This window comes from Rhizobium terrae, from assembly GCF_003425685.1.
Taxonomy (GTDB): Bacteria; Pseudomonadota; Alphaproteobacteria; order Rhizobiales; family Rhizobiaceae; genus Neorhizobium; species Neorhizobium terrae.
In genome coordinates this window covers 224,745-279,644 of record NZ_QJKM01000010.1, presented here as the reverse complement: position 1 = coordinate 279,644, position 54,900 = coordinate 224,745, and the positions used below count along the sequence as shown (strand labels likewise).

Genomic DNA, 54,900 nt, shown 5'->3' with positions numbered 1-54,900 from the left:
ACCCAGGAGGTAATGTTCAGTGCCGAAAACTGGCCGGTCTTTGATCGGAACGGTGGCCGGCTTCAAATCGGAATGGTGGCCGGTCTTTGATCGGAATGGCGGCCGGCTTCACGTCGGAATCCGCACGCGAGGGAGGCGACGCCGCCGTGGGCGCGTCCTGGCGGCTCTTGGGCGTTTCGACCCACGCCTCCGCGAGGGAGGCGACTCGGCGTACTCTCTCGGATGCACTACAAGTTCAAGTTTCGACCCACGCCTCCGCGAGGGAGGCGACCCTTCCGTTCGTCGTCGACAACGCGCGTTTCGGTGTTTCGACCCACGCCTCCGCGAGGGAGGCGACCTCAGTGGATCGATGTCAAGGCCGTTACCGCTAAGTTTCGACCCACGCCTCCGCGAGGGAGGCGACACGACCTCGGCAACCGTATCCGCACCTCGAAGAAGTTTCGACCCACGCCTCCGCGAGGGAGGCGACTCACGCCCTCAGCGCATTCAGCATGGGATGGATCGAAAACGTTTCGACCCACGCCTCCGCGAGGGAGGCGACGCTTCGAGTGCTGAAATCTGAGCGCGAGCCATATTGTTTCGACCCACGCCTCCGCGAGGGAGGCGACGCAATCCACCTGCTCCCAGCCTGCCAAGATCGTGGGTTTCGACCCACGCCTCCGCGAGGGAGGCGACCTCTGTCAGCCGGTGTCTACGGTCATGACCGTTGGTTTCGACCCACGCCTCCGCGAGGGAGGCGACCGTATCATCCGGTCGGCCCCGTTCTTCAAAAACGTTTCGACCCACGCCTCCGCGAGGGAGGCGACCAATGCGTGGCCGCTCTGCACTACCGACCATGAGGTTTCGACCCACGCCTCCGCGAGGGAGGCGACCAGATCTTCGCGAGCCCATCTCAACCATCACCGCGTTTCGACCCACGCCTCCGCGAGGGAGGCGACCTATCTGCTGCGGACGGATGGCGGCGGGTGCAGCGTTTCGACCCACGCCTCCGCGAGGGAGGCGACTGGCGCGGCGCATCCCGCTCGATCAGCTTTGGTTGTTTCGACCCACGCCTCCGCGAGGGAGGCGACGGCCGGCTTTGGATATGGGACATGCTCGTTTATGACGTTTCGACCCACGCCTCCGCGAGGGAGGCGACATCGGAGGGACCGGCAGAATGAGGATCATCGAAAAGTTTCGACCCACGCCTCCGCGAGGGAGGCGACACCAGTGATGAGACCTTCCTGCAGCGGGACGAAAGTTTCGACCCACGCCTCCGCGAGGGAGGCGACCATCCGGTTTTGAAATCAACCGGCAGCTAGGAAAGGTTTCGACCCACGCCTCCGCGAGGGAGGCGACACCAGCTTTTTCAGCGAGTCGGTGATGGAATCGACGTTTCGACCCACGCCTCCGCGAGGGAGGCGACGTCCTGTTCGTGGACAACTCGGTGCGCGGCGAGATGTTTCGACCCACGCCTCCGCGAGGGAGGCGACCTAGCACTGTGTGCTGGCCGGTAGGCGGCTTGTTGTTTCGACCCACGCCTCCGCGAGGGAGGCGACCCCGGCGAAATTCTGGCAATCGATCGCAATAACCCCGGTTTCGACCCACGCCTCCGCGAGGGAGGCGACAAGGAATGCTGACCTGTCGCAAGACTTGTTTCCTGTTTCGACCCACGCCTCCGCGAGGGAGGCGACCCTAATCTGCCAATCGCTTGGAACTACCCCGGCTGTTTCGACCCACGCCTCCGCGAGGGAGGCGACGCGTGAGCGGTTGCCGCATCCGGTCCGTCAAGATGTTTCGACCCACGCCTCCGCGAGGGAGGCGACTGGGCAACGGGCTACAAGTATATCGAGATGGCCTTGTTTCGACCCACGCCTCCGCGAGGGAGGCGACCGAAGCCGAATGCGACCGGCAAGGAAACGAAGCAGGTTTCGACCCACGCCTCCGCGAGGGAGGCGACACGACCTTCTGGACCCGCTGGCCTTCGTACAACAGTTTCGACCCACGCCTCCGCGAGGGAGGCGACGACCCGCATGGTTCGCCGCGCCGCCGGTCTCGGGGTTTCGACCCACGCCTCCGCGAGGGAGGCGACGCAGCCCCAGCTATCAGACCGGACGGATATGTTGTTTCGACCCACGCCTCCGCGAGGGAGGCGACTACCGTCTGCATTGCGGATCATGCCCCAATCATCGTTTCGACCCACGCCTCCGCGAGGGAGGCGACTACCGTCTGCATTGCGGATCATGCCCCAATCATCGTTTCGACCCACGCCTCCGCGAGGGAGGCGACCTCATCAGGCTTAAAGCGGCCACACTCATTTTGAGTTTCGACCCACGCCTCCGCGAGGGAGGCGACCCTGGGCGGGCTTTTCTTCCGGGAGCTTGGCGAGGTTTCGACCCACGCCTCCGCGAGGGAGGCGACGGCTCCGGCCGGGTGAGGTTCCGGCTATCCTGAAGTTTCGACCCACGCCTCCGCGAGGGAGGCGACGTCTCAACTTGAGACGACCGAGCGGAAGTTGACGGTTTCGACCCACGCCTCCGCGAGGGAGGCGACGGGATGCGCTCAACGAAATGACGCCCGAGGAGATGTTTCGACCCACGCCTCCGCGAGGGAGGCGACGATATGCAATTCATTCACACCGGGGACGATGAGGCGGTTTCGACCCACGCCTCCGCGAGGGAGGCGACGCTCCTCTTGCCTTATTGGGGCTACGTGGAAAAGTTTCGACCCACGCCTCCGCGAGGGAGGCGACCTCCTCGTGCGCAGCGTCGTTATGCAGCTCGAAAACGTTTCGACCCACGCCTCCGCGAGGGAGGCGACAAGAATGGGCCATCGTCGGCCCTCAACTGACGAAGTTTCGACCCACGCCTCCGCGAGGGAGGCGACTCTAAGTTATTGAAGTTGCTGGAGCGGGTGAAGGGTTTCGACCCACGCCTCCGCGAGGGAGGCGACGCAGGCACGACCCCACCGCCCTGTGGTTCGGCGAAGTTTCGACCCACGCCTCCGCGAGGGAGGCGACGAGCCCAGACTTCATGACCGACGCGTTGAAGTTGAAGTTTCGACCCACGCCTCCGCGAGGGAGGCGACACCCTGCCGCGGCTGGACCAGCCAATGCTGCCTGGTTTCGACCCACGCCTCCGCGAGGGAGGCGACCGCTGCAGCTAGGCTCGGCGTCCCCTACGTCAAGTTTCGACCCACGCCTCCGCGAGGGAGGCGACCTCGATCGTCTATGAAGACGTTCATGGGTTCATGGTTTCGACCCACGCCTCCGCGAGGGAGGCGACAGCCGATGTCGAATTCATCCGCATCGCGCTTGGTGTTTCGACCCACGCCTCCGCGAGGGAGGCGACTCGTCGAAGTCGATGCGGTCCAGCGCTTCGGCGTTGTTTCGACCCACGCCTCCGCGAGGGAGGCGACGACACCTTTGGCCAGCCTGGGCCCGCCTTATCAAGTTTCGACCCACGCCTCCGCGAGGGAGGCGACGTTGCGCAACTCGCGTTGCCTTTCCAGAATTTGGAGTTTCGACCCACGCCTCCGCGAGGGAGGCGACCTTCGATCACCTTTACACGCCCACCGATCGACTCGAGTTTCGACCCACGCCTCCGCGAGGGAGGCGACGCATAAAGCCCGGCGCCCGTGCTTTCCCACAGCATGTTTCGACCCACGCCTCCGCGAGGGAGGCGACGGAGACCTGCATGTACAGGATCGACAGCATGTATGTTTCGACCCACGCCTCCGCGAGGGAGGCGACGTGCTGCTGCTGACGCGACGGTGCCGTCGATAGTGGGTTTCGACCCACGCCTCCGCGAGGGAGGCGACGACCCGACGCAGGACCCGAACGGCCCCGGCTTTGACGTTTCGACCCACGCCTCCGCGAGGGAGGCGACTTCGTGAGCAAGTATCTTCTCGGTCGCAAATATACGTTTCGACCCACGCCTCCGCGAGGGAGGCGACTCCGTCGCGTAGGTCTCCCAGCTCGCAACGTCGGTGTTTCGACCCACGCCTCCGCGAGGGAGGCGACAGTTCCCGGCCGTCGAGGGCGAAGCCGATGTCGCGTTTCGACCCACGCCTCCGCGAGGGAGGCGACTCCTTCATCGGCTGACGCACCGCGCCCATGTTGAAGTTTCGACCCACGCCTCCGCGAGGGAGGCGACCGAGGCGGCGTTCCTGCGTCTCAAGCTGGGATCGGGTTTCGACCCACGCCTCCGCGAGGGAGGCGACGTGTTTTCGGCCACGTTGAGCGGAGCCACGATGAGTTTCGACCCACGCCTCCGCGAGGGAGGCGACTCCACGGTTGACCGCCGTAGTTGTTGATGTTGTTGTTTCGACCCACGCCTCCGCGAGGGAGGCGACCGATGCCACTCTTAACCCATACGGTAATAGGGTGACGTTTCGACCCACGCCTCCGCGAGGGAGGCGACGGCGGCGGTCACGCGGTTTCGCCGTGATGAGATCGTTTCGACCCACGCCTCCGCGAGGGAGGCGACAAGTATTGCGCGATATCCGGATCGGTGACCTGCAGGTTTCGACCCACGCCTCCGCGAGGGAGGCGACAGAGCGGCCTCGACTGCCGGATCAAGCGCCATCGGGTTTCGACCCACGCCTCCGCGAGGGAGGCGACCTGAAAGATGACGCCAATAATTTCGTCATCGTTGGTGTTTCGACCCACGCCTCCGCGAGGGAGGCGACCCCAAAAAGCGACCTATATGGAGCACCTATGAGCGTTTCGACCCACGCCTCCGCGAGGGAGGCGACCGAGTCCCATGCGCTTTGCCCATTCGTTGTGAGGTTTCGACCCACGCCTCCGCGAGGGAGGCGACCGATGCGGTACAGCAGCGACCCCACGCCGAGCGGTTTCGACCCACGCCTCCGCGAGGGAGGCGACGACGCGGTATCGGCATCATCCGCGACGATCAGGGTTTCGACCCACGCCTCCGCGAGGGAGGCGACACGACAGCCGTTTTCGCGCTTCTCAGGACCGCCTGCCTGTTTCGACCCACGCCTCCGCGAGGGAGGCGACTCTCGCGGACGATCCGCACCGGCCGCTCAAGTTCGGTTTCGACCCACGCCTCCGCGAGGGAGGCGACCCGAAGCGTGGGTTATGGGTGGACTACCCATCAATGTTTCGACCCACGCCTCCGCGAGGGAGGCGACTTGCAGCCACCTGGCCGTGCAGCAGGTGGCGGCGTGTTTCGACCCACGCCTCCGCGAGGGAGGCGACCCGTCAGGCCGCTTCGTGATGACGAGCTTCGACGAGTTTCGACCCACGCCTCCGCGAGGGAGGCGACCTCCTGAACGCACATGATGACATGACGTTTGTGCTGTTTCGACCCACGCCTCCGCGAGGGAGGCGACCGGGTTTCTGGCGACCGTCAGCGCGATCGCGCTGTTTCGACCCACGCCTCCGCGAGGGAGGCGACACGTGCGGCCTTGAAGGCGGTAGTTCTGCTGGACGTTTCGACCCACGCCTCCGCGAGGGAGGCGACGCTGCGGCCGTCGACGTTGTGCGAGGTGCTCCATGTTTCGACCCACGCCTCCGCGAGGGAGGCGACGACGCGTTCGACGAAGGCTTTTTCTTCCGGCGTGTTTCGACCCACGCCTCCGCGAGGGAGGCGACTGCCGCCTTCGACGCCGCCTTACCACCAGCGCGACGTTTCGACCCACGCCTCCGCGAGGGAGGCGACCCAGGCACAGGGCGTCTCCACCGCTCGGCGGCAGTTTCGACCCACGCCTCCGCGAGGGAGGCGACGTTGCCAAGGCCAAGGGTCTCACCGCCGAGACAACCGTTTCGACCCACGCCTCCGCGAGGGAGGCGACACAAGCCATCTCCGGAAGAGATGGAAATGCAGATGTTTCGACCCACGCCTCCGCGAGGGAGGCGACGCAGATATTGCAGCGTTCCGGATCGCATTGACGTAGTTTCGACCCACGCCTCCGCGAGGGAGGCGACCCCACCCAACAGCGAGACAAGGGAGGGGAGTGATGTTTCGACCCACGCCTCCGCGAGGGAGGCGACAGCTTCATACGATGCGACAAGCTCAGCCATCTGACGTTTCGACCCACGCCTCCGCGAGGGAGGCGACGCCCGCCGCAACACCACCCAGCAGACCGGGTATCTGTTTCGACCCACGCCTCCGCGAGGGAGGCGACGTCGCGGCAGCTAGGCTCGGCGTGCCCTACATCAAGTTTCGACCCACGCCTCCGCGAGGGAGGCGACTCTTTGAACAAATGGATACGCAAGGCTATTGAAGAGTTTCGACCCACGCCTCCGCGAGGGAGGCGACACCCGGAGACTTCACCCCCCGGCGAATCGCAGATGTTTCGACCCACGCCTCCGCGAGGGAGGCGACTATGATCAGATGACCAAGGGAATGGAGAGGGATCAGTTTCGACCCACGCCTCCGCGAGGGAGGCGACACCTTCGGGGGCAGCAGCTATGGGACGATGACATGTTTCGACCCACGCCTCCGCGAGGGAGGCGACAGGACAGAGTAATATAATACTCATAGTAGATGGTTGTTTCGACCCACGCCTCCGCGAGGGAGGCGACAGGTTCACGCCGAGATCATCCATGTCGAAAGACGGTTTCGACCCACGCCTCCGCGAGGGAGGCGACACCCGAGGGCTACCTATTCATTGACGCCGACTTGTTTCGACCCACGCCTCCGCGAGGGAGGCGACTCTCGGAAGAGGACAACGTTCTTGTCGAATTCGTTGTTTCGACCCACGCCTCCGCGAGGGAGGCGACGTCACGGCGGTAGCCTAAGCCAGAAGGACAACACGGTTTCGACCCACGCCTCCGCGAGGGAGGCGACACCGAGACGCAAGGCAAGCTCGGCAAATTCGTGGTTTCGACCCACGCCTCCGCGAGGGAGGCGACCCAGCGTCCTGCCGGAGCTTGTGCCCTTTAAACCGTTTCGACCCACGCCTCCGCGAGGGAGGCGACCGCCTGGAAGCGAGAACTCGGCTTCCTGGAAACTGTTTCGACCCACGCCTCCGCGAGGGAGGCGACTTCCGTCCCCTGGACGATATCTCGGATGTAACCGGTGTTTCGACCCACGCCTCCGCGAGGGAGGCGACGTCTGGTATTCCGCCCGAGCCGCGCTGTTCACCCCGGTTTCGACCCACGCCTCCGCGAGGGAGGCGACCAAGGTCGCCTTTGGTCACTAGCACCAATTCGATGTTTCGACCCACGCCTCCGCGAGGGAGGCGACCTGAGAGAGACGGTCATGGTGTTACTCTCCGTTGGTGTTTCGACCCACGCCTCCGCGAGGGAGGCGACCGTCGGGCATCGAGGCAAGAATTTCCTCGTAGAGTGTTTCGACCCACGCCTCCGCGAGGGAGGCGACCCCTCGCAGCCTCGTGGATCAACAAGCGGGCCTATGTTTCGACCCACGCCTCCGCGAGGGAGGCGACCGGCTACTCAACCACGCTGAGCTACGAAACTCTGGAGTTTCGACCCACGCCTCCGCGAGGGAGGCGACGCGAAGGCAACTAGAGTCCTAACATGGTTACGAGTTTCGACCCACGCCTCCGCGAGGGAGGCGACCGACCTGGAGACGGCGCTGCGCCAGTCCAATCAGGTTTCGACCCACGCCTCCGCGAGGGAGGCGACCTCGAAAAAGGAACCCTCAACAAGTCACTACAAAGGTTTCGACCCACGCCTCCGCGAGGGAGGCGACGGGCGAGGCGGCGGCGATGCCGGGGAATGGAAAGAGTTTCGACCCACGCCTCCGCGAGGGAGGCGACCTCAGCTTATCAGCGACAATCCACGCTACCCAGTTGTTTCGACCCACGCCTCCGCGAGGGAGGCGACCGTTGCCGCGCCGGTCAGCACCGCAACCTTAACAGGTTTCGACCCACGCCTCCGCGAGGGAGGCGACCTCCTTTGTCTAACTGATTGCCAGGAAACAGGAAAGCTGGGAGATTTCGCGCATGTGGGACGCCTCCTTAGCTTCAACCCGCATGGGCCGGCTTTATCCGATAAAATTCTGCACGATTTCAAAAAGCTGAACCCGGTGCGAACCTGCCGGTCTTTTGAGGCACGCTTATGGTTCGCACCGATTCACGGCAAGCAGCGTCAATGTATCAGACGATCAGCGTACCACCGAGGTCGGTGGCTGGTTTGGCGCCGACGTGCTCGACTTTTCGCTGCCAGTTGGAGCCGAGATAATAATAACGGAGGCTGTCGAATTCCGGCTTGATGATGCCTTCGAGCCGCGCCTTGAGCTTCGTCCATTGAGCCGGATCAACTTCGATCTCGAAGACGGAGAACTGCACGCGCTGACCGTAGTCGCGGCAGGCCTTCGCCACCGCGCGCAGACGGGCAGCGCCATTCGCTTCGGTCGTGTTGACGTCGTAGGTGACGAGAACCAGCATTGGTTGTCCTATTTCCAGAGCCAGGGCGGATAGGCATCGAGATCGCCGCGCAGGTGGCGGGCGAGCATCTGCGCCTGCAGGTAAGGTGTGAGGCCGAGCGGAGCCTTATCTTCTAGGAAGGGATGCAGCCGCTCGTCCTTCTTGCGTTCCTGCCAGGCCGTCAAAACTGCTTTGCGTGCCTCATCGGACATCATGACCGCGCCGCCCTCGCGAATCTCGAAATCCCTGGCGCGCAGCTGCCGCCGGTTGATGAGGGAGAGCGCCAGGCGGTCGGCGAGGATCGGGCGCATCTCCTCCATCAGGTCGAGCGCCAGGGACGGTCGGCCCGGCCGGTCACGATGAAGGAAACCCACTGCAGGATCGAGCCCGACGCTTTCGCAGGCACTGCGACAATCGTGGGTCAGCAGCGTATAGAGGAAGGAAAGCAGTGCATTGACGGGATCGAGCGGCGGTCGGCGCGAACGGCCCTTCCAGCGCATCTCCTCATCCGGCGAGCGGATAAGATGATCGAAGACGGAGAAATAGAGATTGGCAGCTTCGCCTTCCGAGCCTCGCAAGGCGTCCAGCGTCTCGTCTGACAATTCGGCGCGGCGCATGATGCGGGCCAGACGACCGGCCACGAAAGTGATTGCGGTGCGATCTGCTTCGGAATAGTCCTCGCCGTAATCGCGCAGCGAGCGCATCAAAACTGAGCGTTGGTTTGCCACCTTGCCAATCACGATGGAACGGACGATTTCCTCCGGCCTGTCGGAGGCGCGGTATTGCGCGCGGCGCAGAAGCACATTACCGGTGACCGGTCCCTCTATCCGCGCCTGGAAGCGGCCGTTGCGGTCAAGCAGCACGAGCGTGATGCCTGCGGAGGCACAGGCGGCTATCAGCGCCGGGGAGATGAAGATGGCGCCGAACAGCGCAACCGAGGCCAGCATATGCAATGGCACGCGGGCGCGCTCGATGCCCTCGACCTCGGCCACGAGGTTTTCGCCGTCTTTGCGCAGAGAAGCATTTTCGGTGGTCACGTAGAGCGTGTTGAGGAGCTTCTTCATGGTGAGACATCATCCGCCAAGAGCCGTTTCACCATGCGGCTGCGCCAGGCCTTGACGGGCCTTCCAATCGCATCCGGACGGCAAAGCTCGATCAGCGAGCAGGCGCGGCAGCGTTCCTTCCGCACGGTCGGCGGCGGGGTCACGCCGCTTGCGAAGACTTCGGCCAGCGCGGCCACGATCTCCTCCGTCATACGGCGCAGTTCGTCATCGAAGGGCACGGTGAGACGACGTTTCGTTTCGGCATAAAAGAGGGCGCCTTCCGGCACCGGACGTCCCGTCATCTCTTCGAGACAAAGGGCCTGGGCGCAGAGTTGAACCTCGTCCGCCCGGTGGAGTTTGGCCTTGCCGCGCTTGTATTCCACGGGATAGGCCACTTCGCCGTCTTCGCCCGGCTGGAACTCGACTAGGTCCACAATGCCAGTGATATTCAACCGCTTCGAAGCCAGAGGCAGCGCCATGACGCGCCGCACGCCTCTTGTTTTGCGCGACCCGCCCTTGTCGGCAACTTGGTGCAGCACCTGTCCCTCCGCCGTGAACCGGTTCTCGGCCCAGACGCGTTCGAGGTGGATCAGCGCCGCCTGGCGAAGACAATAAACGGCATGCTGGAGCGCCGAGAGAGGGATCGGCTCCGTTTCGCTGCCGCTGCCCTCCGTCGCTTCCGCCATGGCTCAAAGCTTCTCGATGATCTCGACGCCGGCGGGGAGGTTCTCCCGGTCGACGGTGACGACGTAATCTGCGAACCTGCGTGCCGGCGGGAAATTATCCAGCCGTTCATCGATCTTGCGGAATTCGCCATCGATACTGCGTCCGATCCTGACAAGATCGAACAACTTACCCGCCGGCGCGTTACCGAGCGCGTTTTCGTGCTTGAAGACGATCAGCTTGCGGCTGGTCATCTCTCCGCGGGCAGCCGAACGATCATGTTCGAACATGGTCGTCAGAGCCTCGAAGAGAAGGCTGAGATCAGCGTCGGAAAAGCCGGTCCTTTCCGCAAACTTGGCAGAAATGAAGCCATGCGCGACATAAAGGCCGTAGGGGACGATATGCTTCCGCCCCATCGTTCGATTGTCGGTGCGCTCGCTCGTGTCGCTGCCTTCCGCCTTCTGTTTCTTCTCCGCCTCGTTGGTAGCAGCCATGCGCGTGATGGAGATTTCCACTGGAACGATCGGCTCGACAGAACTCGCAAAGGTAAGCTGCACCGGCCCCTTGACCTGACCGGCATTGATGCCGGTCGACATGACGGCGCCGAAAGTGCGCACATCGAAGAAATTCCTGCACATGAAGTCACGAAGCTTGATCGCTTCGGCATCGTCCTTCGGGTTGAGGGATTTGTCCTTTTCCACCTTCGGATCGTCCGGACGCAGCGCCTTGTACGCCAAGCGGTGCTTCTCGTTCAGGATCGCGCCTTCCTGTACGTAGATGTGGTACCCTTCCTGTCCCTCCCGTGCCAGTTCCACATAGTTGCGGATCTTGCGTTTCAGGCTGACGTCAGAAACCAGACCGTGGTTGGTCTCCGGGTCGAGGCGAGGTAGGTTGCCGGCATCCGGGTCGCCGTTCGGATTGCCATTGGTGACGTCGAAAATTAGGACGAAATCATAACGGTTGGCAAGCATGGTCATCAGGCGTTCTCCCCGGATTCAGCCGTGTCGGTACTCTTGCGTGATTTGAAAAATTCGCTGTGCTGGTGATGGTAGCCAAGGCCGAAAAGGGCCTGCTCATTTGCCGAGAAGGACGAGGGGTAGGGATTTTCCCCGGGCTCCATCAGGTCCATGATTTCCTCCTGCAGGCGGACGAGATTGACCTGCCTTCCCTTGTTTTGCTTTCCAATCTTGGACAGATGGTTCGCCGAGCCGCTATCGAGCATCGAGAAGACCTTGCGCGGCGTGGCGGATGCGGAGGCGTAGAACTTGTCCTTGATCGTCGCATTGACATTGTTGCCAAGCGCGGCGCGCTGCATTTCCTCGTAGGCGGCAAAAAGCCGGCCCAACAGATAGCCCTTGTTTCTTTCCTCCGGGTCCAGCGCCACGGGAACCTCCATCTTATAGTTTCGCATCAAAACGGCCTTGAGGATGCCGACGCGCAACGCGTTCACCTCACCGTCGGCGCGGATGCGCATCAGCGTGGTGGACAGAAGCGTCAGCGGATAATTCGTGCCTGAGAGAATCGAGCGCATCCAATCGCCGGCGAGATTGGGCGGGACGTTCTCGCGTTTGCCAAGCACGGCGAGCTCGATCAGGTAACGCCAAAGCGGCGGATAGCCGTCGCGAGGAGGCGGTTCGACACGCATTTCCTTGACGAAACACTGGTAACGTTCCGTCAAAGTGCCGAAATTGCCTTCAAAGAAGAAACGGATCGAAAGCCGCGCAGCGTTGGGAGCCAAACCGAGGACATAGAAATCGACACCTTCCGCCAGTTTCGGCTCGACTTCGCTCAGAGCGTCGCCATTGCGGATCCGTTCGAGCTGGACAGCAATCTTCTTGGTTTCTGCTGCGTCGTCCGTGGTAGCATCCACATAGGCGGCGAAGTAGTTCTCCGCCAAGGCGTTGGCGTCCTCATTCGACGCATCCGCCCAAAAAACCGTGGACGTATCGCCGATCTGCACGCGGTGGCCGCTGTCACGATCGAGGAAGCGATTGAGAGCCGTGGTGTATTTGGCCGCGGCGACTTCTGAAACCGGTGCATTGTCACCTTGTTCGTGGCCATAGGATGTGAACGCATCAAGGTTGAACGAGACAAGGGCTGCCCCTGACGACTGGGCACCCCAGACCCCTTTGATCGAAGGATGGAGCCGCGCAACCGGCCCAAGTTCACCAGTGACGAGGCACACTTCCGAGGACTTGTCATCCTTTGCTGAAAGCCTTTCCCAAAGTGTCTTTGCCGCATCTCGCTCATGCAGAAAACGGTCTCGGCGCTCCCTTTCCAGAGCAAAGACCACATTTTGGTCTTTCATTTCCTCCGGCCATGTCGGGGTTGAAAATCGTTCTGGAGACCAATTCTTGAGGAAAAGAAGAAACGCCTGCAGCCCCTCATCGTTCGTACCTTCGAGTGCTTCGACATGCCTTTTGACGAAGGCGGCATGCTCGTCGGCTGTCCGTTTGCCTTCGCCTGCCGTCACGCCGAGCACGTAGGAGGTCTTGTCCCACAGGAAGTTTGGCGCGATGCCGGCGGTCCGCTTGACCGGCAGCGGCACCAGCATCATCCTCGGCTGCTTCTTCTTGCCTTCGCCATCGCGCAGGTCGATGACATGGGCGACGCAGCCGTCCTCGTTCAGCGAGATCAGAAACCCGATCTTCTCCATCGAATAACCAAAGGGCGGGGCGTCCGGCAGGCGGTCATAGGCCTTCACCAGCGAAGCGAGGATGCTCATCCGAGTATTTCCTTCGAGCTTGGCGACGGCACTTTCACGATGCCGTTTTCCATCCTGGCACGGAAAAACAGCGATGGCCGGCCTTTGGCTTCATGATCGATATCCCAGAGCATCAGGCCGAGGTCGCGTGTCTCGCCGATGGCCTCGGGCAGAGGGGTGTCGGGATCGAGAAGCTCGAAATGCGCCGCGAATTCCCGCGTGCCGAGGCAGGGCTGATGAAAGCATTGGCCTCGCGCGGCACGCCGGTTGAAGATGTCGAGGTGTTTGCCTTCGCTGTCGTCGGGACCGGCCTTGTCCGTGATCTCGAAATGCGCCTCGATGACATAGGCCGGTTTGACGAGCACGGTCGAAGCGCGCTGCTGTCGGTCTTCGTCGACAAGCAATTGCAGGTCTTCCAGATCGCCGCGTTTCATGGCGCTCTTGATCTTGCCCGCAGGCGCCTTGCCGCCGACTTCGTTGCGGCGGATCGACTGGAAGCGAATGGGTTCAAGCACATGGATCGCATCGATGACCCAACGGATGGCCGGCTTCCAATGGATCGCTTCGAGAATGCCCCGCGCCGCCGACGGTGTCAGGACATCATAGCTAACACGCTCCACTTTGAGCTCTGGCCGCGTAAAACAGGCGTAGTCGCCTGAGACCTTCAGCTTGATACCGAAAGACAATGGCACTTCCTTTCTTATGCTTCTCTCTATACGAAGTAGCCAGCATTTCAAACCGCCTTTACCGATAAAGAAAAATCGATTATGAATCCTCTTGTTCGCGAAAAGGATTCAATCATGCGTCGCCGCCGTTATGCCCTTCGCATTAAAGTTGGCCCCCTTAGGATCGAGATCGAATTAGACCTCGAACCAATATAGCCGTCTTATCGCGATCGTCGCCTCGTCGCAGAGGTGTGGATCGAAACTCTCTTTACGATGTGGCGCAGCAATTTCAGCGCCTTAGCGGTGGCTGAGGCACATTCTCAGCCACCGCGACTTCAAATTACCGAATTCTCCGCTGCCAGATACTCGGCATTCTCCCACAACAGCCCGACCTCCCGATCGTACAGGCTCCTGTTCTGTAAGACGGCAAACTGGTCCCCCCGCAAATCCGGTCGGGCAAAGGCGACGTGGCCGTTGCGGATCAGCAGCTCACGGGCCTTCGGTGGCACCTGCACGATATAAGTCTGCAATTTCCGCGCGATTGCACCAGATGGGATTTCTTCTATCGAAAGTTTATCCACAGCCTGTTGCGCAACCTCGTCCCCAATGATGATCACAGGCTCCATGCTGCTTTCGATCATATGGAATTTTTCAGCCACCCTGCGGAAGGCGAAATCCGTGCCTCCGCGCCCCAAGCGAAAATCGTCGATGATTTTCTTGCGGTCGAGTCCTCCCTTGCCCGCTCGCCAGTAAACCTCGCCGAAATAGTCCTCGATGGCGTCCAGCGATTGCAGTTCGATGCCTTTCGCGCGCATGCGCTCCATATCCCCGATCAGCCCCCTGATCTCTGAGGGTGGCAGATAATCCGGCGCGGAAAACACCGTGACGATGCTTTCCTCGATCAGCCGCTTTCCCTCGCGGTTCACACGGCCGGCCGCCTGGATGATCTGGTCGAGCCCGGCCTCGGCCCGCCAGGCCTTCGGGAAATCGACGTCGACGCCCGCCTCGATCAGGCTGGTGGCGATGACGCGGCAGGGCTTTCCCGCCTTCAGCCTTTCCCGCACATCCTTGAGAATATCCTGTCGATGTACGGCATATTGCCGGGTGGTCAAATGTATGAGCCCTGAAAGATCTGCGGATTTCGCCTGCCGGTAAAGTTCTAGGGCATGCTTGCGACTGTTGACGATGACGAGCGCTTGCGGCTCGGCTGCCAGCGCGGCGATGAGATCGTCGTTGCTCATGGCTCCTGTGAGCCGGATATAGGCGCGGCGCAGCTTATCGGAGAGCCCTTTCGGATCGGGCGCCAGCTCGCGGCCTTCCAGCATTAGCCCGGCCGGGTGATCTCCCGTGAAGTTGCGCTTGTCCAGCGCCGGCTGCGTCGCCGTGCAAAGCACGATGGTGCAGCCATAATTCAGAGCCAGTTCGTCCAACATCCGCGCACAGGGAATCAACAGATCGCGCGGGATCGTCTGCGCCTCGTCGAGGATGATGATGCTGTTTGCGATGCTGTGCACCTTACGCGCCTTCGAGGTCCTTGCCGCAAACAGGCTTTCGAACAGTTGTACGTTCGTGGTGACGACGACGGGTGCTGCCCAGTCTTCCGTGGCGAGCTTCAGCTTGTCGCGGCTCTCCCAGTTTTTCTCGTTGTCGAGCTTCTTGTCGTCGATCGCCGAATGATGTTCGAGCACTTTGTCTTCGCCCAGGATGTTCCGGAATATCTCTGCCGTCTGGTCGATGATGGATGTGAAGGGAATGGCGTAGATGATGCGCGAATGCCCATGTGCCTTTGCGTGATCAAGCGCGAAGGCGAGTGAGGAGAGCGTCTTGCCGCCGCCGGTCGGGACCGTCAGCGTAAAGAGCCCAGGCCTGTCCGCCGCTTTTGTACGCACATGCGACAGAATTTTACCGCGAAGGCGATTGAGGTCGGTATCGGCATTGCCCTTTCCGGCCATATGCGTATCAAAGGCGGCGATGAATTGCGGCAGCAGATCCTGCAGGGCAGGCCAGTCGCGATCTGCCGCCCGGCCGTCGAGGGCATGGTAAAAGGCTTCCGTATCCTTGAAATCGGCGTCGACGAGGCAGGAAAAGATCATCCGTACCATGACGGAGAACTGAAATGCCGCATTGGGCGGCCTGATGCGCGACATGAAGCCGGGCACGAGGCCCGTCATATCGGCGGTGAGTTCGCTTTCCCAGATCGGTTCCAGTCCGCTGGGCTCCCCCCTGAATCGTTCGATGCGGCGGTCGAGGCAGGCCGGTGTCTCGTTCAGCCGGTCCGGCAGTCCGGCATGATGTCCGGCGATGCAATAGGCGATCAGATCGGCGATCATCCTGTCCTGCCCGGCGACGCGTTCCGGCAGGATCACAGCTCCCGCCGTCGCATGGTCGGGTGAAGGGCCGCCATCCAGCCGCTTCTGGAAGGCTGCGGTATATTTGCCGAGATCATGAAACAGGCCGGCAAGAAATGCCGCCTTCTCCAAGCCGAACGAAGCCGCCATTTTGGCCGCCAGCTCTGCGACGGCGTGAAGATGATCCGCGAGAAGCTGCCAATCGCCTTTGTCTGGCTGTCTTCCGGAGTGAGCAAAATAGCGCATGCCGGTTCTCCTCTATCGAATGCCTATAGTAGTCGTGCCTTTTGATCTATCGCCTTTATTTCTCTTCTTTTGAAGTGTGCCTGACTTTACAATCATTACGGCCAAGCTTGCAGTTAAGCGGGGGTCGTCATCCGAAAATGAGCGGTAATCCTGCGCCCCGTGGGCGACAGCAGGCGGTTCTTGTGGGGGATGCGACGATCCTCGGGAAACGAAATCGATGTCACGACGAAGCGGCCGGATCGCGCTCGATTGCCTATGACGATGCCCCTATCAGTCCAATGGAAGATTGCGCCGCGACGGTTCGAGCGCTGCAAAAAACGCGCCTCAAACACCCCGTTGCAGAGCATGGAAGAGTGCACAGCCCATCTGAACTCGGAGTCAGAAGGCGGCAGCGTATCGCAGAAAACGAATTGGTATATCATCACAGCCGGAAGGAAAACCGACGATGGATGCAAAGTCTTGCCAAACACGGCCGATTAGGAGGGCTAGATAAAGCGGATTTTCAATCCACACCACGGAATGTTTCTGCGCCATTGGAGAAGGTTGCCGTGGCGTTTTGCCATCCGTGCGTCCGCACCGGTCTAGTCTTACTGAGTCACACAACCCTGGGATTGTCGCTTTGTCATTAGGTGCTAGGGTCCACGATTCGTGGTCAGCGGGAGAAAGCTAGGATGAATGGCCTTAGCGGGGGAAGTGAAGCAGCCTTTGCGGATTATGTCCATAGGCTGGTCGATGTGATCGGCCATGCCGATCGGGCTGAGCCACTCAATGATTACTGCCTCGGCCTCATGTTGCCGGTGGACCGCAAGAGTGTCGAGCCTCTGGCAGCTGTGACGGCGCCAGCGCGGGTATCGTCCAAGCATCAGTCGCTCCTGCATTTCGTCGGCCAGGCGCCGTGGTCGGACGAGGCGCTTCTGGCGCGGGTTCGCGACGAGGTGCTTCCGCGGATAGAGCGGCATGGGCCGATTGAGGCGTGGATCGTGGACGACACCGGATTTCCCAAGAAGGGCAAGCATTCGGTCGGGGTCGCGCGGCAATATTGCGGCCAGCTCGGCAAGCAGGACAACTGCCAGGTCGCAGTCAGCCTCTCGATCGCCAACGTCGCGGCGAGTTTACCGATTGCATATCGGCTGTATCTGCCCGAAATCTGGGCCGCCGATCCCGAGCGTCGGCACAAGGCGAAGGTCCCTGACAGCGTCGCGTTCCAGACCAAGCCCGCAATCGCGCTCGACCAGATCCGCGCCGCCCAAGCGGCCGGAGTTGCACCCAGCGTCGTGCTGGCCGACGCCGGCTATGGAGCGGACGGCGCATTCCGCACCGGCCTATCGGTGCTCGGCCTCGACTATGTCGTGGGCGTGCAACCGACACTCAGTGTCTGGCGACCCGGCGAGGAACCATTGCCGCCCAAGCCTTGGCGCGGAAATGGGCGACCAACTTCGCTGATGCGCCGCAGTCCCGAGCACAGCCCGGTATCGGTGAAGGTGTTGGCTCAGGAACTGCCGCAGGATGCTTGGCAGACCATTGGCTGGCGGGAAGGCACGAACACTGACCTTGCCTCCCGCTTCGCCGCCGTGCGCGTGAGGCCTGCGTCCAGGGATTACAATTTGACTGAGCCCCGCGCCGAGGAATGGCTGCTGATCGAATGGCCCGAGGGCGACACCGAGCCGCTCAAATACTGGCTCTCCACTCTCGATGTCGACGCTTCGGTCGGAAAGCTCGTCAGCACCGCCAAGCTGCGATGGCGCATCGAGCGCGACTATCAGGAACTCAAACAGGAACTCGGTCTCGGCCATTACGAAGGGCGAGGCTGGCGAGGTTTCCATCATCATGCAAGCCTCTGCATCGCCGCTTACGGATTCCTCATCTCCCAGAGAGAGGCTATTCCCCCCTCAGCGCCGACCGAAACCAAAAACCGCACGCAACCTCTCGTTCCCGAAGGTTATCGACCCCGCGGATCCTCCGATCCGACCCGAGCGACACGTGCCAAATTCGATCACCACAGTCCGAAGGCACTTGACCGTCAAACTCAGTCGAAGCCTTCAACGATGTCCATGCTGCAACAGGACCAATCCACGCTGAAATCCACAAATTTATGACGCAGTAAAACTAGGAAGGTTGCGCTCTCACTCCTTCCCGAACGCCTTCTTCCCCTTTTCCGCCCACAGCATGCGCGCCCGTTCGCCGTCCTCGCTCTGCAACTTGTCCGCCATCCAGATCATCGCGCCGTAGATCATCCCTCGATCGTCGCCGGTCAGGTCCACGATGCCGGATTTGACGACGAGACCGCCGAGTTCGATCAGATGTCGTGTGCGCCTGCGGCGCTCGACCTGCCAGTCCCGCATGTCATGCCGCGCCCATGCCGCTTGATGGCGATTGCGTGCCGCCCGGTTGCGCCGGAGCGCTGCCAGCGTTGTCGTCATTTGCTGGAGCAGTTCGCCGCGGCTTGCTGCGAAACCACGTCGCCCCGCGCTTGGCCCATGCCTCCCGCTTTCCGGCGTCTTTCGTCTCGGCAAGCACGATCAGCGCGCCCGCCAGTTCCTCCGCTGTGAGCACATCGGCCCCAGTGGCAATGACAAGTTCGCCGAGCTGCCGCACCTTGCGGGCTTTCAGTTCCTTGGTCTTGTCTTCCAACGCCTTTAGTTCCGCATCAAAGTTTCTCGGTTTGCGCATGTGAAGTCTCCATCGTCTTAGTTTGTTGCCGATGCAGCGATGATAGTTGAGCGTCTTGCCGAAGGCTTCTATGTTGCCGGCACGGTCTGGCACGGGTTGGTCCCGCCCGAGATTTTTTCGAGGGAGGGCGCGCTTATACGTCGTTCCGACGTGCGCTTTTCCGTGCTGATGGTCGGATCGCGATGGCGATCTATCATCTTCACGTTAAGGTCATTGGCCGCAAGGCACGCTCCAGCGCGGTGGCGTCCGCCGCCTACCGCTCGGCCTCGCGGCTGCGTGACGAGCGCACTGACCGTAGCCATGACTTTTCCGCCAAGCGGGGCGTCTCCATTCCGAGATCATGCTGCTGCAGGGCGCACCCGAAGTCTGGTCCGACCACGAACGGCTGTGGAACGACGTCGAAGCGTTCGAAGTGCGCAAGGACGCGCAGCTTGCCCGCGAGGTGGAGTTTGCCTTCCCCGCGAAATGACGCAGGCGCAGGGGATCGAGCTTGCCCGCGACTTCGTGCAGGCCGAATTTGTCGATCACGGCATGATTGCCGACCTGAATATGCATTGGGAATTTGCCGAAGACGGAAGCCCCAAACCCCATGCCCATGTCATGCTCACCATGCGCGCGGCGAATGAAAACGGTTTCGGCCAAAAAGTGCGGGACTGGAACCGCACGGAGATGGTCGAGCGCTGGCGGGAGCGTTGGGCCGATCTTGCCAATGAGCGCCTTGCCGAACTCGATATTGATGCCCGCATCGACCACCGCAGCTTTGAAGCGCAGGGCATCGAACTGGAGCCGCAAAGCCAGATCGGCGCACCGGCGTAGCGCATCGAGCGCGAAGGGGTAGAGGCCACCGCCAACATTGCAGATCGGGCCGAACTGCACCGGGAGATTGCCCGAAACGATGGCGAGCGGATCATTGCCGACCCCTCCATTGCACTGGACGCCATCACCCATCAGCAATCCACGTTCACGCGCCGCGACATGGCGAAGTTCGCGCATCGCCACAGCGACGGGATCGAGCAGTTCAACGAGGTCAACCGCCCGCCCGATGGACAGGAGAGCGAAGGCAGGGCCGATGCTTCCGAAAAGCTCGACGCGGTTGTGCTGTCCATTGCCCGGTTGGTAGGCAGATGGCGCGGGAACACTTCGAGGCGTTGCGGGCCGCCAACGATAATCGGGGCAGAAGCGAAGATAGCGCCGAGGATGACGATGGCTGACAGGAACCCTTATGCAAAACGTTGACATCTTATGGGATGTCTATATATTATCTCCCATGAGGCTGGTTCTGGACACCAATGTGATCGTAGCTGCGTTCCGCAGCCGCAATGGCGCAAGCAATCTGCTTCTGCGTTTCGCGGACCAGGGCATGATGACGCCGCTTTGTTCGACAGCGCTGTTTCTGGAATATGAGGCGGTGCTGAGCCGGGAGGAAACGCGGAAGGTAACCGGCCACAGCCTTGAGGATGTCGCTTCGGTGATGAGCGCGCTTGCCGCCATTGCCGAGGGCGTCGATATTTCGTTTCGAACACGGCCGATCCTCTCCGATGTCGCAGACGAAATGGTGCTTGAGGCTGCCTTGAACGGACAGGCCGAGGCCATCGTGACGCATAACGTCAAGGATTTTCGTCCGGCGCTCGGATTGGGCATGACCGTGATAACACCGGGAGAGATCGTCAGGAGACTGAACACATGACGCAGACCCAACGTTACAAATACCCACTGCAACTGCCGCAGTCGCTCAAGGAGACGGCGGCGCGTCTGGCACAAGAGGACGGCGTATCCCTCAATCAGTGGATCATCTCGGCGGTTGCGCAGAAGATCGGGGCCGTGGAGACGGCCAGCGAATTCCTGAAAGCGCGTGCAGGCACGACGAAGCGCGGTGCGCTGACAGGCTTGCTGGGCAAAGCACCGAATGTGCCACCCCTGAAGGAAGACAGCATTTGATGCAATGCACTGGGCCTGAACAGGTGCGATGAAAGCCTTTTTTGGCTTGCAGCGATCGGGCCGGAACCGAGCCACCCCCTCAAGGCCAAGCCGCGTTCCGCGGTGGCGCGTGCCGCGCCAGCCTTGACCGGGCGGCTCCGTCCCGGCGTAGGCTTCTGAAGCAGGAAAGGCAGGGCGTGCGCTGGCAGGCAGCGCCAGCCGCAACAAGTCCGGCACAGACGCAGCGCATTGCCGAATGAAGGGGAAGCCAGACCATGACCCGAGCAGCCCTTTATGCCCGCTATTCGTCCGACAGCCAGAGCGAGGCGTCGATTGAGGACCAGTTCCGGCTTTGCCGGGAACATGCGGGCCGGGAACGGTGGCAGATTGTCGGCTCCTCTGAGGACGCGGCGATATCCGGTTCCAGCACCATATTGCGCTCCGGCATCCAGCGGCTTGTGCGCGACGCGCAGCGCGGTGAGTTCAAGATATTGCTGGCCGAGGCGCTGGATCGCATCAGCCGCGATCAGGCCGATGTCGCCACGCTCTACAAGCACTTGAAGTTTGCAGGCGTCACCATTGTCACCTTGGCCGAGGGCGAAATCTCCGAGCTTCATGTCGGGCTGAAAGGCACGATGAATGCGCTCTTCCTGAAAGACCTCGCGATGAAAACGCATCGCGGCCTTCGGGGCAGGGTGGAGAAGGGCAAGGCCGGGGGAGGGCTCTGCTATGGCTACAAGGTGGTCAAGAAATTCGATGCCAACGGAGAGCCCATCCGGGGCGACCGGGAAATCATCCCCGAGGAAGCCGACACCATCCGCCGCATCTTCCGAGAGTTCGCTTCCGGTAAAAGCCCCAAGGCTATTGCCGTCGATCTGAACAGGGAAGGGGTTCCCGGCCCGCTTGGCCGCGCATGGGGCGACACCAGCATCCGGGGCCACGTCAGCCGGGGAACCGGGATCGTCAACAACGAACTGTATGCGGGCGTTCTGGTCTGGAACCGCCTGCGCTTCATCAAGGATCCTTCCACCGGCAAGCGTGTGTCGCGCATCACCCGGAAAGCCAGTGGATCAGGACAGAGGTTCCGCATCTGCGTATCGTGGACGACGAACCGTGGGATGCTGCCCGTGCACGTCAAACGCAGATATCGGAAATCTTCGGCCCCAATCCCGCCAACACGCTGGAAGGCCGCATGAAGCGCGCGCATCTGGCAAACCGGCCGGTTCATCTGCTTTCCGGCCTTCTCACCTGCGGATGCTGCGGCGGCAAGGTCGGCATCATTACGCCGAACCGCTATGCCGGCCTCAACCATCACCGGCGCGGCACTTGCGACAATGGCCGCTCCATCACCCGTGACAAGATCGAGGCTCGTGTGCTGACTGGCCTGAAAGAGCGGCTTGTGTCATCCGAGGCGGTTGCCGAGGTCGTCAAAGCTTATGCAGAGGAAATGAACCGGCTGAACCGCGACCGGCGTGTGCAGGCGCAGACCGACCAGAAGTCACTTGCGAAGATCGAGAAGGCGATTGCGGGCATCATCGCCGCCATTGAGAACGGCATGTACCAGCCTTCCATGAAAGCGCGCATGGACGACCTTGAACGGCAGAAAGCCGAGATCGTCGCCCGCCTCGCCAAAGCGCCTGCGGACATGCCGGACGTTCATCCGAACCTCGCCAACCTCTATCGCCGCGGTGTCGAGCGCCTGTCCGACGCCCTCAGCGATCCGGACGGCGGCAGGCAGGCGGCGGAAACCCTGCGCTCCCTGATCGGGGAAATCGTCCTCACGCCCGGAGCCAAGCGCGGCGAGGTTCATGCCACCCTACGCGGCGAGTTGTTCGGCATCCTCGACTTGGCCAAGGTGGAAGAAACCAGCAGGCCAGCCGGTTTTATGCCAGCGGTCGAAGCCTGCCCCCGCAACCAGCGCCTCTTTGTCATAAGACGAAGAGGCGAAGTCCCGGCCAAGGCAAGCTCCCGCAACCAAAGATATCTCAGAAAACCCCGACAATCCAATGAGTTGCCGGGATTTGGTATTTTGTCGCGAAATTCACATCAATAAATCAATTACTTAAATCGCAGGCTCAAATCCAGGGGTGCCGCAACTCGCAACCGATTGTGAAACTGAAAGCGTGGGGTGGCTCCGCCCGTCAGGAGGCCATTTCGAGCCGTTGCTGACCCACCTCGAAGAGCCTGTCCGCCACCGCCTCTCGCACCTCGGCGTCGTGGAAGATGCCGACGATGGCGGCGCCGCGGGATTTGGCCTCGTTGATGAGGTCGACGACGGTTTGGCGGTTGGCGGTATCGAGGGATGCGGTGGGTTCATCGAGGAGCAGGATGGGATCGTCGACGATGAAGCTGCGGGCGATGTTGACGCGCTGCTGCTCGCCGCCGGAGAAGGTGGCGGGGGCGAGCGACCACAGCCGTTCGGGGATGTTGAGGCGGGTGAGCAGCGTCTTTGCCAGTGCCTTCGCCTCCTCGCTCGGTTTGCCGTTGGCGATCGCCGGCTCAGTGACGACATCGAGGGCAGCAACGCGGGGGATGACGCGCAGGAACTGGCTGACATAACCGATCGTGCTGAGGCGGATCTCGACCACTTCCCCGGGGTTCGGCGGCGAGCAGGTCGACGGTCTCGCCTCGGTGCTCGACGAAGATCTTTCCGGCATCTGGTTTGTAGTTGGCATAGAGCGAGCGCAGCAGCGTCGACTTGCGGGCGAGACGCCGGCGCTCCGGTTCCGACAGCGTCAGGATGTCGACCGGGCCTCGGTCCTGCATGTCGTAGGTGATCGTGCCGGTATCCGGTGGCTGCTTTCCGGCGAGACAGGAAAGTAGTGTCGACTTGCCGGAACCGCTTTCGCCGACGATGCCGAGCACTTCACCGGGGCGGATCGCGAACGAGACGTCGAGGCAGCCGATCTGGCGGCCATAGGATTTGGACAGGTCGCAGACTTCCATGAGCGGCGGCCTTGGAGCCAGCTTGCGCAGCGCGTTTATGGTCATGCCTTCTCTCCTGCGAGCCGATCTTCGCCAGCCCTGCCGCCAGTTGCCTCCGTTGCAGCGGCCTGTTCGGCTTGACGCGTGTTGCAGAAATCGGTGTCGGAGCAGACGAACATGCGGCCGCCCTTATCGTCTGTGATCACCTCATCGAGGAAACTTTCCCTTGAGCCGCAAGGCGCGCAGCACTGTTTCCATTTCTGCACCTCGAAGGTCAATTCGGCATCTTAGCCACATATCGTGGGTGCCCGGGGAAATGACCGGAGGATGCGCAAGCGGCCCGTCAATCGACGGGCCGCTTGTACGGTGAGACGTCAGGGACTTTTTGTCCGCTTCGCCGTCACCAGCGATGCCATCCCGCCGGTGACGACCGAAGCCAGGGGGTAATATCGCCCCGGCAGGACAACACTGCTTCCGATGCATCGAAGAGCAGTAGGCGGAGCCGGAAAGGAACCGGCTCCAACTTTGCCGTCATGGAATTCCGGGTCAGGTTCAGCCGGAAACAGGTATCGGCAGGGGAGGTGCGGCGGATCTGTTGCTCCCTGCAGGGTTTCTGGAAGCCTCTAGAACTTGTAACCGACGAGCAGCATCACGGACGGTTGTACGTCGTCCTGAACGATGGGGCTGTCTTTCGCGTCGCCGGTGAGGAAACCGACGCCGGCCTGGCCGCGGATAACCCAGTTCTCGGTTGCCATATAGGTGACGGATGCCTCGACATCGAAGCGCTTGAGCCCGGCATTTGCATCATACTGCCGCAATCCCGAGCGCGCGGACTGGGCTGCGGTCACCCCGAAATAACTCTTCATGTGGTTATCGTCGGCAAACGTCGCGGAGGCGCCTGCCGAGAAGATGAAGCGATCATAGTGGTGGGAAACATTTGCGCCGACTTGGCCGGTGAGGCCGTCGTCGCCGCCGATTGTCTTGTCGACCGAGGCGTAGAGTTCCACCGGCCCCACCTCATAGGAAAGCTGTGTTCCGATGACAGCCCCTCCATCGATGTCGCCAAGACCCCGCAGGTGCTTGGAATCGTCTTCGTCGCGTCCCATCTGGTAACCGCCCTTGACCGACAGCTTCAGGCCCTTGGCCTCCAGCACGTCGACGCTCACGCCCATCGGATCAACGGTGACGCGATCGCCGAACGTCGCTGAGATCATCGGGATGGGGACGACCTCGAACTCGTCCGAACCTTCGAATTTCGGCGCATACATGGCCCCGGCTCCTACGATGACTTCCCATTCGGAAAGCTTCTGGCGTATGCCGCCGAAGCGTCCCTTGTCGAAGCTCGCCGACGGAGGAGGGGTGGTTGCGTCCCTTTCGAAAAAATCGGAGGCGCGTGCCTGGAACGGCGGGCACGCAACCACTGCCAGCCCCGTAGCTATGGCGACATGCCGAGGGCTGCTTAAAAACGACTTGGTCAATGACATTCGAATTGGCTCCTGGGATCCGAAAGAGAGCTTGCGACGCGCACGGAGTGTGAAAGCCCGACGCATCGTGCCTCTCGCGGCCGCACTATCTGAAAGGGGTCCGTTAACTTGGGTTTTGTGATGTTAAGAAATATTGCCCGGCCGATGCTGTGGTGAAAGCGCAGTGCTTTCGGGGATTCAACCCGGTGGTTGCGCGGTTGAAGGCGTGATGGCGCCTGGTTACGGCCCGGTTTCGGCTTAACATATCAAAATATCTTCACCCCGTGACTTTGGAGATGTTTTTGCGACAATGCAGGCAGGTTTGGGAAACCTGCGCAGGTAAGTTCTGCAAACCTGCCGACAACTTTGCAAAGCGAACACATGACAGCTCAACACCTCGTCGCATCGGATACGGTACCTCGCGTTCTCCTTGTCGAGGATGACGACGAGATCGCGGCGATGGTCATCGAGATGCTAAAGGAGAATGGCCTTCAGGCTCTTGCGGTCGGCTCGGCCGCGAACATGGACGCCATCTTGCGCAAGCAGTCCTTCGATCTGGTCGTGCTCGACGCCATGCTGCCGGGCGAAGACGGCTTCAGCATCTGCCGCCGATTGCGGGCATCGTCGACCATCCCCATCGTCATGCTCACGGCCCTCGGCGACGAGATCAATCGCATTGTCGGCATCGAGCTCGGCGCTGATGACTACATCACCAAGCCATTTCATCCGCGCGAACTGATGGCGCGGATAAAAGGGCTGCTGCGGCGTGCCTCGTATGGGGTGGAGCAGCCTCTGCCGCGGACGGCCATGCAGTTCGCCGGCTGGCAGATCGATCCGGTCCTGCGGCAACTCGTGAATCCGGAGGGCGTGCATGTTTCGATGACGACGGCTGAATTCGACATTCTCCTGGCATTTTGCCAGAATCCGGGCCGCGTCATGACGCGCGAACAGCTTTTGCGCCTCACCCATGCCGGCCTTGCAGGCCCGGTCGAACGCAGCATCGACGTCCACGTGAGCCGCGTTCGGCAGAAGATCGAACCCAATGTCCGCGAGCCGGCCTTCATCAAGACGGTCCGGTTGGGAGGCTACATGTTCACCCCGAAGGTCGAGGCCTACTGATGTTTACACGCTTTCAGGCCGGGTCGATCCGCCGGCAGATCGCAGCATTGGCTGTCGGCCCCATCGGTTGCCTCGTCATCCTGGGTACCGTCTCTGAGTATTTGTTGCGCGACGATCCGGAGAGTGTTTCCTATGCCCGTGCGACTGCCTTGAAGATCGAGACGGTCATCGATCAGGTCAAGGCGTCCGAGTCGGCAGAGCAAAGAGCCGCGATTCTGGATGCCACATCGAAGACAGGGCTTCAGGTCGAGGAGGTCTCGGCGGCGGAGCTTTCGCCGGAGGCCGATATGAACATCTCGTTTGAGGATGTCCGCCACCTTGTCCAGAACAATATGCCGGCCACCTTCGCGACGGCTTTCCGGACCGAAACCTCCACCGGAAAACTTCACGATGTCCTGGTCGTCGGGATGGGGGACGATCGCGCTCTGGCGTTTCTGCCCGCATCGCCTCCTGCCGACGGATGGATCAGCGACCAGCAGGTCACCATCGTGCTGCAACTGATGGCTGTCGTCCTGCCGGTGGCCCTTCTGTCGCTGTATGCGGCCCGGGTCATTGCGGCTCCGCTCCTCGAATTTGCGAAAGCCGCAGAAACGCTGAGGCCTGATGACGGCCCGGACAGGCCATTCGATGAAAGCGGAGCGGCTGAAATTCGAACTCTTGCAAGATCGTTGAACGACATGCGCAGCCGGGTGCGCGGCATGATCGACGACCGTACCCGCATGCTGCGCGCGATAAGCCACGACCTTCGCACACCGCTGACGCGTCTGCGCCTGCGCGCGGAACGCTCGACGCAGCCGGAGCTGAAAACGGCGCTGTTGAAGGACATCTCCGCTCTCAGCGACATGATCAACGATACGCTCACCTATCTCAGCAAGGAAATGGCGACCGAGAAACCGGTCAATGCCGACCTGCCCAGCCTGTTGGCGACCGTATGTTCCGACTTCTCCGACATAGGCTACAACGTGAGGTATGTCGGGCCCGAGCGTTTCGCTTATCGCTGCAAACCGCGATCGCTGGCACGTGCGATCACCAATCTTGTCGAGAACAGCAGCAAGTTCGCCCAGGAGATCTCGGTAGAGCTGTCGGTCGTCCGAAACGGGACGGTGCGGATAAGCGTTGTCGATGACGGCCCGGGCCTTCCCGGCAGCTTGCGTACCCGCGTGCTCGAGCCGTTTTTCAAGGCCGATGCGGCACGGACACCGACCGAGCGAGGCGGATTCGGGCTCGGTCTGTCGATCGTCGACGACATCGTACGGGCACATGGCGGCACGATCGAACTTCTGAACAGGGCGCCGCATGGCCTCGCTGCGCAAATGGATTTCCCCGCGGAAGGCCACGCGACCGAAGGTTCGGCGCCTGCGAAATCGGCGGGCGATCTTGCCCGTGCCGGGTGAGGGGAGGCTCCGCCGGATCGATCCGTCTCCCAGCATGACGATGGCACGGCGGGTGGTATGGCTAAATGGCGTTCAACGCGCAAATCGCCCTTGCAACCTCGAACGATTTCTCGAATGCCGGGACTGGAAGGAATTCAAAGCGGGAGTGAAAATTATAGGCGCCCGTGAAAAAGTTCGGCGTCACCAATCCCCTAGCGGACAGGGCGGATCCGTCCGTCCCGCCGCGCATCGGAATTGGTTTGGCTTTTATGTCCAACTGGTTCAGTGCGGCAAAAAGCAGTTCTATGGAGCGCCTGTTGCCGACAAGATAATCGTGAATATTGTGGTAGGTGTCGCTCAACTGGTACCTGATCTGTCCGGTCGGATAGATCGATCTGACCACGTCGACCATTTCTCCAATGCGCTGCTTGCGCCGTTCAAAGCCGACCTTGTCGAAGTCCCGGATCAATACGTTGAGACGCGCTTCCGTGTCGTTCGCGACCATGTCCCTGAACCAGAAATATCCTTCGCGTCCCGCGGTGTGTTCCGGGGTCTCGGTTCGATCGAACAGGCCGATGAAGTCCATCGCCATCAGCAGCGGGTTCACGAGGACACCTTTGGCGGACATCGGATGGGCGCTCACGCCGGTGAAGACGATCTGTCCGGCAGCGGCATTGAAATTCTCGAAGACGATCTCGCCGATTTCGCAACAATCGATCGTATAGGCGAAATCGCAGGGGAAGCGGCGAAGATCGAGCGCCTTTGCTCCCCTGAGGCCGATTTCTTCGTCAGGGACAAAAGCAACGCAGATGTCGCCATGTGGCCCTATCGTCTCAAGACGGTTGAGCAATGTCATGATGACGGCGATTGCGGCCTTGTTGTCGGCTCCGAGCACGCTCGTGCCGTCGCCGACAATGACATCCTGGCCCTCCCAGCCACGTATTTTCGGATGATCGTCAATCCGCAACCAGATGTCCAGGTCCCGGTTAAGACACAGATCCGCTCCTTCGAAACGAAGAACCTGGGGTTTGATCGTCGGTGACAGGCCGACATCCACGGTGTCGAGATGCGCGATGAACCCGATTCGTGGTGCATCCCGTCGCGCTCCGGGCCTGATTGCCGTCACGATGGCATGTTCGTCGACGGTTACGGTATCGAGGCCGAAATCTCGCAATTCGCCGGCCAGAAGCGCTGCGAGCCGGGCTTGGCCCGGTGTCGAAGGCAGTGTTGAGGATTTTGCATCGCTCTGGCTTTCGATTGCAAGATAGCGGAAGAACCTTTCGATCAGTTCGTCGCGAAGATCCATGGCGATTTGCCGTCGTTTGAGTGGTGCCTGGAGCAAGCGGGATATCTGCCCAGACGAGCTATGACGAAGCCCTCATCAATATTCGTCAGGAGTCAAGCCCTTGGCCTGGTGACGGGCCTTGCAAAAACTCCATACGCTGGTGAAACGGCTGGTCCTGCAAATGTCCGGGAAAATATAGTTTGATATATTTAGGTAATGTATTGATAATTCTTGTAATGTGATGAATATAATTTTGCGATCTTGCGCCATGTGACTTGGATATTCTACAGAATTGCTCCTGATCGCGTATGAAATGGGGGTGAGCCATGTTTGAATTATACGGGTCCATGGGGCGGGGCATGTTCACATTTGCCCCGGTATCCAAGGTGTCTCAAGCGTGCGACGGCAAGGGGAGCCGATTGACGGACAGTCCGTTTTCGATCGGGCGAAAGGGGCTGGTGGCCGGCACTCTCCATCAGTCGGAAAAGCTCATTGTGGGGGTAACGGGCCATTGCTCTGATTTGGTGGGCACCAAAGTCGATGCCGCCGACATCGCGCGCCGGTTTCGTGCCGACGGAACGATCGACGTCTCGGCGCTCAGGGGGCATTTCGTCATCGCGATCGCCGACGGGCTACGAGGAAGGCTCGTTCTCGCCAGGGATCACCTGGGGATCGCACCGCTCTATGTCTGCCATCTCGCGGACGGGCTTCTTTTCTCCTCTGAATATAAGGATTTTATGCCTCATCTGGGTCAGGCCGGGCTTCTCGACTATCCGGTGATTGAACGATATCTCCGCGAGGGATGGACGCCGGCGGCCCGAACCTTTTTCCGAAGCATAAGGCCGATTGCGCCCGGCGTCTTAAATGTCTTCGACCTGCACCAAAGCCTGACGATAGAGGAGGGCCAAACGGTTCTGGAGGCCGAACCGAAAGTCTTCTTTGAGATCGGCGATGTCGAAAGAACCCTGGACACGGCCGTCCGCCGGCATGTCGGGACCGGTTCCCAGCGACACGGACTTATGCTGAGCGGCGGCGTTGATTCGGCGCTGATCGCTTTTTTGCTCAAGCGCGCGCTTGGGGGAGGCCCCCTTCATTCCCACACGGTGGGTTATGGCAAAGACGATCCCGAAGTCATCGGCGCGCGCAGGACAGCCGCGGCACTTGGTCTCGACCACATGGAGCTATTTGTCGATCCCGAAGAATTGACGGACCTGCTTCCCGCTTCGATCCTGGCCACAGAGAATATCGGCGGCTTTGATGAATATCCCTGCCTCTATGCCATGCATCAAAACGCCAAAGAGCGGGTGGATGTCATGTTTTCCGGAAACTTTTCCGATGCGATCTTCGGCGGCATGCGGATGCATCGCGAGGTGTGGGAGGCCTCTCGTGGCAATGGCGTGGCGCCCCATCTGAAACCGAGAGTTTTCGCAGCCGAACCGCTTTTCCGTGCCGGTTTGGTTGCGGCGGATTGCCAGGCCCTGCCCGAACAGCAACCTCCGCAGAACCTCTCGGAAGCTCTCACACGCTTCGTGCTCGACAGGGATGAGCGTATGAGTATGCAATCGATGTTTGCGCATCATTTCGGCATGCATGCCCGTATGCCATATGCGGATTTTGACGTTGTTTCCCTGGGTCTGAGGATGCCGGAGGAGCAGAAAATCGACGCTCATCAAAACAAGATATTACTGCGGGAATTCGCGGCGCGATGCCTTCCTGCAGAGATTGCCGGGCGTCCCAAAGCCATCCAGCAGCTCAAATATGATGACAGGATGCGGCAGTGGCTATTGTCCCGGATAACCAAATTCAGGAAGGCCAACGCCTATTCATTCGAACAGATCCTCTCGGAGGATTACATCGATCTTGTTTCGGGCGCATTGAAAAACGACTTGAGTGACGAAGTTGTGCATGCGGCGTGGAATATCGTCGCCTTTGCATACTGGTGTGAAGCTTTCGCCTGACATGGCAGGATCACAGGGCAATCCTGCGTCGCGCGCGTCGATAGCTGCTTTTGCCGACTTCCATAAAATCGGTAAAAGTTCCACAAACTGTCATAAATCTGCAGCACTGCAACGGTAGTCGGGTCCAGGTGAAAATGGGCATGGAACGATGTTGCGTCTAACTGCGGCTGGTCGGCAGCGTGCAATCGCCAAACGAATAACTGAACAGCAGGGCGTCCGCATCAGCAGCATTGCCGAAGACTATGGCGTATCCCCGGAAACGATACGTCGCGACCTGCTCCTTTTGGAAAAGGAAGGCGCTATCCAGCGCGTTTACGGTGGGGCGATCGTAGCCGACCGTGGAGCCCCTATCCAGGAACGCATAAAGTTCCAATCGGAGGGGAAGGCCGCCATCGCGAAAATCGTGGCAAAGCTGGTGAAACCCAATCAGCGGGTGTTCATAAGCGGCGGCAGTTCCAATCTCGCGATTGCTCACGCGTTGCGGGATGCCGCTCCGTTGTTCGTAACCACCAACATGCCTGCCATTGCGGAGGCACTTCAAGGCCCGGCGGAGCACCGCGTATTTCTGACCGGTGGCGAATACATTCACTCCAGCGGCGTGCTCAATGGATCCCAGACGCTCGCCTCCATTTCCGACTGCGTGTTCGATCTTTCCATCATAGGTGCCTATGGCATCGACCTGAAATTCGGCCTGGTGGAATCGAGCCGCGAAAATCAGCAGCTCAAGCAGAGCTTGATCGAGCGCAGTCATAGCTCGATATTCGTCGCGGATAGTACCAAGTTTGGTGCATCTGGCGCCTTTTGCAGCGCACCGCTTTCCAAGGCAGGCACCATCGTCACGGATCAAATGCCCTCGGCGGAGTTCGCCGACGCTTTCGATCGGTTTGGTGTCAGGGTCATCTATCCGAACAAACCCGGGCGACGAGCCTTCGAAGTTTCCGATTTGGAGGAAGAACCGTGATGCCCACCCCCCGCAGGCGGCAAATCATAATTTTCGGTATAGACGGGCTTCGTCCCGATATGATCAGCGAAGTGACCACGCCCAACATTCATGCCTTGTACAGGAGGGGCGTGTGGGCGCGTCATCACAGGACGGTCTTTCCGAGCGAAACTCGTGGCGCGTTGACATCGCTTGTCACCGGATCACATCCCGAGACGCACGGCATTCTGGGAAATCAGTTTTTCGCCCGCCAGCATCTGGCGCATCAGACGGTCACCACCATGGCGGCCGACTGGTTCGACGCCGATCGCGCTTTGCCGGGAGGCATGGTGACGGCCATCGGCCTTTCGGAAATCCTGGCAAAAAACGGCCGCAGTTTCGCAGTCGTCACCTCGAGCGGGCAGGGATCGCTCTCGGCGTTGAACTGGCGCGGCGATATCTGTGGACAGGCCGGCTACAATGTCCGCCACCCCCAAACGGGTTTTCCCGATGCCATGGTTTCGCTGATCAGGGAAAGGCACCGGATCCCCGACGGCGGTCAGACGACCGGCACCGAGGCCAAGGCGGTCGAAGTGTTCGCAGGCACGATTTGGAAGGAGAGAAATCCGGACGTCTCGATAATCTGGCTCACGGAGGCCGACAGCGCCTCGCATCTTTCCGGGCTCGGCTCGCCCCAGCAGCTTGCCAAGATCGGAATGTGCGACAATGCCCTTGGAATGCTGCTCGATTGGCGCGACGCTCTTCCCGAGCGGGATGATGTCACCATTCTGGTGACATCAGATCATGGGCACTCGACGATCAAAGGGCTCATATCCGTCACAGACGAGCTCAGGAGCGCAGGCTTTTCCGCGGGCACCTCGTTTACCGAGGGGAATAACATTCTCGTGCGGCCCGGCCGTGCCGTGGGGATCTGGTTGCGCAATCCCGATCGCGCCCTGTCCCAGGACCTTTTCGATTTCTTCGTCGAACAGGATTGGTATGGCGGCGGATTCAGCAATGCCCGTGCACCGGGCGCGAACGAAGGCGTGATTGACGGCACGCTGGCTCTCGAATTGACGCGATCACGGCATTTTCGCGCTCCCGATCTCTGCATCAATCTCGCCGGTAACGATGAGAACAACGCCTATGGTATTCCCGGGAGCGCCTATTACGATCCCGGCGAATACAACATGCCTGTCGGCGGCGGCACGCATGGCGGACTGCACGTCAAGGAATTGTCTGCGCTGCTGATCGCTCATGGAGCGGATTTCTTGTCGAATGCGACGAGCGAGGTGCCGACCAGCATCGTCGACATTGCGCCGACGGTTCTGACGCTGCTCGGCCTCGACGTCCCGGCCACCGCCTCGGGACGGTTTCTTGCCGAACTCACCCAAAAACGGGACGGTTTGGGCGTTGGCCAGTTGGAGGTCAGAAGTTCCATCCGGCGGGGTAAGCAGGTTCTCCTGCGACTGTCGCAGGTGGGGGACAGACTTCTACCCGAGGATTGTACGGTGGTATCTTCTCACGGCATGTCGGCAAGTGAGAAGGCCGATGGCTCGCCTCTCGCCGAAATCCTTAAATAGCCGGGGTTCCGGTGACACGGGTGCTCTCTTGGCAATGCTTGTCGATCACCGAGTACTCTAGCTTCGCGAGCGCAGGGCGACGCCGCCCGTAAAAAGGATCGCGACTATCGAGGTCGAGCCGATCGACATTCGCAGACCGGTCAACTCGGACAGGAGGCCTATGGCAAAGGCGCCCGCGGCCGAGCCCGACAGGAAGATCAGGCTGAAGAGGGAGAGTAAGCGCCCGCGTATGTGGGAGTCAGCCGTCGTTTGAATGATGGTCTGCGATCCGACGCCTGCGAGAACGGTAAAAAAACCCGCGGAAGCCGCCGCGAAGGCGGCGGGCTCGAATATGGGGGCGACAGCAAAACTTAGAACCGAAAGCGCCGCTCCCATGCTTGCCGCGATGATGGAGCGAGAACTGAAGGACGAGACCCGACCTGCTATGAACAGGGCGGCCAGCAGGGAGCCCAGACCAAAGCTGGCTCCCAATCCCGCCAGCGTTGTCGCGCTGCCGCCCGCAAGATCTGCGGCAAGGCCTGGAAGCATGTCATAGAAGGGTCTCACTCCGAGGGCAGTAATGCCGTAGATGATGAAAACCAGCCTTAGCTGCGGCGTCGCCCGGATGTAGTCGATGCCCTGTCGAATTGCCGTCCATGGCCGATCTCGAGGCGCAGTTCCGGCTGCAGGATGCGGAGGAACGATCGGGCGGCTTCCGCGCACGCCGAGCAGAAATGCGATGCCGCAGGCGGAACCTGACATGAAGGCTTCCGCAACGCCCAAATGCGCGATGATAAGGCCGCCGAGGCCTGGGCCAGTCATCCGCGTCAGGTTCAGCACTATGGAGACTATGGCGGAGCCCTGCGCCCGATCTTCGGTCGGCAGCAAGTCCGACAATATCGCAAGTGTGGCGGGCAGGCGCACGGCGGCGAGCGATCCGCCGATGGCGGCGAAGGCCAGGGCGAGTTCGGGACCGATATCGGCAAACGATATCAGTAGACCCAGGACCGCGCCTTGGACGGTGAAAACGGTTTGTGTCGCCATGATCACCCGGTGGCTGCCATGGCGATCCACCAGAACGCCGCCGAACGGTGTGAAGACGAATGCGGGTACGAGTTCGGCGAGAAGCAGCAAGCCAAGCCAAAAGCCCGATTGGGTCAGTTCCCAGATATACCAGCCGAGCGCGGTGCGATGAATCCAGAGACCTGCAAGAGAAATCGTGCTCGCTATCGTATATCGCCTGAACTGGGAGTGCCGAAGGGCCGCGGGCAGGAAAGGGTGGTGCTTGCCGGCTGGAAGCCAAGCATCCTGGCTCATTGCCGGACAATCCGGATATCGAACGCAGCCGAGGGTTGATGGAGGGAGGCGGGCGCGTTCCGAGGGTTTATGGTCGCGACACTCCATTCGCTTGCCAGCATGCTGAAATAGGCGACGTCATTACGTGTGCCGCTTCGAGCCGTCGCGGATGCCCGCAGGGTTCCCTCATATGTCAGACCGAGCTTCGGCATCGCCTTGAGGCTTCTCAGATTGGAGGTGTGGACCCTTACTTCGGTCCGGTTGACATTCAATGTGTCGAAGACATGGCCGAGAATGGCTCGGTGCATCTCCCTGCTGGTGCCGGTTCCCCAAAAGCTGGGGTTGATCCATGTGCCGCCGAGCGTGAGGCAGGCATCCGGGATAGAGATCCTCATTAGCTTGATGGCCCCCGCGACCTTTCCCGTATCTTTATCGAAGATCGTGAACGGCACATGCTCCCGTCTCTCGTAGCCCCCCAGCATCGATTCGATATAGCGAGAAAATTCAACCGGATCTGAGGCGTCGAAGATCATGTGCTCCCAGATGGCGGGCGGCCGTGCGGCATCCCGAAGACCGGAAACGTCTGCTGGAGACATGATGCGGCATTCGACATTGCCGCTCTGCAATACAATCCCTTTCTGCGTGAATGGATCAATCATTTCCAGGTACCTCCCATAAACTCCATTTGCAGCTGACACTGTCGTCGACTGGTGCGGATATCCAGGTTTATCTTGTGTTTATTCGTAATGATTTGCAAATTTTATGAATTTATATTTGTATATATATTATTAAATGGAGTAATATTTGAAATATATTATGAAATATATTTATGATTGCTATTGCTTTGGTGCGGTTGTGGCTGGAAATTGTTGCAGGTCAGAAATTGTGCCGTGCAGGTCGCAACTGCCGAGATTGAACTTATGGATCTTGGACAGGAGGCAATTCGCTTCCCGGCGTGTTTGGCGCGGCAAGCGATACCGCATCGCCCAGAAACCACCGCCCGGTATCGGGCCTGTCCGTCTTGAGGGATCGAAAATGCAGCTTCGTCAAGTCTCGCCAATTCTTATGTCCGTGGTCGACGGACCGAATTTCATCACGTTCATAGGTGGCATGTCCGCCATGTTTGCCTGCCTCGCCGCGATGTCGGGGCAATATGCTCTTGCGCTGTCATTGGCGATGTGGGCTCACGTGGCGGACTCCGTCGACGGCTGGGTTGCTCGGCGGCAACCCCATCGTGCCGTGGAAATGCGGGATATCGGAAAGCATCTGGATTCGTTTGCCGACCTTTTGTCGTCGGGTGCTTTCCCCTTGGTGTTTCTGATCGCCTATGGAGGCGGAGACCTTATCGGTCTGGTGGGCGGCATCTGCTTGTGTTGCGCCGGCCTGCTGCGGCTCAGCTATTTCAATGTCCATGGCTTGACGGCCGGTGCTTTTGTGGGCCTGCCGCTCCCGCACAATATTCTTGTGATGGCGGCTTGTTATTGGGGTTTCGGCAGCCTCGGCATCCTTTCACCTCAATTGCTGGGCGCTGCTGCGATCCTGACGTCATTGCTTCATATCGCCCCCTTTCATTTCCCGAAAATGTCCGACGGCGCCGTTTGCCTCAGCATCCTTGCCTCGGCGATTGCCACCTATTCCGCGGTCGCCTTTTAGCAGCTGCCCGGTTTCGCATCGTTGAAGATTGGCCAACCATCAGGAGGAACTGGCTCGTGATAACCCATGCCATCATTGCGGCCGCGGGCCTTGGTACGCGTCTTCGGCCCTACACCGCCAACAAGCCCAAAGGCCTCGTAGAAGTTGCAGGCAGCCCTCTTCTTCCTCGGCTCGCCCGGCAGCTCGAACAGGCCGGCATCGAAGACATGACGACCGTCATCGGTTATCGCGGGGAGATGCTCGCCGCGGCGTTGAGCGGCGAACGTTGGCGCATGTCGATGACGCTCGTTTCGTCGATGGATTTCGAAACGTCCAACAACATCAGTTCGATCGCCGCTGCGCCGGTCCCCGATGGTCCGGTCCTAATCGCCGATTGCGACGTCCTACTGTCCCGCTTTCCCTCCGAATGGCTGCAGAAGGACGGTGCCGATCTGACGATACCGACGAGGCCGCTCCAGGACGGCGAGGCCGGTACGGTCGTGCGCGCGTTGCCCGGCGCACGTTGGAACATGACCGTATTGCGGCGCTCGCAGGATGCGAGGGTCGATGATCGCAAGTCGATCAGCCTCTACCTGCTGAAATCCCCGGCTCTCGTGGCCGAATTTTTCTCGGCCGTACGGATCGCATTCGCAAGCGGCCAGACCTCTCTTTATTACGAGGACGTGCTTTCGGAAATCGTCGCCCAGGACCGGTACAAGGTCAATGTGGTGAACATCGAGGACCTGGAGATCGACGCATTCGAGATCGACACCGTGCAGGATCTGCAGGCGGCCGAGATGACTCTGTCGGCACGGGCTTGGTCCGTTCATCCGAAACATTCTGCTATACGGAGCTAGACCATGCGAGCAAGCGCACTGGCAAATGGTCATCACGGCGAAATCCTGCAGGGAGTGTTTCGGGGCAGTGACGAGCACCTGCATCGCGGTTTGGTAACACTTCCATTCGGCTCACGTTATTCCATCGCCGTTGCCGAGCCGGTCGCCGGCGGCGAGGTCGTCCTGCAGCCGGATCACAAGACGAAGTCCAGAGAGGCGGCCCGGCTGTTTCTATCACAGATCGGCTATTCGGGGCCGGGAATGAAACTCACGGTCAGGTCCAATATTCCAGAAGGTTTCGGACTTGGCTCGTCAACGACCGACATCATCGCCACCGTCAGGGCCGCCGCCAAATTCGTAGGCTGGAATCTGAAGGCGAGTACGATCTTCAAGCTGGCCGTACGTGCCGAGACCGCAAGCGATGGCACGATGTTCTCGGGCAAGCCAAGGCTCGTCTGCCAGCGCGAGGGCACCGTGCTGGAGCGATATAAGCAGAAGCTTCCTTCTTTCTCGCTCATCAGCGTGAATGCGGCGCCCGATGCCCCCGTCGATACTCTCGTGCATCCGCCCGCCCGCTACACGCGGGATGAAATCGCCGAGTTTGACGAACTTCGAAAGCTTTTGCGCAGATCATTGCACCGCGGCAGCTTGCGCGATCTGGGCGAAGTAACGACCAGAAGCGCGATGATCAACCAGCGGCGCCTGCCGCAGCCCAATTTCGACGCCCTCCTCGAACTTTCGAGATCGGCGGGCGCCTATGGGTTGCAGGTCGCCCATAGCGGCCGGATGATCGGGATTCTGCTCGATCCCCGCGTCGATCGCCGCGATAAATTGGTCCAGCACATCCAGGCGGAATTGCTCCAGCTCAATATGTTCCCTGAATTTCACCGGTCTCCCCATCGCTGATCCTTGCGAAAGGTACGGTCATATCGTCAATCCCGGCGGGTTCCGATGTACTTGCCCGTCATTCCAGGGCCTGCATCCTCTCGATGCGGGCTCTTTCCGTGCAAACGCAGTCGCGTTGGATCAATATCTAATCTCCTCAAAGCTCCACATAGTCCACAAACTGTCACGAAACTGAAGCAGAGGGGAATTATTGGTTGCTGCACCATGATGGAGCAGCCGATGCTGACGATACAAAATGCCGCCGCGCAGCGTGCAAATGTGGGGATGACGGTCCGGTTAGGCCGGGGCCTATCTTTCGCGGCGAGACTATACGAACGCGCTCCCGGTCTGCCGCCGGTCGCCATGCCTCCGATGGTGTGGCGCAGCTGTGCGGCGGGGGCCGTATAGATGTCGTCCCGGATTCCGCAGCAGATGAGGATTGTTTCGTCGACGCGGTCGCTGTTGGCCGTCGAGCGCTTCGATCTTCCTGCCCAGCCCTTGATCACCGTCGCACACGGCACGCCCGGCCAGCGCATCTATGCCATTGGCGACCTCCATGGCCACCTGGATCTGCTGGTTGCCATGCTGAAGCTCATTTCCGACGACATTGATCGGTATCCGGCGGATGACGCTCTGCTGGTCTTCCTGGGAGACTATATCGACCGCGGCCCTAATTCCCGCCAGGTCATCGAACTTCTCTGCGGTCCCGTTCCGGCGGAGGATATGCCCGGTTGCCGGAAGGTTTTCCTTCGTGGAAACCATGAGCAGTTTCTGGTGGATTTCCTCGGGGGGAAGCCCGTCCTCGGCCAATGGGCGCCGAAAGGGGGGCTCGAGACCCTGGTTTCTTACGGGATATCGCCCGCTCTCGTCGCCAGGGGAGCGGATGATCCCTCGGCCTGCGAGGCCGTGCGGCTCCAGCTACTATCGGCCATGCCGGCATGGCATCGGGCTTTCGTCACGACCTTGCCGATGCATTGCATGCTGGAGGAATATTTCTTCGCGCATGCCGGCGTCGATCCCGATCGGCCCCTGAGCGATCAGAGCGATGAGGACCTGATTTGGATACGGCACAAATTCCTGAAGTCCAGCAAGGACTTTGGAAGGATTGTCGTGCACGGGCACACGCCATCTAGGTCGATCGAAAGCTTCCCGAATAGGATCAATGTCGACACGGGCGTCGATATGCATGGACGGCTCAGTTGCGTGGTGCTCGAAGGTTCCGACCGTCACTTTCTGCAGGTGCAACGGTCTTTGGCGACCTTCGGTGCTGGGACGAATGAAGAAGGCCCCCACGGAAGCGTTCTAAAGGAGGGCCGCAAATTAAGCTTGTAAATTTTGGAAATCCAATTCGCTCCTAGCAAGGACGCAAGACGCCGGCTGGAAGCGGATCCCCAATGCCAAGGATATCTGAACCCCTTCTCAATCCACCTGGAATGGAAACGATATGTCACGCCCTCACTTGTCCACCCGCCTGACGGGGATAAAATCACTTTTGCGAACTGCCTCGCTCATCGCAGCTTCGCTCTTTCCGATGACGATGGCGGCCACGCCCTCGCAAGCGCAGGATACCCGGCCGACCCTGACGGTTGCCCTTCAGCAACTGCCTGGATCGCTGGAGCCGGCGATGATGTCGGAAACCGCCGCGTTCCGGACGCTGCCCAGCATCTACGATTTCATCATCGGGACCGATTACAACAATCAGTTCAAGCAGGTTCCAAGCCTTGCGATCGCCTGGCGGAGCGTCGACAGCCGCACGGTTGAAGTCGATCTGCGCGCCGATGTCGTCATGCACGATGGTTCGGTGATGACTGCGGACGATGTCGCCTTTTCGTTCGGTCCCGATCGGTTGAGTACCAAGACGTCACCCGCCTACGCCACCAGCCGGCCTTACCTGGGCGTGCTGGAGAAGGTCGAGGCCGTTGACGCGGACACCGTCCGTTTCACGTCGAAGGCGCCCGATCCGGTATTCATCCAGCGGCTGGCCGGCTGGATGTCGCAGGTCGTCAGCAAAAAGGCTTTTCTGGCGGCCGGCAGTTTTGCAAATTGGCAGTTGGCGCCGGTCTCGACGGGGCCGTACAAGATCTCGGCCTGGAAGCCTCGGAAAGAACTCGTGCTCGTGGCGCATGACCAGTATTGGGGAGGCAGGCCCGCCTATCGTTCGATCCGCTTCGTCGAGGTTCCCGAACAATCCGCGCGCATTGCGGGTCTGGTCGCCCATGACTACGACGTCATCGCCGATATCGATCCCGATCAGGTGCCCCTGGTCGAGAAATACAACGATCTCAAGGTGGTTGGCGGAGATACCATCATCATGAGGACGATCCGCTTCGGCGTCCACCAGAAATTCCTCGCCGATCCGCGCATCCGTCTGGCGCTTTCTCTGGCCATCGATCGCGAGGCGATCGTCAAGGGGCTGTGGGGCGGTCGGGTTGCCGTCGCTCCCGGATTCCAGTTCCCCTACTATAACGACATGTTCATTCCCGAGCACAAGGCACCGGGCTACGATCCCGCCCGCGCGCGCAAATTGATGGTGGAAGCCGGCTATGATGGCTCGCCGATCCCCTATTATGTTCTCGAACACTGGTATCCGGTGGAAATGCCCACATCCGAGGCGATTGCCGCGATGTGGCAGGCGGTCGGCTTCAACATCGATATCCGCGTGCAGTCGAACTGGGACACCATATTGGTCAAGGACGCCGGTTTTATCTCGAATGGCGCCACGCTGATGAACGTTCCGGATCCTCTCGGCGGCGTCTGGCGCATCTATGGCAAAGGCAGCAGCGTCGATCAGCGCAATCAGTGGCGCAACGAGGAGTTCAACAAGCTGGGTCAGGTTCTCGAAACTTCGCTCGACAGCGCCGCGCGGCGCGAAGCGTTCAAGCGCATGCTCGACATCGTCGATTGGGAGGATATTCCGGGAACGGAATTACATATGAACGGCGCCTTCTACGGCGTTCGCAAAGACCTCAACTGGGCTCCGACCGCTGCTCCCTATCTGGATTTCCGCCCAGCCCCGAAGGCGGTCAACTAGATGTCCGCGTACGAACAAGCCATGGGTAGCCGATCTGATCGGGATGGCCCGGGCTGCATCAGGCTGCGCAGCGATGCGCAGCCTGAACCACCGCTTCTCTGCATTGAGGACTATTCGGTATCGTTCGATACTCCCGCCGGCCGGACCGTGGCCATCGAGGACATCAACCTCGAAATCGATCGCGGTCAGACCTATGCGTTCGTCGGCGAAAGCGGTAGCGGCAAGACGGTGACCTGCCTTGGGCTGGTTCGTCTCCTAAACGGAAAGCACGCGACGTCGGGGAGCATCTGGTTCGACGGCGTGAACCTCTGCGACATCCCGGTACGGGCTCTGGACGAGATTCGCGGGCGCCGGATCGGGGTCATCTTTCAAGATGCCGTTGGCAGCCTGGATCCCATCCGGACGGTCGGATCGCACTTCGCCGCCACCATTCGGCGCAACACGGGCCGGAGGGGCCCCGATGCATCACGGCATGCGGTCGAACTGCTCGCGGAAGTTGGCCTCGACGACGGCGCAGTGCTCGCAAAATATCCCCATGAACTGTCCGGCGGCATGGCGCAGCGCGTGGCGATCGCGCTGGCCCTTGTCGGCGATCCGGAGTTGATCATCGCCGATGAGCCGACAACGGCGCTCGATGCCGCAAACAAGGTTCGCATCCTCAATCTGCTCCGCCGGCTGTGCACGCAGCGCAATGCGGCGCTCATATTCGTGACACACGACCTACTTGCCGCCGCAAAGTTATGCGACCACGTCGCGGTTTTTTATGCGGGCAGGATCGTGGAGGTTGCGCAGCTTGACGTCGGTTTTTCAAAACTGAGGCATCCCTACAGCATCGCGCTTCTTCGAAGCGTGCCCAGGCTGGTGGGAGATCCTGCCCCGCGACCCATACCGGGCGAGATGCCGTCATTTGCCGACCGGGATGCCCTTTGCCGGTTTCGGGACCGTTGCGAATATAGCGTGGAAAGATGCCGAACCGTCGCCCCCGGTCCGGACCGCTTCCGACGCATGCATGTGCAATGCCATTTCCCGGTGAATACTACCTTCGGCACTGCGGTCCCGGAGACGGCCGACTTGAGCCGGAGCGTGAAGTTTCCGGCTACGGCACCATCGTCGAACGCGCCTGTCGTTGAATTGCGGAATGTCGGTAAGATCTTCGGCGGCAAGCGGCTCAACCCATTTGCAGCCGACAATCGGCATGTCGCCCTGACGGGGATCGATTTGGCCATTGGCAGAGGCGAATGCGTCGCGCTGATCGGCGAAAGCGGAAGTGGAAAATCAACGATCGGCCGGATCATTCTCGGTCTCGACCAGCCGACGACCGGTACGGTAAAGTACAATTTTGCAGCAAATGATGGAGGACCGAGGAAGACGACGAGGCAATATCCCGTCCAGATTATCTTTCAGGATGCCCGATCGGCCCTGGATCCGCGGCTGAATATCGGTCAGCAGATCGAGGAGCCGCTTCGCGTGAACCATCTGGGCACTGCGCACATGCGGCGGAAACGCGTTGCCGAGATGCTCGATCTCGTCCACCTCAGCCCTTCGTTCGCCACGGCGCTTCCCCATGAGCTGAGTGGCGGCCAGTTGCAGAGGGTAGAGATCGCCCGCGCCTTGGTGATGAACCCGTCCCTTTTGGTATGCGACGAACCGACGTCGGCTCTCGACGTCTCGATACAGGCCCAGATCATCAATCTCCTGATGCACTTGAAACAATCCCTCGAACTGTCGCTCCTGTTCATTACCCACGATATTGCCGCTGCAAGGCCGCTTGCCGACCGTATCGCGGTGCTACGCCAGGGAGCCCTCGTCGAAATAGGAGAGACGGAGCGCATTTTGCGGCAGGCAAGGCATCCCTACACCCAGGAACTGATCACCCTTACCGCATACGAGAATCTTGCGGCCTCGGGAGACCACCAGATGCCGCCCGAACCGCGACAGGCCGTCTCCCGCCGCCAGCAGTATCAGGACATATCCGCATGACGATGTTCATCCTGTCGAAACTGTCCCGCGCTGTCTTGACCATCCTGCTGGCCCTGGCTTTCGCTTTTTTTCTCATGAGGATTGCCGGTGATCCTGCGCTGGCATTCCTGGGCGTCGATGCCACTCCCGAAGCGGTTGCGATATTCCGTGAGAAATTCGGTCTCGATCAGCCGCTTCCGGTTCAATTCCTCTACTACATGGCCAATCTTGCCCATGGCGATTTCGGCGTGTCGCTCCGCGAAGGGCGCCCGGTGATCGTCGTCGTTTCGGAAGTTGTCCCGAAGACGCTGCAATTGATGGGCTTGGGGTTCGGCCTTGCCATGTTGATTGGGCTTCCCGCTGGTATTCTCGCCGCGGTCTATCGCGGACAATTCATCGATCGCCTGGTCATGGTCGGCTCGGTCATCGGCTTCAGCTTGCCGAATTTCCTGCTGGGCCTCATGCTCCTGCTGATCTTCACGCTGTGGCTTCGCCTTCTGCCATCGGGAGGGGCAGACACTGCCGTCAGTTTCATCATGCCCACTGTCACACTCGCGACCGCTTTCATAGGTGTTGTTTCCCGATACACGCGGTCGTCGATGATTGGGGTGCTGAACCGGCCTTTTCTTCGGGCCGCACGGGCGCGGGGACTGCCGGCTTCGACCGTTCTCTGGAGGCATGCCCTTCCGAATGCGGCTATCCCGATCGTCACGGTGACCGGCCTGATGTTCGGCGGTCTGCTCGGCGGCGCATCCGTCATCGAGACCGTGTTTGCCTGGCCCGGCATGGGGCGGCTGCTCGTTACCTCCGTTCTCTCAAGCGATCTGCCCGTCATTCAGTTCATCGTGATCTTGCTCGTCATCACCATGATATTCACCAATTTCGCGGTCGACGTCCTGTACCGGATCCTGGATCCCCGAATCGGACACCGCGGATCCATGCCAGTTGCGGGGAGCGCAAGATGACCGATCTCTCGACCAAACCGCTTGCTATGTGGCTCCGGCTTCCGAAACTCTCGGCGGCAGGCTCGATTTGCGGGTTATGGCTTCTGATAATAGTCATCGCCGGTTTCGCGGGACCGGCGATCCTGGGGATCGATCCCAACGGCGTCGATCTGCTCGCCCGCCTGCGTCCTCCTGTCGGGTTCGGAGGAACGGTTGATCATCTGCTGGGAACCGATCAGCTGGGACGCGATATTCTGATCAGAATTTGCCATGCCGTCCGCGTCAGCCTTCTCCTTGCGCTGTTCGGAACGCTAATCGGCGCGGCGATTGGCATCTCGACTGGTTTCCTTGCCGCTCACTTCGGAGGCGTGGTCGACGACGTCATCTCGACCCTGATCGACTTTCAGGCCGCGATGCCCTTCCTGATCCTGGCGATTGCCGCCGTTGCGACGCTCGGCTCGAATATCGCCGTGCTTCTCGTTCTCGTGTCCGTCTTCGGATGGGAGAGATATGCCCGCCTGTCTCGGGGTCTGGCGCTTTCCTATCTGAACAACGGATATGTCGTGGCGGCGCAGACCTATGGGGCGGGCTGGGGCACGATCTACAGCCGTCATATCCTGCTCAACATTCTCGCCATACTCATCGTCAACATCACGCTGACATTTCCGGAGATTCTGATGCTCGAGACGACGCTCAGCTTTCTGGGACTAGGCGTGCAGCCTCCGCATGCAAGCCTCGGCTCGATGATGAACTACGGACGCGACCAGTTGTTCAAGGCCTGGTGGATCAGTATCTTGCCGGGCCTCGCGATTTTCCTGACGACCCTGGCCGTCAGCACGATCGGGGATATCCTCTCCAATCGTCTTTCAATCGACCGGCGGTAATGTCCGAAGCATCGCTTCCTTCCGCCAGTCGATTATCGATGGGGAAAGGGCGACGCCGTCAAGCGACTTTAGGGCGGAGTGAAGCGGCTTGAAACGGCCTTCCCGAGGCATGCGCAATCCCGAAGGATCGGGCGAGGCTTTCCATGACGAGGCGGGGCAGGGCTGAAGTCTTCAGGGCAAAGATTTCGTGCACGGCATCTCTCGTCGATCCTCCCTCGATCATCGCGTCGAGCAGTCTTGTTAGGTGCGACGACAATGCTTCGCGGATTTCCGGATCATCCACTTCCAGAATCGTTATGAAATGGGTTCGATCATTGAAGTTCTGGATGATCTCGCGAAATTCGAGATTGCCGCCGAGTGCAGCGATCGCCAGCCATAATGCTTCCATCGTCCCGGTCAGGTCGGTGTCGGTACCGAGGCGGGCGGTTTGGCCGGACATCGTTTCGAATTGTTGCTTCCACGCCTGCATCTGGCCTCGGATCGAAGCCTGAGGCTGTTTGCCTGCGCAGGTACCGAGAACGACGGTCGCCAGTTCATGAAGCTGCAGAAGCTCTTCCAGCAACGGCGATTTCAGGAAAAAACCCTTGTTCGGGACCGAAGTCACCAGGCGTTCGGAGGTCAGCCTGATCAGCGCTTCCCGGACGGGCGTAAGGCTCACCTTCAATACGTCCGCGAGTTCGACGATGTTCAATCGTTCTCCCGGGATATTCGTGCCGTTGATGATGTAATCCTTCAGAAGTGCGTAAATAACATCGGGTCGATCGTCGGTTTCCTTCTGGCGGCGAAGTTTCAATGTCTCGTATTGCATAGGAATTCGGTGCTCCATCAACTCAGGTAGGCGTTGCATGCATTCGAGTAATGGGGCGTCCCGCTGCTGCGCGGAAAGCCGGAAGCTTTTGGGTCGTTCCGACATCGCCCTTCATCGCGTCTGGGTGCACAAACAGCGGCTTCGATGCCCATGGCAGCTAGGTGATTGCCCGGATGGCATCAAGTCATTGCCGGATTGTCATCGAGCCCTAGCACCTGTGAATATCGATTTCACCTCGGTCATTGTCATCTAATCTTCATGAAGTTCAGGTTTGCTAAAAATAAATATGTTTGCAAGATTATAATATGATATAATTGAATATACATCGATATATCCGAATAATACGTGGATATATCTCGCGAATATCCGCCTTTACACGGTGTGCCCCATATTTTGAAGGCAGGTGCGGATATATATCAATAGCTGCATATACGCTGGAATGTGCATGACGGAAGAGCGCGGCTGACGGAACGGACGGTTGGTGCAGCCACGGGCCGGAGTAATTCTGTTGATCGGAAGTTTCGTCTCCGGAAAATGTAGGAGAGCAGGTTTGGCAATTGCCGGAAGAGGCTTGCAACCAGATGAATAAAGCGGTTGTTTGGCGCAGATTGCGGAGGATGCCGGCGCGCGGATTTCTTCCTTGAAGGGTTCGGGAATGCATTTACCAGAGGGATATTCTTCTCATGACGCCCTGAAAATGCTGCGCGACGACTTCGATTTTGCGTATGTGCTTATGAAATATGCTGTTCGCAAGGAGATCGGTTCCTTCACATTTGCCGGTCTACGGGTTCCGGCTGTTTTGGAAAGTGTTTCAGGCGCCCCATCGGTGTCACTGCCTGCAGGCATCAGCCTGGAAGTCGTGATTTTCCAGGATCATTTACATGACCGCATCACGATGCTGGCGCGCAACAATCGAATGCTGCGCGAAATATGGGCGTTCAACGAGCGATCAAGAGCGTTCCGGGAGTTCGAACTCCTGAACGCCGATACTGCGCCGGAGGCTCTGCATCTGACGGCTGATCTGGTGACGGCGTTGCGCACGTGTGCAAAACGGCAGGTTGTAAATGCATTAAACGCCAGCCTTGAAGCGCGGCTTCGCTGGATAGACATATTCGCTAGAAAACTCACGATTCCGTAGGGGGAATTCGCCTTACGACAGAAATGTGACTATGCAACTTACTCTACGTATAATATGTTCCGTGCACGTCTCGGACTGGCGTCGCGGTGAGGCTGCATGCCGGACAATAACTGATAGCGGTAGCATTGGGCTCGCCTCACCGGTTTCGCCAGAGGTGCGCTCCGCGTGCAAAAGCTGAGGGTAGACACACCCCGTCACCCCTGGCTTGGAGGAACAGATGTATATGTATCGTGAAAATGACGGTAGCGAGGAGAGGGGAGTATCCGATCGCTTCAAGACCGGCCAGGTCTATGCCCGATTAAAACATCTCTTGGTTTCTCAAAAAGTGCCTCCCCACACGAAGCTCGATGCCGGTATTCTTGCTCAACGGCTCAGCATGAGCAGGACGCCCGTGCGGGAAGCTCTCATTCACCTTGCGATCGAGGATGTCATTTTAAACATTCCCGGCAGCGGTTATTTTTCCAAACCCTTGAATGTCGAGGAAATCGCGGAAGACTATGATCTGGCATTGACCATCCTTCGGCATGTTATCGATGCCGACATGGAAATGGTCCGAAAGGTGCATCTTGGGCTTCCGAAGTTCCCCGTCTTCTCGACGCCCTCCGCCGACCATGCAGATATCGCCCTGCTCTTCAAAGACTTCATCGAGGAACTGTACGAGGGCGTTGCGAAGATGGCCGGCAATAGGAAATATCAGCAGGTCGTTCACGCCTTCAACAGTCGGACGGGCCTTGTGCGCTATCTGGATCTTCAGCGTCCTGATCGGTTTACACAAATCGCTGACGATATGGGCGAACTCGTGGAGCTTTTGGACCGGAGGCAGGCAAAGGGTGCAATCGCCAATCTCAATCGGCAATTCAAGAGCAAGATTGATATCCTCTATGAACTTGTGAAGGAAGGAAATCTTCGCTCCGCCAATGCGAGTGCAAACTGGCTGAACCTGCTGGATTAACGTCGCTTATCGGCGTCGTCGGAGGCGGTCTCGAGAACGATCCGACAAGGGCAGGGGTGGGCGTCCGATCGCGAGAGGTTCTATCGCCTGAATAGGCAAAAGGGAAAGTTCCATGGGCCTGCTTTCCACGGGATTCGGTTCGATCGAAAAAGGTCGAGGCCTGCAGAACGATTTCGAAATCGAATATGCATTTCAGCGTTTTGCAATCGAAAAGAATATCGCGGAGTTCACCCTTGTCGGGTTGCGTCCACCGGCAATCGTAACCGATTGGAGTTACGCGCCGTTTTATTCGGATGCCTCGGCCGCGGAAGGGGAGGTCGTCATCATCTTCCAGGAACGATTGGACGAACGGATCGGGTCCTTGTCTGGAAATCATGCTCTAATGCGGCAGCATTGGGAGATTCTCGAAAGAACGCATGATTTCCGCCTACAGGAATATCTCGAACCGACACTTTGTCTTCAGATACTCAGGGAAACGGCTGATCTGGTGACGGCGCTCACCGGCCGCGCCATGGAAAGGGCAGGATCAATTCTCGCCGAGCGCTTGCAGCGGCGCTGCGACATCGTCAACGGCCGCCCGCCGAAGGTCTGCAGGCCAAGGCTTCACCTCGTGCCACGGGCCGAACCTTGAACCTGGTCGAATCGCCGCGCTAACCGGCATCTGCGATGCGCAGTTCGCAAAGATAGCCCCTGCCTTCCAGCCGGCGAAGATCGGTGATCTCCACCTGGCCAAGCTCAAAAGTGTTGCGGACATGTAGGCCATCGCAGGGTTGCTCATCGACGTCGTCGATGCTGATTGCGCGCACCTTGCCGTTCGATCCCGGCCAGGCGAAGGAGCCGACGTTGACCCGGCGGCCGCGCAACGGCGGCAAGGTCCATATCGCTTTGACCGGCAGCTTCCGCTGCACCAGATCCTGCACCACGTTTTCAAGCTCCCGGGCGCCCAGACCAGTGGAATCGACTTCGAAGGTGGCGCTTCCCCAGCCGGCATGGATCTCTCCCTCGATCATAGGATAGGGTAGGGCGACCGATACTAGGTGCAGGGCCGTGTGCGTCCGCATCGCCGCAAAACGCGATCCCCAATCGATTCTGGCGATGACTTTGGTGCCCGGAGCTACGTCTTCGGGAAGTGCCTCGCAAAAATGGACGAGGATGCCTGGCTGCTCGTCGTGCCAATCGCTGCGATTGACTTTCACTTGGCGCTTGGCGTCGAGGATGATGACGCCCTGATCGGCAGGAGAAACGCCGATACCGGGATAAAACACGGAACGATCCAGAATTAGCTGATTGCCTCGCCGGGATAACACGAAAGCTTCGGTTTCGACCTGATACGGATCGTCAAGGAACTCAAGACGCGTTGACATGAATGTCTCTAAGGACCGAGCGCGACTGGAACGGCAACTTTAAATGGATTTAATTCCGAACACCCTGTCACAATCAAACGAAAATTTTCAGCAGACCAAATTGTTTTTCCAGTAGCCGGCTATTGGCATTGGCTGCGAGCCTGGGGCCTCTATTCAAAGCCTAGACACATTGTCTGGAAACGATGCGCAGTTTGTGGCTTCATCACTCGCCGCAAGAACGGCTTTGAACGACAGGCAATCCGGACGGTCTAACGGCGGTCCGAGGCCATTGGTTCATCCCGTTTCTTATCGAGCTGGCCGGCGAGATTATTATCGATATTAACGCTGCCGCTCTCCGGCTCAAAATCACCGGAGACAACACAAGTCACAACCAGGCAAACGGAGCAAAAAAACGGAGCGATATGGCAAGAATGGTGGGCGATGAGAGACTCGAACTCCCGACATCCTCGGTGTAAACGAGGCGCTCTACCAACTGAGCTAATCGCCCGCTCGCTTGGCGGGGCGTTGAGGTCCCGCCGCGTCGGTGGCCGTGATCTATGCGGATCGTGGAAAAACCGCAAGAGCTTTCATGATGTTTTTTTGAAATTTTTGGGGAGGGCCGCCGGAACAAGGGTGGGAACGGGCAAAGCGACGAGGCGTCATCCTTTTGTCTTGAAACCTGCTTGACACCCAATCCCGAACCCCTTAGAGAGCCGCTCAACCGGACGGTCGAGGCCGCCGGTGATGAGGCTTCGGCTTCACGAGTAATGCGCGGGTGTAGCTCAGTCGGTTAGAGTGCCGGCCTGTCACGCCGGAGGTCGCGGGTTCGAGCCCCGTCACTCGCGCCATCTCCGCCTCGAAATCCGCTTCCTGGTTTTGCCTGGAAGCATGCCGACGTCGGCATTATGCGCGGGTGTAGCTCAGTCGGTTAGAGTGCCGGCCTGTCACGCCGGAGGTCGCGGGTTCGAGCCCCGTCACTCGCGCCATTTAACTCCTTCGGATGCATATCTTTTCGGGCTTATAGCGTATTCGCTCGCCCTTCATGTCCAGGGCTTATGGTTGTTGCGGTGATACGGTCGGTGCCAAACGTTTAAATTGCTCCATTTTGGCACGGGATGCGACATTCAAAACGCTTGCGCCGGGGCTTCGGCTGCGCTAACCACGGCGTTGTTGCAATGCACGTTCGCTTTGCCCGCGCATTGAATCAAGCGCCGCTCGGCGCTTCAGGCAAGCTGGGATAGAATATAATGAGTGAACTTCTCACTTCCTACATCCCGATCGCGATTTTCATCGGTATTTCCCTGGTGATTGGTATCGCGCTTCTGGTTGCGCCCTTTGCAGTCGCCTATAAGGCGCCCGATTCGGAAAAGCTGTCGGCTTACGAGTGCGGTTTCAATGCATTCGACGATGCGCGCATGAAGTTCGACATCCGATTCTACCTCGTCTCGATCCTCTTCATCATCTTCGACCTCGAGGTGGCGTTTCTTTTCCCCTGGGCGGTGTCGTTCGGCGATCTTGGCTGGTTCGGCTTCTGGTCCATGATGGTTTTCCTGGGCGTCCTGACGATCGGCTTTATTTATGAATGGAAGAAAGGAGCGCTGGAATGGGAGTAGTCGACAGCGGCAGCACTCTCGTCGCGCCACAGCCGAAGGGGATCATTGATCCGAATACCGGCAAGCCCATCGGCAGCGACGACGCGTTCTTCGGCGGGATCAACAACGAGCTCGCCGATAAGGGTTTTCTCGTCACCTCTACGGACGAGCTGATCAACTGGGCCCGCACCGGTTCGCTGATGTGGATGACTTTCGGCCTCGCCTGCTGCGCGGTCGAGATGATGCAGCTTTCCATGCCGCGTTACGACGTCGAGCGCTTCGGTTTTGCGCCGCGCGCCAGCCCACGCCAGTCGGATGTGATGATCGTTGCCGGAACCCTAACCAACAAGATGGCGCCGGCGCTCCGCAAGGTCTATGACCAGATGCCGGAGCCGCGTTACGTCATATCCATGGGCTCCTGCGCCAATGGCGGCGGTTATTACCATTATTCCTATTCGGTGGTGCGTGGCTGCGACCGCGTCGTGCCGATCGATATCTACGTTCCGGGCTGTCCCCCCACGGCGGAAGCGCTGCTTTACGGCGTGCTTCTGCTGCAGAAGAAGATCCGGCGGACCGGCACGATCGAGCGCTGAGGGCCGAAAGGCAAGGGTGATAGGACAAGACAATGAGTGAAGCCCTGAACGAGCTTTCGATCTATATCCGCGAAGCGCGCCCGGCGCTCGTGCAGGATGCGGTGCTCGCCTATGGCGAACTGACCCTGACGACATCGGGCGAGAACCTGATTCCGCTGCTGACCTTCCTGCGCGACGACGTACAGTGCGCTTTCGTCAGCTTTATCGACATCTGCGGCGTGGACTATCCGGCGCGCGAAAAGCGCTTCGACGTCGTCTACCATCTCCTATCGCCGCGCCAGAACCTGCGCATCCGCGTCAAGGTGGCCACCGCTGAAGACGAGCCGGTGCCGTCTGCCTGCGCCGTTTATCCGGGTGCCGACTGGTTCGAGCGCGAAGCCTGGGACATGTATGGCATCATGTTCACCGGCCATCCGGATCTGCGCCGCATCCTGACGGATTACGGTTTCGAAGGCCATCCGCTACGCAAGGACTTCCCGACGACCGGTTTCGTCGAGGTTCGCTACGACGACAACGCCAAGCGTGTCGTCTACGAACCCGTCGAGCTACGCCAGGAATTTCGCAATTTCGACTTCCTATCTCCCTGGGAAGGCACAGATTACGTGCTGCCGGGTGACGAAAAAGCCAAGGCCTGAGACTGGCGCGTCTGCGCCGGCCTAACCGTACTTCTTTCCGCTTGACGCCCGATGGGCACGGAGCAAGCAGCAATGACTGAACATAACGTTCGCAACTTCAATATCAACTTTGGGCCCCAGCACCCTGCGGCGCACGGCGTTCTCCGTCTTGTGCTGGAGCTTGATGGCGAAATCGTGGAGCGTGTCGATCCGCATATCGGCCTGCTGCACCGCGGCACCGAAAAGCTGATCGAGGCCAAGACCTATCTGCAGGCGGTTCCTTATTTCGATCGCCTCGATTACGTGGCGCCGATGAACCAGGAGCACGCTTTCGCGCTGGCCGTCGAGAAGCTGCTCAACATCCAGATCCCGATCCGCGGCCAGCTGATCCGCGTGCTCTATTCGGAAATCGGCCGCATCCTCTCCCATCTTCTCAACGTCACGACCCAGGCCATGGACGTCGGCGCGCTGACGCCGCCGCTCTGGGGCTTCGAAGAGCGTGAAAAGCTGATGGTATTCTACGAGCGCGCCAGCGGCGCGCGCATGCATGCCGCCTATTTCCGTCCGGGTGGCGTCCATCAGGACCTGCCGCATGAACTGGTCGAGGATATCGGCAAGTGGTGCGACGAATTCCCGGCGAAGCTCGACGACATCGACGAATTGCTGACTGGTAACCGCATCTTCAAGCAGCGTAACGTCGATATCGGCGTCGTGAAGCTGGAGGATTGCTGGGCCTGGGGCTTTTCGGGCGTCATGGTCCGCGGTTCGGGTGCCGCCTGGGACCTGCGCCGCTCGCAGCCCTACGAATGTTATTCCGAACTCGATTTCGACATCCCGATCGGCAAGAACGGCGATTGCTACGACCGTTACCTGATCCGCATGATCGAAATGCGCGAAGCCTGCAAGATCATGAAGCAATGCGTCAACCGCCTGCTCTCCGACGCCAAGACCGGCCCGTTCTCGTCGACGGACGGCAAGGTGGTGCCGCCGAAGCGCGGCGAGATGAAGCGCTCCATGGAAGCGCTGATCCACCACTTTAAGCTCTATACCGAAGGCTATCACGTGCCGGCCGGCGAGGTTTATGCGGCCGTTGAAGCCCCGAAGGGCGAGTTCGGCGTCTTCCTCGTCGCCGACGGCACCAACAAGCCCTATCGCTGCAAGATCCGTGCGCCGGGTTATGCCCATCTCCAGGCCATGGATTTCATCTGTCGGGGACACCAGCTGGCGGACGTCTCGGCCGTCCTCGGTTCGCTCGATATCGTGTTCGGCGAGGTGGACCGCTGATGATCCGCGCCGCCGCCATCGCTGGCATGTTCCTCGCCGCCTCGGCTGCCCTTGCGCAGCAAGGACAGTCGGCCGAGGTGCTTGGCGGCGCGACGGCCTCCGGCGGATCGAAATCGATGGGAGATCTCCTGTCCGAGGGATATGAGATCAAAGCCTCCGTGCCCAACGGAACAAAGTTCATAGTGTTCATGCAGAAAGAAAAGTCTGCCTATGCCTGCGAATTCGTGTCGCTCACGAAATCGCGGTGTGGATCCATAAACTGATAAGGCGTGGAAAAGAATGTCCGTTCGTCGATTAGCCGAAGACCAGGTGCAGCCGGCAATATTCGCCTTCAATGACGAAAATGCCGTCTGGGCCGAGGCAACGATCAGGAAATATCCGGCGGGCCGGCAGCAGTCGGCCGTCATTCCGCTGCTGATGCGCGCGCAGGAACAGGACGGCTGGGTCACCCGCGCAGCGATCGAGTTCGTCGCCAACAAGCTCGATATGCCCTATATCCGCGTCCTCGAAGTCGCGACCTTCTATACCCAGTTCCAACTGAAGCCGGTCGGTACCCGCGCCCATATCCAGGTCTGCGGCACGACGCCCTGCATGCTGCGCGGTGCCGAAGAGCTGATGAAGGTCTGTCAGCACAAGATCCATCACGATCCATTCGCGCTCAACGCCGACGGCACGCTGTCGTGGGAAGAGGTCGAGTGTCAGGGCGCATGCGTCAACGCGCCGATGGTCATCATCTTCAAGGATGCCTACGAGGATCTGACGCCGGAGCGCCTGGAAGCGATCATTGATGCCTTCGAAGCCGGCAAGGGTCACGAAGTGAAGCCCGGCCCGCAGATCGACCGCCATTTCGCCGCTCCGGAAGGCGGCGCGCTGACGCTTCTCGAAGAGGTGAAACCGGTCCGCACCAATCTGGAACCGCAGCCGACGGCGGAAGAGGCGGCGACTGCCGCAAGCGTGCCGCCGGCCGACGCGGGCCGTCCCAAGGATACGGCTGCCGAGACCGATCCGAAGCTGAAGACGCCCGCAACCGCACCGGCCGCTTCCGCGGCAAACGCCAAGGCAGCTGAAACCCAGCCGCTGTCCGGTACGGCGAAGAGCGGGGAGGCGGACGCTTCCGCCGCAAAACCTGCCGCCAAGGTCGAAAAGCCGTCGCTCGACGACCCTCGGCGCCCCAAGGGCATCGAAAAGCCGGCAGCGCCGGACGACCTGCAGTTGATTTCCGGTGTCGGCCCGAAGATCGAGGCGACGCTTCACGACATCGGCATCTTCACCTTCGCGCAGATCGCCGCCTGGACGCAGGACGAGATCGAATGGGCCGATGGTTATCTGAATTTCCGCGGCCGCATCGAGCGGGATGATTGGGTCAAGCAGGCTGACGCGCTGGCCAGAGGCGGCGAAGCCGAATACATTAAAGTCTTCGGCAAGAAGCCGCGCTGAGGAAGAGAAGATGGCGGAAGTCACCAACGATCTGATCTACGAAGTCTTGAAGCCGATGCAGGGACGGTTGTCCAACATCGAGCATAGGCTCGAAGGCATGGACAACCGGCTGACGTCGCTGACGACGCAGATGAATGCCGTCCATGTGGATGTTGCAAACATCTATCAAACTCTAGGTCGCTTAGATCAGCGTGTGACGCGCATCGAAAAGCGCCTCGACATAATCGGAGAACCGGCGGAATAAGCCATGCTCAAAGACCAGGATCGCATCTTCACCAATATCTACGGCCTCAGGGACAAGTCCTTGAAGGGCGCGATGAGTCGCGGCCATTGGGACGGCACCAAGGAAATCCTCGAAAAGGGCAGGGACTGGATCATCAACGAGATGAAGGCCTCCGGTCTTCGCGGTCGCGGTGGCGCAGGCTTCCCGACCGGTCTCAAGTGGTCCTTCATGCCGAAGGAGAGCGACGGCCGT

General features: G+C 59.9%; 44 protein-coding genes, 3 tRNA genes, 3 pseudogenes and 1 CRISPR repeat array (1 of these 51 cut by a window edge). Of the genes and pseudogenes, 32 read left to right on the top strand and 18 right to left on the bottom strand.

Annotated elements, in window-relative coordinates; all coding sequences use genetic code 11:
• Positions 1 to 173: 173 nt before the first annotated feature.
• A CRISPR array of direct repeats spans positions 174 to 7,862; the repeat unit is 32 nt; unit sequence GTTTCGACCCACGCCTCCGCGAGGGAGGCGAC.
• Positions 7,863 to 8,067: 205 nt separating this feature from the next.
• The 7 genes from cas2 to cas3 all read right to left on the bottom strand — a co-directional run bounded on the left by cas2 (position 8,068) and on the right by cas3 (position 16,006).
• Entirely contained in the window at positions 8,068 to 8,358 is a 291-nt protein-coding gene (gene cas2 / locus DMO26_RS20450; protein ID WP_117194003.1) for a CRISPR-associated endonuclease Cas2, read from the bottom strand.
• Between the two features lie 8 nt (positions 8,359 to 8,366).
• Positions 8,367 to 9,401: a type I-C CRISPR-associated endonuclease Cas1c gene (gene cas1c, locus DMO26_RS20445; RefSeq protein WP_117194002.1), complete on the bottom strand. Its 1,035-nt coding sequence runs from the start codon at positions 9,399 to 9,401 to the stop codon at positions 8,367 to 8,369.
• Complete coding sequence (gene cas4, locus DMO26_RS20440; RefSeq protein ID WP_117194001.1) at positions 9,398 to 10,066, bottom strand: CRISPR-associated protein Cas4; 669 nt, start codon at positions 10,064 to 10,066, stop codon at positions 9,398 to 9,400. Before cas4 ends, cas1c begins: the two co-directional genes overlap by 4 nt.
• 3 nt (positions 10,067 to 10,069) lie before the next feature.
• Positions 10,070 to 11,020, bottom strand: coding sequence for a type I-C CRISPR-associated protein Cas7/Csd2 (gene cas7c / locus DMO26_RS20435; protein ID WP_117194000.1), 951 nt, complete (start codon positions 11,018 to 11,020; stop codon positions 10,070 to 10,072).
• Entirely contained in the window at positions 11,020 to 12,768 is a 1,749-nt protein-coding gene (gene cas8c, locus DMO26_RS20430; protein ID WP_117193999.1) for a type I-C CRISPR-associated protein Cas8c/Csd1, read from the bottom strand. Before cas8c ends, cas7c begins: the two co-directional genes overlap by 1 nt.
• Entirely contained in the window at positions 12,765 to 13,439 is a 675-nt protein-coding gene (gene cas5c, locus DMO26_RS20425; protein ID WP_450088445.1) for a type I-C CRISPR-associated protein Cas5c, read from the bottom strand. The genes cas8c and cas5c overlap by 4 nt, the downstream gene beginning before the upstream one ends.
• Positions 13,440 to 13,747: 308 nt before the next feature.
• Entirely contained in the window at positions 13,748 to 16,006 is a 2,259-nt protein-coding gene (gene cas3 / locus DMO26_RS20420; RefSeq protein WP_117193997.1) for a CRISPR-associated helicase Cas3', read from the bottom strand.
• 671 nt (positions 16,007 to 16,677) lie between these two features.
• Between cas3 and DMO26_RS20415 the strand changes: the two genes are divergently transcribed.
• A complete protein-coding gene (locus tag DMO26_RS20415) occupies positions 16,678 to 18,102 on the top strand; it encodes an IS701 family transposase (protein ID WP_226951363.1) in 1,425 nt (474 codons plus the stop codon).
• A gap of 27 nt (positions 18,103 to 18,129) precedes the next feature.
• Here the strand turns inward: DMO26_RS20415 and DMO26_RS20410 are convergent, their stop codons facing one another.
• Positions 18,130 to 18,348: a conjugal transfer protein TraD gene (locus tag DMO26_RS20410; protein WP_117193996.1), complete on the bottom strand. Its 219-nt coding sequence runs from the start codon at positions 18,346 to 18,348 to the stop codon at positions 18,130 to 18,132.
• 1 nt (position 18,349) lies between these two features.
• On the bottom strand, positions 18,350 to 18,676 hold the full coding sequence (locus DMO26_RS20405; protein ID WP_117193995.1) for a conjugal transfer protein TraD: 327 nt from the start codon (positions 18,674 to 18,676) through the stop codon (positions 18,350 to 18,352).
• 182 nt (positions 18,677 to 18,858) lie between these two features.
• Here DMO26_RS20405 and mobQ point away from each other — a divergent pair.
• From mobQ to DMO26_RS34455, 5 genes and pseudogenes are all read left to right on the top strand, one after another.
• Positions 18,859 to 19,492, top strand: a pseudogene (gene mobQ / locus DMO26_RS20400) (MobQ family relaxase).
• A 406-nt stretch (positions 19,493 to 19,898) separates the two neighbouring features.
• On the top strand, positions 19,899 to 20,363 hold the full coding sequence (locus DMO26_RS20395; protein WP_319025407.1) for a putative toxin-antitoxin system toxin component, PIN family: 465 nt from the start codon (positions 19,899 to 19,901) through the stop codon (positions 20,361 to 20,363).
• Positions 20,360 to 20,614: a toxin-antitoxin system HicB family antitoxin gene (locus tag DMO26_RS20390; RefSeq protein ID WP_117193993.1), complete on the top strand. Its 255-nt coding sequence runs from the start codon at positions 20,360 to 20,362 to the stop codon at positions 20,612 to 20,614. Before DMO26_RS20395 ends, DMO26_RS20390 begins: the two co-directional genes overlap by 4 nt.
• 254 nt (positions 20,615 to 20,868) lie before the next feature.
• Positions 20,869 to 21,789, top strand: coding sequence for a recombinase family protein (locus DMO26_RS34460; protein WP_226951362.1), 921 nt, complete (start codon positions 20,869 to 20,871; stop codon positions 21,787 to 21,789).
• Complete coding sequence (locus DMO26_RS34455; RefSeq protein ID WP_226951361.1) at positions 21,786 to 22,646, top strand: zinc ribbon domain-containing protein; 861 nt, start codon at positions 21,786 to 21,788, stop codon at positions 22,644 to 22,646. The genes DMO26_RS34460 and DMO26_RS34455 overlap by 4 nt, the downstream gene beginning before the upstream one ends.
• A gap of 88 nt (positions 22,647 to 22,734) precedes the next feature.
• Here the strand turns inward: DMO26_RS34455 and phnL are convergent.
• The 3 genes and pseudogenes from phnL to DMO26_RS20370 all read right to left on the bottom strand — a co-directional run bounded on the left by phnL (position 22,735) and on the right by DMO26_RS20370 (position 25,002).
• Positions 22,735 to 23,584 (bottom strand): annotated as a pseudogene (gene phnL / locus DMO26_RS20380) (phosphonate C-P lyase system protein PhnL).
• Positions 23,581 to 23,790 (bottom strand): annotated as a pseudogene (locus DMO26_RS20375) (alpha-D-ribose 1-methylphosphonate 5-phosphate C-P-lyase PhnJ); the annotation flags it as partial. The pseudogenes phnL and DMO26_RS20375, both read right to left, overlap by 4 nt.
• A gap of 351 nt (positions 23,791 to 24,141) precedes the next feature.
• Positions 24,142 to 25,002: a MipA/OmpV family protein gene (locus DMO26_RS20370; protein ID WP_205421245.1), complete on the bottom strand. Its 861-nt coding sequence runs from the start codon at positions 25,000 to 25,002 to the stop codon at positions 24,142 to 24,144.
• A gap of 360 nt (positions 25,003 to 25,362) precedes the next feature.
• On the opposite strand from DMO26_RS20370, the gene DMO26_RS20365 reads away from it, so the two are divergent.
• A complete protein-coding gene (locus DMO26_RS20365; protein WP_117193992.1) occupies positions 25,363 to 26,100 on the top strand; it encodes a response regulator in 738 nt (245 codons plus the stop codon).
• On the top strand, positions 26,100 to 27,494 hold the full coding sequence (locus DMO26_RS20360) for an ATP-binding protein (protein ID WP_117193991.1): 1,395 nt from the start codon (positions 26,100 to 26,102) through the stop codon (positions 27,492 to 27,494). The genes DMO26_RS20365 and DMO26_RS20360 overlap by 1 nt, the downstream gene beginning before the upstream one ends.
• Positions 27,495 to 27,555: 61 nt before the next feature.
• Here DMO26_RS20360 and pepT read toward each other — a convergent pair whose 3' ends face one another.
• Positions 27,556 to 28,779 carry a peptidase T gene (gene pepT, locus DMO26_RS20355; RefSeq protein ID WP_117193990.1) on the bottom strand — a complete coding sequence of 408 codons (1,224 nt, stop codon included), beginning with the start codon at positions 28,777 to 28,779 and terminating at the stop codon, positions 27,556 to 27,558.
• 338 nt (positions 28,780 to 29,117) lie between these two features.
• Between pepT and DMO26_RS20350 the strand changes: the two genes are divergently transcribed.
• From DMO26_RS20350 to DMO26_RS20340, 3 genes are all read left to right on the top strand, one after another.
• Complete coding sequence (locus tag DMO26_RS20350) at positions 29,118 to 30,716, top strand: asparagine synthetase B family protein (protein WP_162894993.1); 1,599 nt, start codon at positions 29,118 to 29,120, stop codon at positions 30,714 to 30,716.
• Positions 30,717 to 30,864: 148 nt separating this feature from the next.
• A complete protein-coding gene (locus DMO26_RS20345) occupies positions 30,865 to 31,677 on the top strand; it encodes a DeoR/GlpR family DNA-binding transcription regulator (protein WP_117193988.1) in 813 nt (270 codons plus the stop codon).
• Complete coding sequence (locus DMO26_RS20340; protein ID WP_117193987.1) at positions 31,677 to 33,218, top strand: alkaline phosphatase family protein; 1,542 nt, start codon at positions 31,677 to 31,679, stop codon at positions 33,216 to 33,218. The genes DMO26_RS20345 and DMO26_RS20340 overlap by 1 nt, the downstream gene beginning before the upstream one ends.
• A 57-nt stretch (positions 33,219 to 33,275) precedes the next feature.
• On the opposite strand, the gene DMO26_RS20335 is transcribed toward DMO26_RS20340, so the two are convergent.
• Entirely contained in the window at positions 33,276 to 34,514 is a 1,239-nt protein-coding gene (locus DMO26_RS20335; RefSeq protein ID WP_162894992.1) for an MFS transporter, read from the bottom strand.
• Positions 34,511 to 35,152, bottom strand: coding sequence for a GNAT family N-acetyltransferase (locus tag DMO26_RS20330; protein WP_117194013.1), 642 nt, complete (start codon positions 35,150 to 35,152; stop codon positions 34,511 to 34,513). Before DMO26_RS20330 ends, DMO26_RS20335 begins: the two co-directional genes overlap by 4 nt.
• Before the next feature lie 376 nt (positions 35,153 to 35,528).
• Between DMO26_RS20330 and DMO26_RS20325 the strand changes: the two genes are divergently transcribed.
• The 8 genes from DMO26_RS20325 (at position 35,529) to DMO26_RS20285 (ending at position 44,664) form a co-directional block, all read left to right on the top strand.
• Positions 35,529 to 36,146 carry a CDP-alcohol phosphatidyltransferase family protein gene (locus DMO26_RS20325; RefSeq protein ID WP_162894991.1) on the top strand — a complete coding sequence of 206 codons (618 nt, stop codon included), beginning with the start codon at positions 35,529 to 35,531 and terminating at the stop codon, positions 36,144 to 36,146.
• Positions 36,147 to 36,202: 56 nt separating this feature from the next.
• Positions 36,203 to 36,982 carry a phosphocholine cytidylyltransferase family protein gene (locus tag DMO26_RS33770; RefSeq protein WP_162894990.1) on the top strand — a complete coding sequence of 260 codons (780 nt, stop codon included), beginning with the start codon at positions 36,203 to 36,205 and terminating at the stop codon, positions 36,980 to 36,982.
• A 3-nt stretch (positions 36,983 to 36,985) separates the two neighbouring features.
• Complete coding sequence (locus DMO26_RS20315; RefSeq protein WP_117193984.1) at positions 36,986 to 37,867, top strand: GHMP family kinase ATP-binding protein; 882 nt, start codon at positions 36,986 to 36,988, stop codon at positions 37,865 to 37,867.
• A gap of 411 nt (positions 37,868 to 38,278) precedes the next feature.
• Positions 38,279 to 39,178 carry a metallophosphoesterase family protein gene (locus DMO26_RS20305; RefSeq protein ID WP_162894989.1) on the top strand — a complete coding sequence of 300 codons (900 nt, stop codon included), beginning with the start codon at positions 38,279 to 38,281 and terminating at the stop codon, positions 39,176 to 39,178.
• Between the two features lie 112 nt (positions 39,179 to 39,290).
• Positions 39,291 to 40,877, top strand: coding sequence for an ABC transporter substrate-binding protein (locus DMO26_RS20300; RefSeq protein WP_117193981.1), 1,587 nt, complete (start codon positions 39,291 to 39,293; stop codon positions 40,875 to 40,877).
• A gap of 21 nt (positions 40,878 to 40,898) precedes the next feature.
• Positions 40,899 to 42,857 (top strand): dipeptide ABC transporter ATP-binding protein, encoded by a 1,959-nt coding sequence (locus DMO26_RS20295; protein ID WP_162894988.1) that lies wholly within the window; start codon positions 40,899 to 40,901, stop codon positions 42,855 to 42,857.
• Entirely contained in the window at positions 42,854 to 43,801 is a 948-nt protein-coding gene (locus DMO26_RS20290; RefSeq protein ID WP_117193979.1) for an ABC transporter permease, read from the top strand. Before DMO26_RS20295 ends, DMO26_RS20290 begins: the two co-directional genes overlap by 4 nt.
• Positions 43,798 to 44,664 (top strand): ABC transporter permease, encoded by an 867-nt coding sequence (locus tag DMO26_RS20285; protein WP_117193978.1) that lies wholly within the window; start codon positions 43,798 to 43,800, stop codon positions 44,662 to 44,664. Before DMO26_RS20290 ends, DMO26_RS20285 begins: the two co-directional genes overlap by 4 nt.
• A gap of 58 nt (positions 44,665 to 44,722) precedes the next feature.
• On the opposite strand, the gene DMO26_RS20280 is transcribed toward DMO26_RS20285, so the two are convergent.
• Positions 44,723 to 45,472 (bottom strand): GntR family transcriptional regulator, encoded by a 750-nt coding sequence (locus tag DMO26_RS20280; protein WP_162894987.1) that lies wholly within the window; start codon positions 45,470 to 45,472, stop codon positions 44,723 to 44,725.
• 598 nt (positions 45,473 to 46,070) lie between these two features.
• On the opposite strand from DMO26_RS20280, the gene DMO26_RS20275 reads away from it, so the two are divergent.
• From DMO26_RS20275 to DMO26_RS20265, 3 genes are all read left to right on the top strand, one after another.
• Complete coding sequence (locus DMO26_RS20275) at positions 46,071 to 46,610, top strand: hypothetical protein (protein ID WP_117193976.1); 540 nt, start codon at positions 46,071 to 46,073, stop codon at positions 46,608 to 46,610.
• A 217-nt stretch (positions 46,611 to 46,827) separates the two neighbouring features.
• The gene (locus DMO26_RS20270; RefSeq protein ID WP_117193975.1) at positions 46,828 to 47,562 is read left to right on the top strand and encodes a GntR family transcriptional regulator; all 735 of its coding nucleotides are present in this window, start codon (positions 46,828 to 46,830) and stop codon (positions 47,560 to 47,562) included.
• Between the two features lie 112 nt (positions 47,563 to 47,674).
• Positions 47,675 to 48,193 (top strand): hypothetical protein, encoded by a 519-nt coding sequence (locus DMO26_RS20265; RefSeq protein ID WP_117193974.1) that lies wholly within the window; start codon positions 47,675 to 47,677, stop codon positions 48,191 to 48,193.
• 19 nt (positions 48,194 to 48,212) lie between these two features.
• On the opposite strand, the gene DMO26_RS20260 is transcribed toward DMO26_RS20265, so the two are convergent.
• Complete coding sequence (locus tag DMO26_RS20260) at positions 48,213 to 48,926, bottom strand: alanine--tRNA ligase-related protein (RefSeq protein ID WP_117193973.1); 714 nt, start codon at positions 48,924 to 48,926, stop codon at positions 48,213 to 48,215.
• 411 nt (positions 48,927 to 49,337) lie between these two features.
• A tRNA-Val gene (locus DMO26_RS20255) sits at positions 49,338 to 49,413 on the bottom strand.
• A 263-nt stretch (positions 49,414 to 49,676) separates the two neighbouring features.
• Between DMO26_RS20255 and DMO26_RS20250 the strand changes: the two genes are divergently transcribed.
• The 10 genes from DMO26_RS20250 to nuoF all read left to right on the top strand — a co-directional run.
• Positions 49,677 to 49,753: transfer RNA gene (locus DMO26_RS20250), tRNA-Asp, on the top strand.
• A gap of 61 nt (positions 49,754 to 49,814) precedes the next feature.
• Positions 49,815 to 49,891, top strand: a tRNA-Asp gene (locus tag DMO26_RS20245).
• 261 nt (positions 49,892 to 50,152) lie between these two features.
• The gene (locus DMO26_RS20240) at positions 50,153 to 50,518 is read left to right on the top strand and encodes an NADH-quinone oxidoreductase subunit A (protein ID WP_117193972.1); all 366 of its coding nucleotides are present in this window, start codon (positions 50,153 to 50,155) and stop codon (positions 50,516 to 50,518) included.
• Positions 50,509 to 51,090 (top strand): NuoB/complex I 20 kDa subunit family protein, encoded by a 582-nt coding sequence (locus tag DMO26_RS20235; protein ID WP_117193971.1) that lies wholly within the window; start codon positions 50,509 to 50,511, stop codon positions 51,088 to 51,090. The genes DMO26_RS20240 and DMO26_RS20235 overlap by 10 nt, the downstream gene beginning before the upstream one ends.
• 32 nt (positions 51,091 to 51,122) lie before the next feature.
• Entirely contained in the window at positions 51,123 to 51,725 is a 603-nt protein-coding gene (locus tag DMO26_RS20230) for an NADH-quinone oxidoreductase subunit C (protein WP_117193970.1), read from the top strand.
• Positions 51,726 to 51,797: 72 nt separating this feature from the next.
• Positions 51,798 to 52,988 (top strand): NADH-quinone oxidoreductase subunit D, encoded by a 1,191-nt coding sequence (locus tag DMO26_RS20225; RefSeq protein ID WP_117193969.1) that lies wholly within the window; start codon positions 51,798 to 51,800, stop codon positions 52,986 to 52,988.
• Positions 52,988 to 53,251 carry a hypothetical protein gene (locus DMO26_RS20220; protein WP_117193968.1) on the top strand — a complete coding sequence of 88 codons (264 nt, stop codon included), beginning with the start codon at positions 52,988 to 52,990 and terminating at the stop codon, positions 53,249 to 53,251. The genes DMO26_RS20225 and DMO26_RS20220 overlap by 1 nt, the downstream gene beginning before the upstream one ends.
• Before the next feature lie 16 nt (positions 53,252 to 53,267).
• Positions 53,268 to 54,425 carry an NADH-quinone oxidoreductase subunit E gene (locus DMO26_RS20215; protein ID WP_117193967.1) on the top strand — a complete coding sequence of 386 codons (1,158 nt, stop codon included), beginning with the start codon at positions 53,268 to 53,270 and terminating at the stop codon, positions 54,423 to 54,425.
• A 10-nt stretch (positions 54,426 to 54,435) separates the two neighbouring features.
• Complete coding sequence (locus DMO26_RS20210; protein WP_117193966.1) at positions 54,436 to 54,669, top strand: hypothetical protein; 234 nt, start codon at positions 54,436 to 54,438, stop codon at positions 54,667 to 54,669.
• Between the two features lie 3 nt (positions 54,670 to 54,672).
• A protein-coding gene (gene nuoF, locus DMO26_RS20205; protein ID WP_117193965.1) for an NADH-quinone oxidoreductase subunit NuoF crosses the window boundary here: on the top strand, positions 54,673 to 54,900 show its 5' portion. Its footprint extends 1,077 nt past the window's final position; only the first 228 of its 1,305 coding nucleotides appear in the window; the start codon lies at positions 54,673 to 54,675; the stop codon falls past the right edge of the window.

What these genes read in the sequence shown, in the direction of transcription:
- DMO26_RS20260 (WP_117193973.1), bottom strand. Translation starts at nt 48,926, where the DNA reads ATGTCAACGCGTCTTGAGTTCCTTGACGATCCGTATCAGGTCGAAACC.
- DMO26_RS20390 (WP_117193993.1), top strand. Translation starts at nt 20,360, where the DNA reads ATGACGCAGACCCAACGTTACAAATACCCACTGCAACTGCCGCAGTCG.
- DMO26_RS20290 (WP_117193979.1), top strand. Translation starts at nt 42,854, where the DNA reads ATGACGATGTTCATCCTGTCGAAACTGTCCCGCGCTGTCTTGACCATC.
- DMO26_RS20285 (WP_117193978.1), top strand. Translation starts at nt 43,798, where the DNA reads ATGACCGATCTCTCGACCAAACCGCTTGCTATGTGGCTCCGGCTTCCG.
- cas7c (WP_117194000.1), bottom strand. Translation starts at nt 11,020, where the DNA reads ATGACCATGCTTGCCAACCGTTATGATTTCGTCCTAATTTTCGACGTC.
- cas3 (WP_117193997.1), bottom strand. Translation starts at nt 16,006, where the DNA reads ATGCGCTATTTTGCTCACTCCGGAAGACAGCCAGACAAAGGCGATTGG.
- DMO26_RS20225 (WP_117193969.1), top strand. Translation starts at nt 51,798, where the DNA reads ATGACTGAACATAACGTTCGCAACTTCAATATCAACTTTGGGCCCCAG.
- DMO26_RS20215 (WP_117193967.1), top strand. Translation starts at nt 53,268, where the DNA reads ATGTCCGTTCGTCGATTAGCCGAAGACCAGGTGCAGCCGGCAATATTC.
- DMO26_RS20325 (WP_162894991.1), top strand. Translation starts at nt 35,529, where the DNA reads ATGCAGCTTCGTCAAGTCTCGCCAATTCTTATGTCCGTGGTCGACGGA.
- cas4 (WP_117194001.1), bottom strand. Translation starts at nt 10,066, where the DNA reads ATGGCGGAAGCGACGGAGGGCAGCGGCAGCGAAACGGAGCCGATCCCT.
- DMO26_RS20415 (WP_226951363.1), top strand. Translation starts at nt 16,678, where the DNA reads ATGAATGGCCTTAGCGGGGGAAGTGAAGCAGCCTTTGCGGATTATGTC.
- DMO26_RS20235 (WP_117193971.1), top strand. Translation starts at nt 50,509, where the DNA reads ATGGGAGTAGTCGACAGCGGCAGCACTCTCGTCGCGCCACAGCCGAAG.
- cas1c (WP_117194002.1), bottom strand. Translation starts at nt 9,401, where the DNA reads ATGAAGAAGCTCCTCAACACGCTCTACGTGACCACCGAAAATGCTTCT.
- DMO26_RS20345 (WP_117193988.1), top strand. Translation starts at nt 30,865, where the DNA reads ATGTTGCGTCTAACTGCGGCTGGTCGGCAGCGTGCAATCGCCAAACGA.
- DMO26_RS20280 (WP_162894987.1), bottom strand. Translation starts at nt 45,472, where the DNA reads ATGCAATACGAGACATTGAAACTTCGCCGCCAGAAGGAAACCGACGAT.
- DMO26_RS20265 (WP_117193974.1), top strand. Translation starts at nt 47,675, where the DNA reads ATGGGCCTGCTTTCCACGGGATTCGGTTCGATCGAAAAAGGTCGAGGC.
- DMO26_RS20405 (WP_117193995.1), bottom strand. Translation starts at nt 18,676, where the DNA reads ATGCGCAAACCGAGAAACTTTGATGCGGAACTAAAGGCGTTGGAAGAC.
- DMO26_RS20230 (WP_117193970.1), top strand. Translation starts at nt 51,123, where the DNA reads ATGAGTGAAGCCCTGAACGAGCTTTCGATCTATATCCGCGAAGCGCGC.
- DMO26_RS20350 (WP_162894993.1), top strand. Translation starts at nt 29,118, where the DNA reads ATGTTCACATTTGCCCCGGTATCCAAGGTGTCTCAAGCGTGCGACGGC.
- DMO26_RS34460 (WP_226951362.1), top strand. Translation starts at nt 20,869, where the DNA reads ATGACCCGAGCAGCCCTTTATGCCCGCTATTCGTCCGACAGCCAGAGC.
- DMO26_RS20300 (WP_117193981.1), top strand. Translation starts at nt 39,291, where the DNA reads ATGTCACGCCCTCACTTGTCCACCCGCCTGACGGGGATAAAATCACTT.
- DMO26_RS20360 (WP_117193991.1), top strand. Translation starts at nt 26,100, where the DNA reads ATGTTTACACGCTTTCAGGCCGGGTCGATCCGCCGGCAGATCGCAGCA.
- DMO26_RS20270 (WP_117193975.1), top strand. Translation starts at nt 46,828, where the DNA reads ATGTATATGTATCGTGAAAATGACGGTAGCGAGGAGAGGGGAGTATCC.
- DMO26_RS20240 (WP_117193972.1), top strand. Translation starts at nt 50,153, where the DNA reads ATGAGTGAACTTCTCACTTCCTACATCCCGATCGCGATTTTCATCGGT.
- DMO26_RS20335 (WP_162894992.1), bottom strand. Translation starts at nt 34,514, where the DNA reads ATGAGCCAGGATGCTTGGCTTCCAGCCGGCAAGCACCACCCTTTCCTG.
- DMO26_RS20305 (WP_162894989.1), top strand. Translation starts at nt 38,279, where the DNA reads ATGAGGATTGTTTCGTCGACGCGGTCGCTGTTGGCCGTCGAGCGCTTC.
- DMO26_RS20295 (WP_162894988.1), top strand. Translation starts at nt 40,899, where the DNA reads ATGGGTAGCCGATCTGATCGGGATGGCCCGGGCTGCATCAGGCTGCGC.
- DMO26_RS20410 (WP_117193996.1), bottom strand. Translation starts at nt 18,348, where the DNA reads ATGCGGGACTGGCAGGTCGAGCGCCGCAGGCGCACACGACATCTGATC.
- cas8c (WP_117193999.1), bottom strand. Translation starts at nt 12,768, where the DNA reads ATGAGCATCCTCGCTTCGCTGGTGAAGGCCTATGACCGCCTGCCGGAC.
- DMO26_RS20340 (WP_117193987.1), top strand. Translation starts at nt 31,677, where the DNA reads ATGCCCACCCCCCGCAGGCGGCAAATCATAATTTTCGGTATAGACGGG.
- DMO26_RS20210 (WP_117193966.1), top strand. Translation starts at nt 54,436, where the DNA reads ATGGCGGAAGTCACCAACGATCTGATCTACGAAGTCTTGAAGCCGATG.
- DMO26_RS20365 (WP_117193992.1), top strand. Translation starts at nt 25,363, where the DNA reads ATGACAGCTCAACACCTCGTCGCATCGGATACGGTACCTCGCGTTCTC.
- pepT (WP_117193990.1), bottom strand. Translation starts at nt 28,779, where the DNA reads ATGGATCTTCGCGACGAACTGATCGAAAGGTTCTTCCGCTATCTTGCA.
- DMO26_RS20220 (WP_117193968.1), top strand. Translation starts at nt 52,988, where the DNA reads ATGATCCGCGCCGCCGCCATCGCTGGCATGTTCCTCGCCGCCTCGGCT.
- DMO26_RS34455 (WP_226951361.1), top strand. Translation starts at nt 21,786, where the DNA reads ATGAAGCGCGCGCATCTGGCAAACCGGCCGGTTCATCTGCTTTCCGGC.
- DMO26_RS20370 (WP_205421245.1), bottom strand. Translation starts at nt 25,002, where the DNA reads ATGTCATTGACCAAGTCGTTTTTAAGCAGCCCTCGGCATGTCGCCATA.
- DMO26_RS20330 (WP_117194013.1), bottom strand. Translation starts at nt 35,152, where the DNA reads ATGATTGATCCATTCACGCAGAAAGGGATTGTATTGCAGAGCGGCAAT.
- cas2 (WP_117194003.1), bottom strand. Translation starts at nt 8,358, where the DNA reads ATGCTGGTTCTCGTCACCTACGACGTCAACACGACCGAAGCGAATGGC.
- DMO26_RS20395 (WP_319025407.1), top strand. Translation starts at nt 19,899, where the DNA reads ATGCAAAACGTTGACATCTTATGGGATGTCTATATATTATCTCCCATG.
- DMO26_RS20315 (WP_117193984.1), top strand. Translation starts at nt 36,986, where the DNA reads ATGCGAGCAAGCGCACTGGCAAATGGTCATCACGGCGAAATCCTGCAG.